We start from the raw sequence: 52,078 nt of genomic DNA, 5'->3' as shown, positions 1-52,078 counted from the left end.
CCGCCTCGAGGGCGAGGAAGGCCGCATCGAGCGTGTCGCAGCGGGCCACGACCCGTCCGATCGCGTCGGAGACGAGGAAGCCGTCGCCGAGGGCCACGACGTGCCCGGCGTACTCGCCGTCACGCGTGGCGCTGTGCACGTCGTGATCGGCTTGCCGCCAGTGCAGGCGAGGGGACGAACTGGTGAAGAGAAGAGAGATGAGGAAGATCGTTTCGATACGGCGGCCGGCGTGACGTCGACGTCAGCGGCTGCGGGAAGCTGAGGATGCGCTCCAAGCGCGGAGATGGAATCGGGACGCGTGGAACGCGACGGTGCTCGAAGATGACGGGCACTCGGTCGTGACGACCGGTTGGGCTGCACGGTGAATCACTGCGTCCCAGTGTACGCGATCCAGCTGAGAGGTCCAGAGCCGGAGCGTTCACGCGGAGCGCAGGCGCTCCAGCAGCGCCGCGAGCGCCGCCCGCACGGTCGCCGCGACGACCTCGGCGGGGTCGCCGTCGAAGTGGTGCTCGCCGACGTGCACCCGGTCGCCGAGGGCCGCGGCGACGTAGACCGTGCCCGCCGGCCGCCCCTCCTCCTCACCGGGACCGCCCACCCCCGTCACCGCGACGGCGGCATCGGCGCCGAGCCGCTCACGGGCCCCGGTCGCCATCTGTTCGGCCGCACGCGCCGTGACGACCGGACCCGGCGTCACCCCGAGCAGCTCGAACTTCACGGATGCCTCGTACGCCACGATCGATCCTGCGAACCACTCGCTCGCGTCATCCGCCTTTCCGAGCGCGACCGCGATGGCTCCGCTCGTCAGCGATTCCGCTGCCCCGATGCGCAGCCCGCGCCGCCCCGCCTCCACGGCGACCTCCTGCGCGAGCCGCTCGATCTCCCCGTCCGTTCCGTTCCGCTCCGGCATCCCGCTCCTCCGTTCCCCAGCACCGTCCCGCACGGGATCGGATCACGTCAAGCCCCTCCCGCGGGTGCGCAGGAGCCGCAATGCGCACCGAGCAGGACGGAACGCGCAGCCGCGAGCGAGCGACTTCAATACGACTGGAGAAAAACGGTACGGTCGGCGTCATGGGAACGCTGTACTACGGGGATTCGCAGACCCCGATCGGGATCGAGGATCGCGCGCTCGCGCACCTGAAGGTCATCCTGACCACCAAGCTGCGCCGCAACGAGAGCTTCACCCTGTCCTGGCGGCACCCGGACGACGAGCCGCGCGGGCGCGAGACGCTCTGGCTGCACCCGGCCATCCCGCTCCGCTTCGTCTTCACCGAGCCCGAGCGCCCCGAGCTCAACGCCCAGTGGCTCGAGGACCTCATGCGCTCGGCGAACAGCACGGGCGGCATCGAGCTCGTGCCGGAGCACCTCGACCCCGAGCCCATCCCGGTCGACCCGCGGCAGCCGATCGGCGTCGGCGCGGACGTGCAGGACGTGGAGCCGGCGCAGGGCTGATCCAGGTCAGGGGCTCAGAGCAGCAGCAGCACGAGCGCGAGCAGCACGACCGCGGCCCCCTGGATGACGGCGCGGAGATCGATGATCGACTCCCAGCGCTGCTGGAGGGCGCGGGCGTCGGCCGGCACCTCGTCGGCGAGCGCGGCCGCGGCGAGCCGGGCGTTGATCGGCTTCGAGATGCGCGCGAACAGCAGGAGCCAGACGAGGAGCAGCAGGAGGGCGGCGCTCGCGAGGGCACCCGGCAGCACCAGCCCGGCGACGAAGGCGAGCGCCGCGGTGAGCGCGGTGCAGACGACGCCGAGGATGCCGGCGACGGGGAGTCGCCGGTCGCCGAAGTGGTGGCCGCGGCCCACCGCCTGCACGAGCGTGCGGTCGTCGACCCCCGCGTAGGTGGGCCGGAGCACGACGGCCGCGACGACGTCGGCGCCGAAGATGACGGCGATGCCGAGCAGGGCGACAGTGGCGGTGATGGCGATGGCGATGGTCATGGCGGTCCTTCCGAGTGGTGATCGATGGAGTGCCCGGCGCCCTCAGGCGTAGCCGAACTGCTTGCGGGTCATGGCGTCGAACGCGCGGTCCGGCAGCAGCGTCGCGAGCGCGACGGCGAGGTTCGCGCCGGGCCCGATGCGGTAGCGGGTCTTCGGCTTCGGGGTGAGCGCCGCCCGCACGACGAGCTCCGCCACCGCGTCGACGGTCGACATCTGGCGGGCGAGGCCGGGGCTCGCGAAGTACGCCCGCATCGTCGCGGCCATCTCGGCGTACGGTCCCCGCGCCGAGGCCCGCTCGAGGTGCACCATCGCCGTCTCGTGCCACTCGGTCGCGACGTAGCTCGGCTGCACGAGCGTGACGTCGATCCCGAACTGGCGCACCTCCCCGCGCAGCGAGTCGGAGAGCGCTTCGAGGGCGAACTTCGAGGCGTGGTACCAGCCGCCGAGCGGCGCGGCGAACTCGCCCGCGAGCGAGGAGACGTTCACGACCCGGCCGCGGCCAGCCTCGCGCATTCCGGGCAGCGCGGCCCGCACGAGCGCCATCGCGCCGAGCACGTTCACCTCGAGCTGTTGGCGCGCGTGGTCGAGCGAGGTCTCTTCGACGCTGCCGAACTCGCCGTAGCCCGCGCAGTTGACGAGGACGTCGATGGGGCCGGCGATCCGCGTCGTCTCGGCGACGGCGTGCGTGGCGGAGGCCTCGTCGCGGAGGTCGAGTTCGATCGGGATCACCCCGTCGAGCCGGGCGATGGCGTCGATGCTGCGCGCGGCGCCGACGACGGTCAGGCCGCGACCGGCGAAGCGGGCCGCAGCGCGGGCGCCGATGCCCGAGGAGGCCCCGGTGATGAGGACGGTGGTCATGTCGACTCCTTTACTGTGAATGGCATTCACTGAATGAGCACGTTACAGTGAACGCCATGCACAGTCAAGAGGATCGCGCCCTGCGCCAGCTCTGGGGCCTGGAGCCCGCGCCGGTCCGCGGGCCGAAGGCGAGATGGACCCTCCCCCAGGTCGCGGCTGCGGCCGTCGCCCTCGCCGACGAGGCGGGGCTCGACGCCGTCTCGCTCAGCCGGGTCGCGGCGCGCCTCGACATGACGACGACGGCGATCTACCGCTACGTCGACGCCAAGGCCACGCTGATCGAACTCATGGTCGACGCGGCGATCGGCGACCCGCCGCGAATCGCCGGCGCCGAGTGGCGCGACCGCTGCCGGGCCTGGGTCGCCGCACTCGCGGCGCGCTACGCGGAGCATCCCTGGCTCTCCGAGGTCACCCCCACTCGCATGCCGACCCAGCCGCGCGCGTACGCCTGGATCGATGCGCTCGTCGGCGCGATCCAGGATGACGCGGAGGTCGACCCGCTGCGACTCGCCCTGCTCCTGGACAGCCTCATCCGCCAGTACGCCTCGCTCGAGCGCAGTGTCGCCGAGGCGACCCCGATCGCCTGGCTCGGCGAGGCAGTCGCCGAGCGGTTCCCGCGCCTGGCCGGCGCGGCCGAGCAGGACGTCAGCGACGCCCGCTCGGAGCTCGACTTCGCCGTGGGCGCCGTGCTGCGCGGAATCGACTAGCCTGCGGCCCGCGCGTCCGCGATCGACGCCGTCGGAGCCGCCGGATCGCTCCGCCGGCGCAGCACCACGAACGCGACGGCGAGCGCAACGACGAGCACCGCCGCGATCGCCAAGGACCCGGCCGAGAGCCCCTGGGCGAGCGCCTCCCGCTCCTCCCCGGCTGCGTCGCCGCGCGCGCCGGCGACGGCGCCGATCAGCGAGGCCACCACCGCCGTCCAGAACGCCCCGCCGATCATGCCGGTCGAGTTGGCGAGCCCGGAGACCGCGCCGACCTCGTCCTCGCCGGCCTTCGACATGGCGAGGCCCATGATCGGCGGCAGCACGATCCCGATGCCGAGGCCGAGCAGCAGCAGCGGTGCGAGCACATCGGCGAGATAGCCGCCGTCGAGGGGCACGCGAGCGAGGAGCAGCGCGCCCGCGAGGAAGCCGAGCAGGCCCACGACGAGGGTGATCCGCTCTCGGAACCGTGCCGTGAGGAACGGCGCGACCACGATGGACGCGACCGCCGTGACGATCGTCAGCGGGACGAACGCCAGCGCCATCTGCATCGGGGCGTAGCCGAGCACCTGCTGCAGGAGCAGGGTCGCGATGAAGAAGGAGCCGTAGAGCCCGCCGGTGACGAGGAACTGGACGACGTTCGCCCCCGCGACGTCGCGATCGCGCAGGACGCCGAGGTGCAGCAGCGGCACCGAGGCGCGCCGCTGCCGCACGACGACGCCGAGCAGCAGGATCACGGCGCCGCCGAGCGTGAGCAGCGTGGCCCCGCCCCAGCCGAGGTGCTCTGCGGTGATGACGCCGTAGACGAGCAGCGACACCGCCGACACGAGCAGCGCCGCCCCGGCGACGTCGAGCCCTCGACCGAGCCCGAGCCCGCGCCCGCGCGGGAGCAGCCGCCAGCCGACGATGAGGCTCACGAGCCCGATGGGCACATTGATGAAGAAGAGCCACTGCCAGCTCGCGATCTGCATGAGCACGCCGCCCAGCAGCAGCCCGAGCGCGCCGCCGCCGGCGAAGGTGAAGCTGTAGAAGCCGATGGCCCGCGTCTGCTCGCGCGGCTCGCTGAACATCGTCACGATCAGCGCCAGCGTGACCGCGGTGATCAGCGCCGCGCCGACGCCCTGCCCGAAGCGCGAGACGACGAGCAGGATCGCGCTGGGCGAGAGCCCGGCCGAGACCGAGGCGGCCGTGAAGATCGCGACGCCGATGAGGAGCACCCGGCGGTGCCCGAGCAGGTCGCCGAGACGTCCCGCGAAGACGAGCAGCCCGCCGTAGGCGATGAGGTACGCGTTGATCACCCAGGACACCCCGGCCGGCGAGAACCCGAGCTCCTCCTGCATGACCGGCAGCGCGACGTTGACGATCGTCTCGTCGAGGATCGTCATGAGCGTGCCGATGCAGAGCACGACGAGCGCGATCCAGCGTGCACGGGAGGTCGTCATGTCGGTGCTCCTTCGATCGACGCCAGGGGACCGCACGACCGTAACAGATAATCTACTTTTAGACGATCTATTTATGCACTGCTATGCTTGGGGCATGATCGCACGCACGGTGAGCGACCTCGTCGTTCAGCTTCAGCTGCTGTCCCGCTCGATCGAGCATCGGGCTGCCGAGGAGCTCGGCGGGCTCGACACCACGCTGCGCACGGTGAGCGTGCTGCTGTGCGCGGCATCCGGCGAGAAGACGCAGACCGAGCTCGCCGAGCTCGCCTGCCTCGACAAGTCCACCATGGTGAACACGCTCGACGCCCTCGAGCGCTCCGGACTGGCCGAGCGCAAGATCCCGGCGGAGGACCGCCGGGCGCGGGTCGTGGAGGTCACCGACGAAGGGCGGCGGGTCGTCGCCGCCACCGCCGGCGTCCTCGACGGCCTCTACGATTCGGTGCTCGAACGACTGCCCGAAGCGGACCGCGAGCCCTTCCTGCGCTCGCTCGCGAGGCTCACGCAGTCCGCCTAGGCCCCGCTCTCGCGGAACCCGAGGAGCGCGGCATCCAGCGCCCGGACCATCGCGCCGCGCCGCACGTCTCCGGGCTCCGCGCGGAGCCCGCCGTCGAGCCCGGCGCCCTCGACGGCGCCGAGCGCGGCGCCCACCATCGGCGCGACGCTCGCGAGCGGCGCCCCCGTGTCGGCCGCGATCCGGAGCGCGAGCCCGCGCGCGAGGTCCATGAGCTGCGCGGCGAGCGAGCGCGGGATCTCGCCCCGCGAACCGAGCGCCGCCCGGATCGCCGCCTGCCGCGCGAGGGCGTCCTCGCTCGTGGCCGCCTCGATCAGGGCAACCACGGCCGCGCGCACCCGATCCGCGGGATGCGGGGAGTCCGTCTCGCCGGCGACCCGCCGGGCGAGGGCCGTGAAGTCGTCGACGTGCGCGAAGAGCAGGTCCTCCTTCGACGGGAAGTGCGCGTAGAAGGTGCGCTCGGAGACCTGGGCGCGGCGGGCGATCTCGGCCACCGTCGTCGCCTCGTAGCCGTTCGCCTCGAAGAGCTGCGCGGCGCTGTCGCGCAGCGCCTGATGGGTGCGCCGACGCCGGGCGTCGTGTCCGTTCCCCTGCGCCTGCGGCATGAGCCGAGTCTAGCCGCGATCCGCACAAAATTGCAGATCTGCAATCTTTTGTCGATACTGATCGGTATGGAATCAGCTGCGCGGACGTACCTCGTGACGGGAGCGGACTCCGGCCTCGGCCGCACGGTCGCCGACCTGCTCGCCGAACGCGGCCGGGTGATCCGCTGCGGCCTCGGCGACGGGGTCGACGTCCGAGCCGACCTGGCGAGCGCGGAGGGGCGCGCGCGACTCATCCACGAGGTCGACTCGCTGAGCGGAGGCCGGCTGGACGGGATCGTCGCCGCGGCCGGGCTCGGCGCGCCGCGGGTGGAGACGGTCGCGCTGAACCACTTCGGCACCGTCGCCGTGCTCGACGGGCTCCGCCGCCTGCTCGCCCGCTCTCCCGCGCCGGCCGCCGTGGTCGTCTCCTCGTCGTCGACCCTGAACCGCGGCAGCGGCGCGCTCGTGCGCGCGTGCCTCAGCGGGAACGAGGAGAAGGCGCTCGGCGTCGCGAGGCGGCTGATCCGCACCCGGCGGGGCAGCCAGCTCTACCGCTCCAGCAAGATCGCGCTCAACCACTGGGTCCGGGCCGCTTCCGTGCAGGCCGAGTGGGCCGGTTCAGGGATCGTCCTGAACGCCGTCGCCCCGGGGATCATCGGCACCGAGCTCGTGCTGCGCACGTGGGACCGGGACCGGCAGCTGCTGGAGACGGCACTGCCGCAGCCGCTCGGCGCACCGGGCCCCGTGGCCCCGGTCGCCGCCCTGCTCGCGCACGCCGTCTCGCCCGAGAACCGCTTCATGACCGGACAGCTCATCTATTGCGACGGCGGCACGGACGCCCTGGTGCGCGGCGCGCGGCCGCAACGCCTCTTCCTGCGCTACCGCCCGCGCGAGATCCTGGCGCTGCTGCGCGCCTCGCGCCGGCTCGCCGGGGATGCCGCCGCCGTTTGAGAGGATGGCTCGCATGATCGAGGTGGATGGCGTCACGGTGACCGCGGGCGGGACGACGCTCCTGCCGGCCGTCACGCTGACGGTGCCGCGCGGCGCCGTCCTGGCGATCCGCGGCAGGAACGGCAGCGGCAAGTCGACGCTCCTCGGCGTGCTGGCCGGATCCAGGACCCCCACGCGCGGCACCGTTCGGATCGACGGCGCGGACGTGAGCCCGCGAGACCGCGGCTTCCGCCGACGGGTCGCCGCGATGATCGGACTGCCGCCGATGGCGCCCGATCTGACGGTCTCCGACCACGTCCTGCTGGTGGCCACGACCTGGCTGGACGATCCCCGCGAGGCGGCGGAACTCGCGCGCACGGTGATCGCCGAGCTGCACCTGACCGGGCTCGGGCAGCGGTTCCCGCACGAGCTGTCGTCCGGGCAGACCCAGCTGTTCGGCCTCGCCCTGGTCCTCGCCCGCCCGTTCGACGTGCTGCTCCTCGACGAGCCGGAGCAGCGGCTCGACCCCGAGCACGTCGAGTCCGTGATCCAGGTGCTGCGCGCCCGGCGCGACGCGGGCGCGACCGTGATCGCCGCCACCCACAGCCCGGCGCTCGCCGACCGGCTCGCCGATCGCACGCTCTGGCTGGATGCCGCAGCGTGACCGGCCCCGTTCGCGCAGCGCTCGGGATCTGGCGCGCCCGCACCTCGCGCACGAGCCGCGACGGCGCGTACGCGGTCTACCTCGCGCTGATGGTCGCCCTGGTGACGGTGATCCCGGGTGTTCGGGCGGCCTGGCTCGGCCTGACCAGCCCGGAGGGGATCGCGGCGATCACCGCGGCCGGCGCCCCGGACGCGGCGATCGCGGTCGTCGCGGCGCTGTGGGCGGGCGCGCTGCTCCTGGGTCGCGACCGCGGCCCCGCCGTGCGACCGCCGTTCCTGACGCACGCGCTCGCGACGAGCGGGCTCGCCGGCGCTGAGTCGTTCCGCGGGCCGGTGCTGCGCGCCGGCGCGCTGGTGACGGTGCTCACGACCGCGACCGCCGGCCTGCTCGGCGCCGCCCTCGTCGGCGCCCGACTGGCGGGCCCGCTCGACGCGGCGGTCTTCCTCGCCGTCGGGGCCGTCGTCGGGGCGGTCACGACGGTCGCCTGGCTCGCCGGGCAGGCCCTCCCGCGCGCAGCGGTGGCGATCGCCGTCGGCGTCTGCGGGTTGGGCGCCGCCACCGCGGCCGCCCCCGCGCTGCGTCCGTTCACCCCGATGGGATGGGTCGGGCTCGCGTACCCCGTCGCCGGCGACCCGCCCGCGGTCGCCGCGCTGACCGCACTGGCGGCGCTCAGCGCAGCGCTCGTGTGCGCCATCCCGACGCTGCTGAACCGGCTCCGGCTCCGTGAGTTGCTGGCCCAGTCCGCACGCTGGGACTCGGCGACCGTGCACGCCGGCGGCATGGATTTCAGTGCCGCCGTCGCCGTCTACCAGCGTCGGCCGAGGCTGGGCCGCCGGCTCCGCGCGGTCCGCGGGCTCGGCCGGCCGGCCCTCGTCTTCCTCGTGCGCGATGCGATCGGGGCGGCCCGAACCCCCGGCCGCCTCCTGCTCGGCGTGCTCGCCGTCGCCGGGGCCGGTGCGGTCCTCGCGCTCGCCTTCACCCCCGCTGCGGCGGGCTGGGCGCTCGGGGCCGCCGCCGGAACGACCCTGTTCGCGGGCCTCGGTCCGCTCAGCGACGGCCTGCGGCACGCGGCGAGCGTTGCCGCCGGGCTCCCGCTCTACGGCATCGGCGACGGACCGCTCCTCGCCCGGCACCTGCTCTTCCCGACGGTCGTCGCGCTCCTCGCGCTCCTCACGGCCGTGCTCGTCACGTCGTCAGCGGCGGGGATCCCGGCCCTCGGGCCGCTCGTCGGCGCTCTCGCGCTCGGCCCGCTCGCCCTGCTCGCGCGGGTGAATGCCGCGCTGAAGGGGCCGATGCCGCCCGCGCTGCTCGCGCCCGTCCCGACGCCGGTCGGCGACCTCGGCGCCGCCGTGCGGATGGCGTGGGCGGTCGACGGCCTGCTGCTCGTCGCACTCTCGGGCGCCGCGGCCGCGCTCGTGCTGGAGAGCCCCCTTCTGCTGCTCGGCGCCGCGCTCGCCCTGCTCGGCATCGGCGCGAGCCGCTGGCGGCAGCGCGGCTAGGCCGCCGGGTCGGCCGGATCGCCCGGATTGGCCGGATCGCCCGGATCGCCCGAGACCACGACGGCGACCTTGCCCCGCACGTGGCGGCTCCGCTGCTGGGCGATGGCCTCCGCGAACCGCTCGATCGGGTAGACCCCGGCGATCGGCACGGTGAGACGGCCCTCGGCGACGAGGGCGAGCAGCCGCCCGAGGTCGCCGGGGTGGGCGTCGGAGCCGTTGACGGAGCGCACCCCCGCGGGCGGATCCTCGGATTCGATCGTGACGATGCGGTGCGCGGGGACGCCGAGCTCGCGGGCGGCGACAGCGGTGGCCACGCCGTGCAGATCGGCCGCGGCGGCGACGGGCGCACCCAGATCCCGCAGCGCGTCGGCGAGTCCGGTGCCGTAGGCGAGCGGTTCCGCGCCGAGGGATCGGAGGAACGGAGCCGATGCCGCCGACCCCGTGCCGAGCACGCGGGCGCCGCCGTGCACCAGCAGCTGCGTCAGGATCGAGCCGACCCCGCCGCCCGCTCCGCCGACGAGGACCGTCTCGCCGGGCGCGACCGCCAGCGCCCGGGCCACAGCCGAAGCGGTCCGACCCGCGATGTCGAGGACCCCCGCCGCGAGATCCTCGACGTCGGCCGGCGTGCGATGCAGGCTCGGATGGTCCTCCTCGAGGACGAGCGACGAGGCGAGCGCGCGACCCCGCGCTCCCCCGAACACCCGGTCGCCGACCCGCCACCTCCTCACCGCTCGGCCGGTCTCGACGACGACGCCGGCGAAGTCGTTCCCGTAGCCGGCGGGCACCGTGATGCCGAACGCCGCGGCGAGCGCCTCGGACTCGACGATCTGCCAGTCCACCGGGTTCAGCCCGGCGACGGTCACCCGGATGCGCACCTGCTGCGGCGCGAGCTCGACCGCCTCGACCGGGCGCAAGGAGAGCTGGTCCACGCTTCCGAAGCGATCGAAGCGCACCGCGACGTCCGCGTGATGCGGCGATCCGAGACTCGGCATGGGACGAGGATGCCACCTTCCGGCCGGGCGTGCGGCGGCCGGAGGAGCGTGTTCGACATGTCGAAACCGCAGACCCCTCGAGGGGTTCGCCGAGGGGCCCGGTGAAATTCCTTGATCGAATCATGCATCGATGGTTTAGTTGATTCAATCAAGCAAATAGGAGCATCCATGCGCACGCGACCCCAGCCGTCGTCCCCGGGCACGACGACACCCGCCGAGATGAACGCCGTCGTCCTCGACCGGTTCGGAGCGGAGGACGAGCTCGCCCTCCGACGGATCGCCGTCCCCGAGGTGGGCGCACGCGAGGTGCTCATCCGGGTGCGCGTCGCCGGCGTGGCCTCCTGGGACGCCGAGGAGCGCCGCGGGCACTACGACGGCGTGTTCGGCATCCCGTCGCGCTTCCCGTACGTCCTCGGCTGGGACGCGGCCGGCACCGTCGCAGCGGTCGGCCCCGAGGTCACGCGATTCGAGCTCGGCGACCGCGTCTACGCGGCCTCGATGCCCGTGCCGCGCGGGGGCTTCTACGCCGAGTTCGGCGTCGTCGACGAGGAGCACGCGGCACACCTTCCCCCGCAGCTCTCGATGGAACAGGCCGGAGTGATGGCCTGGGACGCCCTGACCGCGCAGAGCGGCCTCGAACTGCTCGACCTCCGTCCCGGCCAGACGCTGATGGTCTTCGGCGCCAGCGGAGGCATGGGTCACCTCGCGGTGCAGCTGGCGCGCCACCGAGGCATCCGGGTCCTCGCCGTCTCCTCCGGCGCCGACGGCGTCGCCCTGTCGCGGGCGCAGGGCGCGGACGCGGTGGTCGACGGCCGCGCCCATGATGTGCTGGCCGCCGCGGAGGCGTTCGCCCCGGGCGGGATCGACGCCGCGCTCGTGACGGCGGGCGGCCCGGCCGCCGAGCGAGCGCTCCGCGCGGTCTCCCCCGCCGGGCGGATCGCCTGGCCGAACGGCGTGCATCCGCTCCCCGCCGCAGCGCCCGCAGCGCCGATCCTCTCCTTCGACGGCGACCGGGGCCGCGCAGCACTCGACCGGCTCAACGCCGTCGTCGAGGCGGGCGCGTTCACGCCGCATGTCGCGCAGCGATTCCCGATGGCCCGGGCGCAGGACGCCCACCGCGCGCTCCGCGAGCACTACGTCGGGAAGCTGGCGTTGCTCGTCGCCGACGACGAGGCCGCACCGGACTCGTCGTCCCGCCGGCCCTGATTGCTTGATGGTCTCCAGCGCTAGGATCGGGGCATGGCGCTCCCCCTTCGCATCGCGACCGAGACCTCGGAGGCCGAGGGCCTGCTCCTCGACCTCGTGAACGCCTACGAGCAGGCGTTCGACCGGGCCGCCGCATCCGTGCAGCTGAGCGCAGCCCAGGCCTGCGTGCTCGGCCGGCTCTCCGAGCACCGCTCGATGGGCGGGCTCGCCACGGAGCTCGGCTGCGACGCCTCGAACATCACGCAGATCGTCGGGCGCCTCGACGGGATGGGGCTCACCTCCCGCGAAGCCTCCCCGGCGGACAAGCGAGTCAGGATGGTGGCGCGCACGGCGGCCGGCGAGCAGGTCGCCGAGCGATTCGACCGCGCCTTCGGCTTCGCCCGCGAGGCGCTCGCCCGCCTGTCGCCCGACGAGCAGGCGCTGCTCAGCTCGCTGCTCCGGAAGGCCCTGCCGGCTTCGTGAAGCCGAGCTGTCAGACTGGGCCGATGCGCGTCGAACGAGTGGTTCCCAACCTCACCGTGGTCGAGCTGCACCAGGCGGTCGAGGAGCACCGGCTGGTGCTCGGCTGGCGCGTGCTCATGGATCACGGCTGGATCGTCACGCTCGGCGACGACGAAGGCCACCAGCTCAGCCTGATGACGCGGGACGCCTCCGCCCCGGTGAACCCGGAGGTCTCGATCTTCGTCGACGACGTGCGCGTCGCGCTCGCGCGCGTGGAGGCGGCGGGGCACGAGATCGTGCACCCCCTCACCGAGGAACCGTGGGGCGTCACCCGGTTCTTCTACCGGGCGTCCGACGGCCGGGTCGTGAACGTCGGGACGCACACGGGCACCACGTGACCCGCCACCGGCCCACCGGCCCACCGGAATGCACAAAACCCCCGATCTCCGTGGAGATCGGGGGTTTTCGCTGGCGGTGACGGTGGGATTTGAACCCACGGTAGGGGGTTACCCTACACAACTTTTCGAGAGTTGCACCTTCGGCCGCTCGGACACGTCACCGGGATCGATAGTAGACGATCCCGCCCGGCTGGCCAAAACGGACGGACGGCGGATGGCTCAGCCGACGTTCAGCGGACGCCCATAGTTTCGTCGCATGCCCGCTCCGCACCGTCTCGCCACCATCGCGCTCGTCGCCGGCGGCGTCGGCGCCGCCGCGGCCGCCGGCGCCCTCGGCTGGCGTGCCTTCGGCGAGCGCCGGCGCGAGCAGTCCGCGGTGCTGAACGAGACGCTCCCCGTGCACTCGAAGTGGTGGCGCGACCTCGCGAAGACCCGGGGCGAGCTGCTCTACGTCGCGATCGGCGACAGCGCCGCGCAGGGCATCGGGGCGAGCCGCCCCGATCTCGGCTACGTGGGGCTCCTCGCCGACGAGCTCCGCAGCCGCAGCGGGCGCACGGTGCGGGTCGTGAACCTCAGCGTCTCCGGTGCCACCGTCGGGCTCGCGGTGCGCGATCAGCTGCCCCGCTTCGGCAAGCTGCGGCCCGATGTCGCCACCGTCGCGATCGGCGCGAACGATATTGCCGACTGGGATGCCGATGCCTTCGCCGAGGGCATCCGCGCCGTGTTCGATGCGGTCCCCAAGCACGCCGTCGTGGCCGATCTGCCGTACTTCTACTTCCCCGCGAACGAGCGCAAGGTCGCCGAGGCGAACGCGATCCTCCGCCGGGAGGCGGCGGCGCGCGGGCTCGTCGTCGTGCCCCTGCACGAGGCGACGAAGCGGCAGGGCGTTCGCGGCATCCTGACCGGCTTCGCGAAGGACTGGTTCCACCCGAACGACCGCGGCTACCGGGTCTGGGCGGGCGCCTTCCGCCCTGCGGTGATCTCGCGGCTCGCCGAGCTGCCCGGCCGTGTCGGGGGCCGCGGCTAGGCTCTGGGCATGGCCCGAACGAGCACCGCCTTCCGCTGCACCGAGTGCGGGTGGAGCACCGCCAAATGGGTCGGCCGCTGCGCCGAGTGCCAGCAGTGGGGCACCGTCGTCGAGGCCGCGGCCCCGACGGGCATCACCCGCACGGTCAAGGCCGCGGCGATCGCACCGTCGCAGGCCGCGCGGCCCATCGCGCACATCGAGGTCGCCGCCACGAGCCACCGGCCGAGCGGCATCGGCGAGTTCGACCGGGTGCTCGGCGGCGGCATCGTCGCGGGCGCCGCCATCCTGCTCTCCGGTGAGCCCGGCGTCGGCAAGTCCACCCTGCTGCTCGAGGTCGCCGCGCGCGTCGCCGCGGGCGGCCGCCGGGTGCTCTACGTCAGCGCCGAGGAGTCGGCGGCCCAGGTGCGGCTGCGCGCGGGCCGCACGGGCGCCCTGCACGACGAGCTCTACCTCGCCGCCGAGGCCGATCTCGCCACGGTGCTCGGGCAGATCGACGAGGTCTCCCCCGAACTGCTCATCGTCGACTCGGTGCAGACGGTCGCGAGCTCCCTGGTCGACGGCCTGCCGGGGCAGCCCAGCCAGGTGCGCGAGGTCGCCTCCACGCTCATCCGCGTCGCGAAGGAGCGCGATCTGCCGCTGCTGCTCGTCGGGCACGTCACGAAAGACGGCACGATCGCCGGTCCCCGCCTGCTCGAGCATCTCGTCGACGTCGTGTGCCACTTCGAGGGCGACCGGCAGACCTCGCTGCGCTTCGTGCGCGCGCTGAAGAACCGCTTCGGCCCCACCGACGAGGTCGGTTGCTTCGAGATGACCGGCGACGGCATCGCCGAGGTGCCCGACCCCTCCGGCCTGTTCCTCAGCCGCGCCCGCACCTCGGTGAGCGGCACCTGCGTCACCGTGGCCCTCGAAGGCCGCCGGGCGCTGCCGGTCGAGGTGCAGGCGCTCGTCGTCGCGACGAAGGCGCCGCAACCGCGTCGCGTGGTGAACGGCGTCGACCCCTCGCGGGTGGCCATGATCCTCGCCGTCCTCGAGCGGCGGGCGGGGCTCAAGGCACTCGGCGAGCACGACGTCTACGTCTCCACGGTCGGCGGCGTGCGCCTCGTCGAGCCGGGCGCCGACCTCGCCATCGCGGTGGCCATCGCCTCGGCGATGCGCGACCGGGCCGTGCCGCACGAGCTCGCCGCCTTCGGCGAGATCAGCCTCGCGGGCGAGGTGCGGCCCGTCGCCGCGGCGACGCAGCGCGCCACCGAGGCCCGCCGGCTCGGCTACACCTCGATCCTCGACGTCGAGGCGGGCAGCGTGCGCGCCGCGGTCGAGCGCGCGATGCTGGCCGCCAAGGGCTCGCGCGAGCGGGAGCTCGACGCGGCGTTCTGAGCCTCGCGCGGGTCGCCGATGGCTGCCCGGCTACGCCTCGAGCGCGCGCAGCAGCTCGCCGGGCGGTGCCTGCATCGGGTGCGGGCCGGCGATGTCGAGGAACACCGTGGTGATCGTCGACTCGTAGCGTTTCAGGAAGCTGCGCAGCCAGCCGGGGCTCTGCAGCCCCACCGCGGGCGGCAGGTTCGCCGGCTTGTGGGCCGCATCGCTGAACAGCAGCAGCGCGACTTCGCCGGTCTTCGGGTCGCGATAGGTCCACACCTCGCCGCCGTCGAGCGGCCGGTCGCGCGGGCCGGGCTTCACGAGCGGCACGACGGTGTTGCCGTGACGCAGGGCGAGGGCGACCGCCGCCATGTCCTGCCGTTCGAGCGCCTCCGCGAGCGCCTGCGAACGGAACTCCAGGGGCTCCTTCGCCTTCTTCTTGCCCGTGCCTGCCATCCCTCCAGCGTAGCCGCGCGCGGACGTGCCCCAGGCCGCCATGTCGGTCGCGGCCGATAGCGTGCAGCCATGCCCAAGCCCACCCGCGCGCCCCAGATCGACCCGCTCCGCCTCGACGGCCTCCAGCCCGGTGACGCCGCAGAGCTCGGCCCGCAGCGCACCGTCGAGGGGCTCCGCTTCGTCGACGCCGAGGTCGAGGGCCGCGACTTCTCCGGCGCGACGTTCTCCGAGTGCGAGCTCGTGGGGTGGAACGCGCACGAGGCCTCGTTCCGCGCTGCCCGCTTCCTCGAGACGCGCATCGAGCGGCTGAACGCCCCGGTGCTCTCCGCCGCCCGTTCGACGTTCCGCGATGTGCGCATCGAAGGCTCCCGCATCGGCTCCGCCGAGCTCTACGACGCCGAACTGCACTCCCTCGTCGTCGAGCAGTCCAAGCTCGGCTGGGTGAACCTGCGCGCCGCCGCGCTGCGCGACGTCCGGTTCCGCGGCTGCACCTTCGACGAGCTCGACCTCGGCGAGGCCAGCCTCGCCCGGGTCGCCTTCGAGGACTGCACGGTCGGCGAGCTCGTCGTCACCCGGGCCACCATGCAGGACGTCGATCTGCGCGGGCTCGACATCCGCGCCATCCGCAGCCTCGAGGGCCTCGCCGGCGCCACGATCGACTCGCAACAGGCCGCCGCCCTCGCCGAACACTTCGCGGCCCAGCTCGGCCTGCGCATCGAAGACCGCTGACCCGCCGGCACTAGGCTCGCCCTATGTTCATGGGATTCGACGGCTGGCACGCGTTCATCATTCTCGGCATGGTGCTCGTGCCGCTCGCGATCGTCGCGGTGATCGTGCTCGTCGTCGTGCGCGTCTCGCGCAACACCGCGCCTCCGGCATCACCCATGAGCCCGCACCCGCCCCAGACCGCACCGGCACCCGCGCTGAGCGCATCCGACCGCCTCGCCGAGCTCGATCGCCTGCGCGAACAGGGCCGCATCAGCGACGCGGAGTACGAGCAGACCCGCGCGCGCATCCTCGGCGAGCTCTAACGCGCGAGCCGGCACTGTCGTCCGACGACGACGCCGCCGAACGGTGCCCGACCTATCATGAAGGCATCTCCGTCTCCCTCTGAGAGGAATGCGCATGGTTGAAGACGCCGCCCTCCGGCACGAGCCGCCGCACCCCGTCGGGCTCTTCGGCCGGATCAGCGGCCGGGAGGTCGAGCTGCTCTCCAGCGGACCGGCGGGAGCGCTGGGGATCCGCGTCGCCTTCGTCTCCGCCCGGCGATCGGACGTCCCCGAGGGCACGCCGGAGGTCACGGGCAGCGCGGGAGCGCGGGACGACGTCATCTGCGTCCCCCGTTCCGCGGTCGAGGATCTCGTCCGGTGGACGTGGACTGCGGTGCTCGACGGCGCCGAGTACGGGGTGCAGGCCGTACGTGACGGGCGTGCGGCGATCGTCACGCGCGACAGTCGACTCGTCTGGGGTGACGGCTGGGAGGGGGACGCCCGCGACGGCTGGGCCCGCTGGGTCGACGTCGACGACGTGGAGGTCACCGCGCACCGGCATCCCATCCCGCCGTGGAAGGCGATGACTCCGAGCGAGGCGTGCGACGTCATGGGCTTCTGGGCGGACGCCTCCTGGCCGCTCACGCGCGATGAGGTCATCGCGGTCGGGGCCGAGCGGTTCGGCTGGTCGGTCGAGGTCGACCGCGGCGTCTCCTACCTCATGAATACCGTCTCAGGCTTCACGATCCCGGATGTCTCGACGATCGGCGAGAATCCGCTGAGCTATCTCACGCTCCGGATCTCCGACGTGATCCGCGAGGTGACTCCCGCCTCGACCTCCTTCCTCGGCGACGCGTTCACGCTCGCCGTGCGCGAGGGGGAGCGTCGCTGGGGGCCGGCCGCGCTGCGCGAAGTCAAGGAGTCGCGGATCGCGAGCTGGGATGCCGCCTCGGGCGGACGGATCTCGTTCAGCAGTGCGCCGAAGAGCCTCGCCGCGCGGTTCGAGACGCCGCAGGGCGTCGCGCTCGAGAAGCGGCTGGGGCACTGACGGTGTCGCGGGGCGGCCGTGGAGGTCGCGCTGATCAGAGACCGTCGATGCTCGTCTTGCCGCGCGCGGCGGCGAGGTCGTACACCTTCGCGTCGAAGTAGCGGTCCGGATCGACCGTGATCGGTTCGGTGTCGAACCACTGCGCGTTGCCGTCGACACGCAGCACCGCGATGTACATGGCCCGGTCGGCGGGCGAGGACCAGATCGTGACGAGACGCTCGTTCCCGGTGTCTTCCTTCATGGCCGCCAATGCGGCGATCACCCCGACGCTGTCGGCGCGGCCCTCGCACAGGGCGGACAGCGCTCGGTCGAGAGGGAAGCTCGCGCTCACACTGTTGATCGCGGCGTTGCTCAGCACGCCGCCGCCCTTCACCCGCCAGCGGCGGGCCCCGGCGAAGATCATGACCACGCTCACGATGAGGAGGACGGGCGGCAGCGCGAAGGCTCCCGCGATCGCGAGGCCGGAGCGCACGCGCCCGCCCAGAAGTTCGACCGTCCCGGTCGGGTTGAGGAAGACGAGGAGCGTCACGATCGCCATGATCACGGCGATCACGGCCCACGTGATCGTCTTGCGCGGAGAGCGCTCCGAGGTGAACAGCTCGGGCCTGGTCGCGAACCACGCGGAGAGGGTGCGGGACCGCGAGCGCAAGGGCATGAAACTCATCCGACCACGCTAGCGGGGCCGCCCGCTAGTACAGCAGGAACTGCTTCGTCTCGGCCGAGGCGATGCCGTCGACCGAGACCTCCAGGTGGTAGGAGGCGCCGTCGGCCGGCACGGCCTCGCGCGCCCCGGTGCACGTGTCGGTCGAGGAGCGGGTGCGGTCCCACACGATCGGCACGGCCGAGCCGACCGGGGTGCCGGGCGTGAGCGAGACCTGCGCATCGACCGCGTCGGTCTGGCAGTCGCTCGAGCGCCAGTAGACCTCGTCGCCGCTGCTGATCGTGAACTCCTGCACCGCGGTGCCCGCGTTCATGACGCAGACGTTCTTGCCGGTGTTCGTGATCGACACGGAGAGCTGCGGCTGCTCCCCCGCCTGGTACTGCCCCATGTCGGTGACCGCCTCGACGAGCAGCTGCGCGGGATCGCACGGGGCGCCGTCGGCGGCGGTCTCCTCGGTCGGGATGACGGTCTCGGGCGCCGTGCTGGCCGGGGCATCCGTCGTCTTCTCCGCGGGCGGAGGCGACTTCTCGTCGCCCTGGCTGGAGCCCGGGCGCACGATCACCAGCACGATCGCGACGATCACCGCGACGACGCCGAGCAGCACCATCAGCCGGCGACGCCGGTACACCGCGGGCGAGAGCCGCCCGTTCGGTGCAGGGTTCGTCGACATGGCCACAGGGTACGTCCAGCGGCGCGCGGCGTCGGGCAGGCACGCGGCGCGCCGGGGCATCCCCCAGCTCGGCTCAGAGGCGCTTCAGCATGCGCGTGTTGCCGAGCGTGTTCTGCTTCACCCGGGCGAGGTCGAGGAACTCCGCGACGCCCTCGTCGTGCGAGCGCACGAGCTCGGCGTACACCTCGGGGTCGACGGTCTCCTCGCCCATGTCCTCGAAGCCGTTGCGGCCGAAGAAGCCCACCTCGAAGGTCAGGCAGAACAGCCGCGACAGGCCGAGCTCGCGGGCGTCGTGCTCGAGCGCGTCGAGCAGCGCGCGCCCGACGCCGCGGCCGAGCCACTCCTCGGCGACCGCGAGGGTGCGCACCTCGCCGAGGTCCTCCCAGATCACGTGCAGGGCGCCCGCGCCGATGACGCGGCCCTCGGCGTCCTCGGCGACCCGGAACTCCTGGATTGCGCCGTACAGGTCGACCCGCTCCTTGCCGAGCAGGATTCGTCGGCTGACGAACGGCTCCACGACGTCGATGATCCTCGGCACATCGCTCGTGCGCGCCCGGCGCACCGTGAAGTCGGTCATCGCCCAATCGTAGGACCGCGCGGCTCGCCGAGGGAAAACGGCCGGGAACGGCGGATGCCCCGTGCTCGTCGAGCACGGGGCATCCGGAGTCGGCCGGCGGGGACTACTCGCCGGAGGCGGCCGCCAGGTCGGGCGTGGCCGGACCAGTGCCGAGCGCCGCGTTGGTGTTCACGCCGACGTTGGCGGGCAGGGCCCGCTGCGTCGTCACGAAGACGAACTCGCCGTCCTGGAAGTCGACCTTCACGTGGTCGCCCGTGTTGAGCTCGCCGTGCAGGATCTTCTCGGACAGCCGGTCCTCCACCTCGCGCTGCACCGCGCGGCGCAGCGGCCGGGCGCCGAGCGCCGGGTCGAAGCCGACCTCGATCAGGCGGTCCTTCGCCTCGGAGGTGAGCTCGATCGTCATGTCGCGGTCGAGCATGCGCTCGCCGAGCCGCTTGATGAAGAGGTCGACGATCTGCTTGAGCTCGGGCTTCGACAGCTGCGGGAAGACGATGATGTCGTCGACGCGGTTCAGGAACTCCGGCTTGAAGTGCTTCTTCAGCTCCTCGTTGACCTTCGCGCGCATGAGGTCGTAGCCCGTGCGCGAGTCGCCTTCCATCTGGAAGCCGACGGGGCCGCCCGAGATGTCCTTCGTGCCGAGGTTCGTCGTCATGATGATGACGGTGTTCTTGAAGTCGACGACACGACCCTGACCGTCGGTGAGACGGCCCTCCTCGAGGATCTGCAGGAGCGAGTTGAAGATGTCCGGGTGCGCCTTCTCGATCTCGTCGAAGAGCACGACCGAGAACGGCTTGCGGCGCACCTTCTCGGTGAGCTGGCCGCCCTCCTCGAAGCCGACGAAGCCGGGAGGGGCGCCGAAGAGGCGCGAGACCGTGTGCTTCTCGCCGTACTCCGACATGTCGAGCGAGATCATCGCCGCCTCGTCGTCGAAGAGGAACTCGGCGAGCGCCTTGGCGAGCTCGGTCTTGCCGACGCCCGTGGGGCCGGCGAAGATGAACGAGCCCGAGGGGCGCTTCGGGTCCTTGAGGCCGGCACGGGTGCGGCGGATCGTGCGGCTGAGCGCGGCGATCGCGTCCTCCTGGCCGATGACGCGCTCGTGCAGCGCCTTCTCCATGAAGACGAGGCGGCTCGACTCCTCCTCGGTGAGCTTGAACACCGGGATGCCGGTGGCCTGGGCGAGCACCTCGGCGATCAGGCCCTCGTCGACGACCGCGGTGGTCTTGACGTCGCCCGACTTCCACTGCTTCTCGAGGCGCAGCCGCTCGCCGAGGAGGTTCTTCTCCTCGTCGCGCAGCGACGCCGCCTTCTCGAAGTCCTGCTCCTCGATCGCGGTCTCCTTCGCGGAGCGCACGGTCGCGATCTTCTCGTCGAACTCGCGCAGCTCGGGCGGGCTCGACAGGATCGACAGGCGCAGGCGCGCGCCGGCCTCGTCGATCAGGTCGATCGCCTTGTCGGGCAGGAAGCGGTCGGAGATGTAGCGGTCGGCGAGGTTCGCCGCGGCGACGATCGCGCCGTCGGTGATCGACACCTTGTGGTGCGCCTCGTAGCGGTCGCGCAGGCCCTTCAGGATGTTGATGGCGTGCGGCAGGCTCGGCTCGTTGACCTGGATCGGCTGGAAGCGGCGCTCGAGGGCCGCATCCTTCTCGAAGTGCTTGCGGTACTCGTCGAGGGTCGTCGCGCCGATGGTCTGCAGCTCGCCGCGGGCGAGCAGCGGCTTCAGGATGGAGGCCGCGTCGATCGCGCCCTCGGCCGCGCCGGCGCCCACGAGCGTGTGGATCTCGTCGATGAAGACGATGATGTCGCCGCGGGTGCGGATCTCCTTCGTGACCTTCTTCAGGCGCTCCTCGAAGTCGCCGCGGTAGCGGCTGCCCGCGATGAGCGAGCCGAGGTCGAGCGAGTAGAGCTGCTTGTCCTTCAGCGTCTCGGGCACCTCGTTCTTCACGATCGCCTGCGCGAGGCCCTCGACGACGGCGGTCTTGCCGACGCCGGGCTCGCCGATGAGGACGGGGTTGTTCTTGGAGCGGCGGGAGAGGATCTGCATGACCCGCTCGATCTCCTTCTCGCGCCCGATGACCGGGTCGAGCTTGCCCTCACGGGCGGCCTGCGTGAGGTTGCGGCCGAACTGGTCGAGGATCTGCGAGCCGCCCTGGGCCTGCTGCTGCTCGTTCGCGCCGACCTGCACCTGCTCCTTGCCCTGGTAGCCGGAGAGGAGCTGGATGACCTGCTGGCGCACGCGGTTGAGGTCGGCGCCGAGCTTCACGAGCACCTGGGCGGCGACGCCCTCGCCCTCGCGGATGAGGCCGAGGAGGATGTGCTCGGTGCCGATGTAGTTGTGGCCGAGCTGCAGCGCCTCGCGCAGCGACAGCTCGAGCACCTTCTTCGCGCGCGGCGTGAAGGGGATGTGCCCCGTCGGCTGCTGCTGGCCCTGGCCGATGATGTCCTGGACCTGCTCGCGCACCGCGTCGAGCGAGATGCCGAGCGACTCGAGCGCCTTCGCGGCGACGCCCTCGCCCTCGTGAATGAGGCCGAGCAGGATGTGCTCGGTGCCGATGTAGTTGTGGTTCAGCATCTTGGCCTCTTCTTGGGCCAGGACGACGACACGGCGGGCGCGGTCGGTGAATCTCTCGAACATCATCAACTCCTCGTCGACGCCGGCTGTGTGGGCATCGATACAACGAGCGTAAACAAGGCGGATGGCTCGCGGGGCGCTGTTCGCCGTGGGCGCACCGGACTTGACGAACGACGACGGGCCGTCGGCGCGCGCAGCGCCGACGGCCCGTCGGGAAGGCGGGGAGCCGCTACTTGATCGGCACGACCGTCTGCTCGTCGCCGAGGCGCACCGTGAGCTTCTCGGTGGTGGTGACGTTCATCGGGGTCCAGAAGACCGTGGTGTGCGGCACGTAGTCCATGGTGCAGGGCGTGGTCGCGTCGGGCTCGGGCACGACGATCTCGACGGTGTTGCCCTCGCCGGCGGGCTCGAGCACCTTGATGTCGGTGCCGATGACCGGGCAGGTCGAGGAGCCGAAGGTGGTGACGGCGAGCTTGCCGCCGAGCTCGAGCCACTGCGCCTGCAGCGCGCTCTCGTCGCCGCCGGTCTCGTGGCCGGCCTCACCGTGCTCGGCCTCGGGCAGCCCCGGGAAGTTCTCGACCGGGCTCGTGCCCGGCGCGCACGCCGAGAGGAGGAAGACCGATGCCAGCGCAGCAGCGGCCAGCGACGCACGACGGATGCCCGTGGAAGAAACCATGCGCCCATGCTATCGGCTGCCGGGCACCGGGTTGAAGCGGGCGCCGGAGGGCTCGCCGGGAGGCGCGTCCGGCGGGCATAGGATGCCTCGCATGAGCAACCTCGAGCGGGACCCGGTCGAACTGCGATGCCACGCCGAGGGCGCCGGGGCCGCGATCGAGGTGCTCCGTCCGCGCGATGTGCCGCTCGGCGGCCCGCGCGCCATGCCGGTGCGGCGCACCCTGCCCCAGCGCGGCCGCACGACGATCGGCGCGTGGTGCTTCGCCGACCACTACGGGCCCGACGACGTGGCCGAGACCGGCGGCATGGTGGTGCCGCCGCACCCACACACCGGGCTGCAGACGGTGAGCTGGCTGTTCCAGGGCGAGATCGAGCACCGCGACTCGACGGGCAGCCACGCGCTCGTGCGACCGGGCGCGGTGAACCTGATGACCGCGGGCCACGGCATCTCGCACTCCGAGGTGTCGACGCCGACGACCACGACGCTGCACGGCGTGCAGCTCTGGGTCGCCCTGCCCGACGGCTCGCGCGACGTGGCGCCGTTCTTCGAGCACGCCGAGGTCGGCGAGGCGACGGTCGACGACGCGGTCGTGCGCGTCTTCGTCGGCACGCTGCCCGGGCTCGACGACGAGGCGGCCGTCACGGTGTTCACGCCGCTCGTCGCGGCGCAGATCGACCTGCCGGCCGGCGGCGAGGCGTGGATCGAGCTCGAGCCCGGCTTCGAGCACGGCATCCTCGTCGACCGCGGCCCCGTGCAGCTCGCGATCGCCGCGACCGAGGACGAGGACCCGGGTGCGATGGTCGGCGGCGACCCGCTCGCGGTCGCCGGGCACACCGCGACGCTCGAGCGCGCCGAGCTCGGCTACCTGCCGCCCCGGCACGAGGGCGTGCGACTGCGGGCCGACGCCGAGCCGGCGCGCGTCGTGCTGCTCGGCGGCACGCCCTTCGGCGAGGAGCTCGTGATGTGGTGGAACTTCATCGGCCGCAGCCACGAGGAGGTCGCCGAGTTCCGCCGCCAGTGGCAGAGCGAGGTGATCGGCCGGGACAACCCCGACGGGCGCTTCGGCACTGTCGCGGACTACCCGGGCGAGGCGCTGCCGGCCCCCGAGCTGCCGACCGTCCGGCTCAAGCCGCGCAGCTGAGCGCGGCCGGGCGGCCGCGCTACTGCAGCGCCGAGGTGAGCCGGGCGAGGTTGTCGAGCACGGTCGAGCGCAGCGGCTGCTTCAGCCACTCGTCGAGGGTGAGCTCGCGGCTGTCGCGGCGGTAGCCGTCCTCGATCTGCCGCATCTCGCGCACGAACGACGAGCCGCGCACGAGCAGCGACACCTCGGCGTTCAACTCGAAGGAGCGGATGTCCATGTTCGAGGAGCCGATGACGGCGACCTCGTCGTCGACGGTGAAGTGCTTGGCGTGCAGGATGTACGGCGCCTTGTACATGTAGATGCGCACGCCCGCACGCAGCAGCGCCTCGTAGTAGGAGCGCTGCGCGTGGTAGACGAGGGCCTGGTCGCCGATCTCGGAGACGAAGAGCTCGACGTGCACGCCGCGCTGGGTGGCGCCGCTGATCGCGCGGAGCATGGCCTCGTCGGGCACGAAGTACGGCGAGGTGATGATGAGCTTCTCGCGCGCGGCGTAGAGCAGTGCGAGGAAGAGCTTGAGGTTGTTCTCGTTCGGGAAGCCGGGGCCGGAGGGCACGACCTGGCAGTCGAGCGCCTGGGCCTCGCCCGGCTGCGAGAACGCCCCGTCGAACTCGTCGCGCTGCGGCGGCTCGTCGGTCTCGAGGTACCAGTCGGTGGCGAAGATCGCGTCGAGTCCGGAGACGATCGGCCCCTCGAGGCGCGCGACGAGCTCTTTCCACTTGAGCCCGCGGCGCTGGTTGCTCTTCTTGTTGTAGCTGCGGTCGATGACGTTCTGCGAGCCGAGGAAGCCGATCTCGCCGTCGACGACGAGGATCTTGCGGTGGTTGCGCAGGTCTGGTCGCTGGTACTTCCAGCGCCACGGCTGCACGGGCAGCATGAGCTGCCAGCGCACCCCCATCTCGTCGAGCTTGCGCAGCGTCTGCCGGTAACCGGCGACCCGCGCCGAGGCGATGTGGTCGAGCAGCACGCGCACCTCGACCCCGCGGCCGACGGCCGCGCCGAGCGCGTCGAAGAAGGCGGCCGTGGTGCGATCGTAGGCGAAGATGTAGAACTCGACGTGCACGTAGCGCTTCGCGTCGTGGACCGCGTCGGTCATCGCCGCGAGCGAGCCCTCGTAGTCGCCGATGAGGTGGGCGCTGTTGGAGCCGATCAGCGGCATCGCGCCCAGGTTGCGGTTCAGCCGCACGACCCCCTCGAACCAGTCGGGCCAGCCGGACGGGTCGCTCGCCCGCTCGACGCCGTGCGTGGACTCGCGGATGAAGCGGTCGACCTCGGCCTGCCGCTTGCGCCGCCCGCGCGGCAGCTTGGGGTTGCCGATCAGCAGGAAGATGAGCGCCCCGAGGATGGGGATGAAGAAGATGGCGAGCAGCCACGCCATGCCGGCGGTGGGCCGGCGGTTGCGGGGGACGACGATGACGGCGACGACGCGCACGACGAGATCGATCAGGATGACGACGCCGGCGGCGATCAGCGCCACCTGCTCCCCCGTGATCACGGACGCCTAGCCGGCGTGGCGCTCGCGCGCCCGCTTCGCGCGCTCTTCGGCTTCGATGCGGGCGTACGCCTTTCGCTCGTTGCGATCGGCGCGCATGAGCGCGCGCATCACGAACCAGAAGATGAGTCCGATGAGCACGGTCGGCGCCAGCGACCAGATCGCATTCGCCCAGAAGTCGTCCATAGCCCCATCAGGATATACGGCTCCGCCGGAAATTCCGCCTCAGCCGGGGAATCCGGCTCGCCGATTCACCCGACGACGCGCTCGCCGGCCCGAACCGGCACCGACCAGCGGTTGCCGGGCACCGGCAGCACGCAGACGTAGTGGTCCGAGAAGGCGCACGGCGGCAGGTAGGCGCGGTTGAAGTCGACGACCGCCAGCTCGCCCTCGGGGACCGGGAAGCGGAGGAAGCGGAAGGGATGGCTCTCCTCGCCGCTCGTCGCGTCGGAGAAGGCCGCGAAGTACCAGCCCTCGTCCTCCTGCACGGCGAGGGCCACGGTCCGGCCGTCGAGTTCGAGCTTGACGACGGCGTCGAAGGCGCCCAGGGCCGAGTGCCCGTCGACCGAGGTCGTCGACTGCTCGCTCGTGCGGCGCCGGACCACGCCCGGCACGCGCGCCGCGGGGTCGAGTGGGAAGCGCTCGATGCGGGACACGCCGCGCCGCGCGGCGGCGCCGGGGTCGAGCACGCGCAGCGCGAACGAGCCGTCGCGCTCGAAGGCGCGGACGAGGATGCCGGCGAGCTCGGCCTCCTCGCCGGGCGCGAGCCGGAGCGCGGCACCGTCGAGATCGTCGATCGCCTCGCCGACGACGACGCCGTCGGCCGCGTGCCAGCGACCGGGCACGCCCTCGAGCTCGAGCGGCTCGGTCCAGAGCCAGTGCGTGGCCGCGAGGCTCGCGATGCCCCACTCGCCCCAGACGCGCTCCTCGCGCTCCCGCACCCAGTCCTCGTGCGCCGCCCGCAGATCCATGCCACCTCGCTGTGTCTCGTGTGCCGAACTCATCGTGCCAGCTCGCGGCAGCTCCTCGGCGACGCCCGGTGACGTCCGCCTACATATTGTTACGCCATCGAAACATGAACATCTATAGCCTTCCCCTATGGACGATGATGGCTTCGTCGAAATCGACGCACTGACCCGTGCGCTCGATGTGCACTCGCTGCGAATCCTGGTCGCGATCGACCGCACCGGGTCCATCAGCGCGGCCGCCCGCTCGCTCGGCTACAGCCAGCCGACCATCACCCAGCACGTGCAGCGGCTCGAGACGCGCCTCGGCACCGCGCTCGTCGCCCGCACCGCCCGCTCGGCGGCCCTCACCCCCATCGGCGCACTGCTCGCCACGCACGCCCCGCGCATCGACGCGAGCCTCACGGCCGCGGCCACCGAGCTCGCCCGCGCCCTCGGCCACCGAGTCGGCACCGTGCGCATCGCCGCCCCCGCCGAGGCCATCGCGACGACGATCGCCCCGGCGCTCGCCCGCATCGCGGCCGAACTGCCCGGCGTCGAGGCCCGCCTCATCGAGGCCGGCACCGAGGAGGCGCTCGAGCTCGTCCGCTCCGGCCGCGCCGACATCGCCGTCACCACCAGCGACTCCGGCGAGCGCGGTGCACGACTCCGCCGGGCGGGACTCCGGTCGACGTTCCTCTACGCGGAGGAACTCATCGCCGCCGTGCCCGCCGCGGAGGCGGGCGCCCTCGACGCGCGCGTCGGGGCATCCGCCCTCACCGGGCTCCCCTGGATCTTCGGCGACGGCACCCGCTCGGCGCTCGTCGCCGAGCTCGTCGGCCGCGACGACGCGGCTGGCGACCTCCGCGTCTCCCGCCCGGACGCCGCCCTCGCCCTCGTGGCCGGCGGCCTCGGCGTGGCGTTCCTGCCCGAGCGGGCCTTCGTGACCGCGCCGCCGCCCGGGGTGCGCGCGCTCGGGCTCAGCCCCGCCTGCTCCACCCGCACCGTCGCCCTGACGCTCGCCGAGGCGAGCGCCATCCCCGCCGTCGCGGCGAGCCTCCGCATGCTCGCCGCGCGCCGTCCGAACGGACTCGAGGTCGAGGCGCTCGCCGACGCCCGCCGCCGTTCGCACGGGCATCGCGCGCGCTTCGCGCAACCCATCGCCCTCGCTCCGCTCCCCCGACCCCTCGAGGAGGAATCCCCCATGTCCCTTTCCCCGCGTTCCCGCGCCGCGCGCGCGGGCGCCGCAGCGGCCGGCGTGCTGCTGCTGGCCGCCTGCGCGACCGGCGCCCCCGACCCCGGCACCGGCGCCGACACGGGCGAGGAGATCGACCACATCACGGTCGCCCTCCCCGGCTCGCTGTCGAACCTCTACGTCGGTCAAGAGGCCGGCATCCTGAACTACTACATCGCCTCGATCGCCCAGGAGGGCCTCGTCTCGGTCGACGCGCAGGGCCGCGTGCAGCCCGGCCTCGCCGAGTCCTGGGAGCAGACCGACGACGTGACCTACGTCTACGAGCTGCGCGACGACGCCGAGTTCCAGGACGGCACCCCCGTCACCGCCGACGACGTCGTCTACAGCCTCGAGCAGGCGCGCGACGAGACGGTCTCCCCCGGCCTCGCCTACTACCTCGCGGGCGTCGACACGATCGAGAAGACCGACGAGCACGAGGTGACGATCACGCTCACCGCGCCCGACGCCGCGTTCGCCTCGAACATGAGCTCCGGCGGCGCCGCGTTCATCAGCTCGCAGGCGTTCTGGGAGCAGAACGCCGGCAAGGTCGGCACCGCCGACTCGCTGCTGCTCGGCACCGGCCCGTACCAGGTCACCGAGTTCGTGCCCGACTCGCACGTGCAGCTCGAGCGCGTCGACACCTGGTGGGGCGAACTGCCGAAGGTGAAGTCGATCACGGTCGAGTTCATCCCCGACGAGTCCACGCGCCTCCTCGCCGCCCAGTCGGGCGACGTCGACGTCGCGTTCAACGTGCCGCTCGCGCAGGCGAGCCAGTGGGAGAAGCTCGACACCATGCGGGTCGAGTACGTGAACGACCTGTCCTACGTGGGCCTCTACTTCAACACCTCGCTGCCGCCCTTCGACGACCCCAAGGTGCGCGAGGCCCTCGCGCACGCCGTCGACCGCGACGCCGTCGTCGACAAGCTCCTCCGCGGGCACGGCGAGGCCGCGACCGCGATCATGACGCCGGAGTCCCTCGGCAAGGCGTACGACGCCGACGAGGCGCGCAAGGTGCTCGCCGAGATCCCGCAGTACGACTTCGACCTCGACGCGGCCAAGGCCGCCCTCGCCGCCTCCGGCCACCCCGACGGCTTCGAGGCGGAGCTGCTCACGCCCTCGACCGGCCCCCAGCTCGGCACCGCCGCGCAGTCGCTCGCCGAGAACCTCGCCTCCATCGGGGTCACCCTGAACGTCCGCGAGGTGCCGATCGAGGAATGGCTGGCGAGCCTCGACGCCTCGTCGAGCTACGGCGTCGGCCTGATGTGGTACTTCTCCACGCTCGGCGATCCCGCCGAGGTGCCGAGCTACCTGCTCGGGCCGGGCAACCCCTCGGCGTACAGCAACCCGGAGATCGACGAGCTGCTGGCCCAGGCCGGCGCCGAGTCCGACCCGGTCGCCCGCGCCGAGCTGCTCGTGCAGGTCGAGACGCTGCAGGCCGAGGACGTCGTGAACGTCCCGCTCTGGTGGGGCCAGTCGGCGACCGCCTTCGCGAAGGACCTCGGCTTCGACGACTACAGCTCCTTCGCGTTCATCTCGTCCTGGCCGACCCGGCTCTACCGCGCTGAGCTGTGACCGAGTCCCTCCCCACGGCGCGCGCACCGCGACTCCGGCCCATCGGCCGGATGCTCGCGGTGCGCGTGCTCGGCACCGTGGCGATCCTGTTCGTGCTCTCGATCGTCGTCTTCTCGATGCTGCACCTCGCCCCGGGCGACCTCGTGAAGACCCTCCTCGGCACCCGCCCCGCCTCGCCGGAGGCGGTCGCCGCGATCCGCGAGCAGTACCACCTCGACGACCCGCTGCCCGTGCAGTACCTGCGCTGGCTCGGCGGCGTGCTGACGGGCGACTTCGGCCAGTCGATCCGGCTGCAGACCTCGGTCGCCGACGCGATCGGATCGCGGCTCGGCCTCACGCTCGCGCTGTGCGGCCTCGCCTTCGTCGCGGCGATCGGCAGCGGCATCCCGCTCGGCGTGCAGAGCGCCGTCCGCGCCGGCGGCGTGCTCGACCGCATCGGCACCGCCCTCGGCGTCATCGGCCTGAGCGCCCCGACCTTCGCGGTCGGCCTCCTGCTGCTCTACGTGTTCGCCTACTACCTGCCGATCTTCCCCGTGTACGGCGGCGGGCGCGGCCCGCTCGACACGCTCTACCACCTGATCCTGCCCGCGATCACGCTCGCCGCGGGACTCGGCGCCATCGTGCTGAAGCTCACCCGCACGGCGATGCTCCGCGAGCTCGACGCCGACTACGTGACGAGCGCCAGGGCCCGCGGCATCCCCGAGGGGCGCGTGCGCCGCCTCGCGCTCCGCAACGCCGCGATCCCGATCGTCACGGGCGCGAGCCTGCTGCTCACCTTCCTCGTCGGCGGCACGGTGCTCGCCGAGACCACCTACGCGCTGCCGGGCCTCGGCACGCTGCTGCAGGACTCGGTGCTGTTCAAGGACCTCGCCGTCGTGCAGGCGCTCACCCTGCTCGTGGCCCTCGTCATCGCGGTGATCGCGCTGCTCGCCGACCTCGCCTACCTGTTGCTCGATCCGCGCGTCCGCGCGAAGGGAGGCACCGCATGAGCGCCTCGCTCGGCGCCGTCGGCGTGGGGTTCCGCCGCCGCGGCGTGCCCGTGACCGTCGTCGTCTGCCTCGTCGTGCTCGCCGCCGCGTTCCTCGCCGTGGTGCTCGGGCCGGTGCTCTATCCGGAGGCCACGAAGCAGGACATCCTCTCGAGCCTGATGCCGGCCGGCAGCCCCGGGCACCCGCTCGGCACCGACGAGCTCGGCCGGGACATCCTCGCCCTCACCGTCGCGGGCGCGGCCTCGGCCCTCGTCGGGCCCGTCTGCGTCGCGGTCGGCTCGATGCTGCTCGGCATCCTGCTCGGCACGCTCGCCGGCTACGAACGCGGCCCGCTCGACTTCGTGATCAGCCGCTGGACCGACCTGCTGCTCGCCCTGCCGGTGCTGCTCGCCGCGATCGTCGTGTCCGGCGTCTTTGGCGGCGGCTACTGGACGACGGTGGCCCTGCTCGTGCTGCTCTTCTCCCCGTCCGACATCCGCATCGTGCGGGCCGGCGTGCTCGAGCAGAGCGCGCGCCCCTACATCGAGGCCGCGCAGATGCTCTCGCTGTCGCGCTGGCGGGTGATGTTCCGGCACATCCTGCCGAACGTCTCCTCGCTCGTCATCACGAACGCGATGCTGAACGTCGCGTTCGCGCTGGTCGCGTTCTCCTCGCTGTCGTTCCTCGGCGTCGGCGTGCCGCCCGGCACGGCGGACTGGGGCCGGCAGCTCACCGACAGCCGGTCGATCATGTTCGACAACCCGGCCGCGGTGATCGTGCCCGCGGTGCTCATCATCGCGGTCGCCTGCGCCGTGAACCTTGTCGGCGACTGGCTCGGCCAGCGCCTCACCCGGAGCGGAGGCCTGTCATGACGGGCATCGACGTCGCCCTCGACGGCATCGAGGGCCCCGCGGGCCGCATGGTCGAGCCGCTCTCCTTCGCGATCGCGCCCGCCGCATCGCTCGCCCTCATCGGCGAGTCCGGCTCGGGCAAGACGCTGACGGCGAAGAGCCTCGTCGGGCTGCTGCCGCCGGGCTTCCGCGCCGCGGGGACGCTCCGCGTCGACGGCCGGGAGCACCGGCTCGAGCAGACGGATGCCTCGTGGCGGGCCGTGCGCGGCCGCGAGGTGTCGCTGCTGCTGCAGGATCCGTTCACGAGCCTGTCCCCCGTGCACCGCTGCGGGCCGCAGATCGCCTGGACCCTCGAGGCGAAGGCCGGCCGCCGGCTGCCCGCCCGCGAGCTCGACGCCGAGGTCGCGCGCCGCCTCGACGAGGTGAACCTGCCCGCCCGGGTCGCCCGGGCGCACCCGCACGAGCTGTCGGGCGGCATGCGCCAGCGCGTCGCGATCGCGGCGGCCCTCGCGAGCGACCCGCGGCTGCTCATCGCCGACGAGCCGACGACGGCGCTCGACGCCTCGAACCAGGCCGAGATCCTCGACCTGCTGCGCGAGCTGCAGCACGAGCGCGGCATGGCGATGCTGCTGATCTCGCACGATCTCGGCCTGGTCCGCGGCCGCACCGACGAGGTGCTCGTCATGCGGCACGGCGAGGTCGTCGAGCGGGGCGCCACCGCCCGGGTGCTCTCGGCGCCCGAGCACCAGTACACGAAGGCGCTCATCGCGGCGGACCCCGCGCTCGCGCTCGACGCGCCCGTGCATGCCGAGGCATCCGGGCACGCCGAGGCATCCGGGCGCTCCGAGGCGTCCGCCGCCGATCCGCCCGCCGCCGCACCGCTCGTGCACGCCACCGGCGTCGTGAAGCGCTTCGGCGAGCGCACGGTGCTGGGCGGCGTCGACCTCGACGTCGCGGCCGGGGAGATCGTCGGCATCGTCGGTGAGTCCGGCTCCGGCAAGTCGACGCTCGCCCGCTGCATCGCGGGCCTCGAGCGGGAGGACGGCGGCACCATCGCCTTCGACGGCGCGGTGCTCTCGCCCGGCCGCCGCTCGCGGACGCCCGGGCAGATGCAGATCGTGTTCCAGGACCCGTACTCCTCGCTGAACCCGATGATGACCATCGGGCAGATCCTGCGGGAGGCGCTCGCCGTCGGCGGGCGGCCGGCGACGGAGGTCGCCGGGCTGCTGGAGACGGTCGGGCTGCCCGCGGATGCCGCGGCGAAGCGCCCCGCGCAGCTCTCCGGCGGGCAGCGCCAGCGCGTCGCCATCGCCCGGGCCCTCGCGCCCCGGCCCAGGCTGCTCATCTGCGACGAGTCCGTCTCGGCGCTCGACGTGCAGGTGCAGGCGCAGATCCTGGAGCTGCTCGGCCGGCTCCGCGAGGAGCTCGGCGTCGCCATCCTCTTCATCTCGCACGACCTCGCGGTGGTGCGGCGGATCGCCGACACCGTCACGGTCGTCTGGCAGGGCCGCGTCGTCGAGCAGGGCCCCTGCGCCCGGGTGCTCGACGCACCGGTCGAGGAGTACACGAAGCTCCTCGTCGCCGCCGCGCACCGCGACCGCCCCCACACGCACGACCACAGCACCGACGGAAGGACCATCCCGGCATGACCACCACCCTCTCCCCCAGGCTCGACGACGAGCTGCGCACTGCGCTCGGGACCGCCCGCGCGGCGCGCTGGGAGCTGCCCCGCGAGGCGTACGCCCCGCGGCTCGACGTCGCCCGCGACGGCGACGGCGCCGCCGTCGCCGCAGTGCTGAGCTCACGCCGCGGCGCGACCGCGGCGGTGAAGATCGTCGACGTGTGGTGGCGGAGCGAGGCGGATGCCCCGGCCGCCGCCGGGCTCGTCGACGAGCTCCTCGACCGCGCCATCGCGAACGGCGACGCCGCGGTGAAGTGGGAGGTGCCCGCAGGGCAGGAGCTGCCCGCCTTCGCCGGGGAACGCGGCTTCACCGAACTGCGGGCTCCGCACCCCTCCGCGGCCGGCACCCTCGGCAGCCGCGGCTACGTGCGCTGGCTGCGCGAGCTGCCGCACGCCGAGGCGCCGTACTACGCGCAGACCACGATGTACACCTGCGGCGCGGTGACCGGGCTGCTCGCGGCGGAGGTCGCCGGAGCCGGCGGCTTCGCCGCCGACGCGACGCCCGAGCCGTCGGTCGCGGACCGCGACCTCGAGCTCGCCTTCTGGCGGCGGGCGAGCAACTACCCCGCGATCGAACCGGTGGGGCTCGGTGTCGTCATGCGCGAGACCCTGCCGCCGGATCGTCGCGTCGAGGTGCACCTCGACCACGACGGGCCGGTGCTGATCGAGGCGTACTCCGGATTCGAGCGCGACTTCCGCGCCGAGCTGCAGTCGGAGTCGCAGCGCCAGGCCGACGCCGTCGGCGTGCCCGTCGTGCGCGAGCGCGTCGCCGTCGCCGAGATCGCCCGCCGCATCGCGGGCGGCGAGCTCGCGCTCCTCCTCATCGACGAGGCGCCGATGCACGGCGAGACCGGCCCGCACTGGGTCCTCGCCCACGCGGCCGACGACGAGGTCGTCGTGATCGAGGACCCGTGGATCAGCTCCGAGCTCGGCGAGAGCTGGGTCGACACCCACGAGCTGCCGATCGCCCACGCCGACCTCGACCGCATGGTCGCCTGGGGCGAGGCCGGCTACCGCGGCGTCGTCTTCGTCGACCGGGGCTGAATCATCCGGCGACGCAGATCCTGCTCCGCTCGCCGGTAACTGACCCGCTGCTCGTCGCCTGGTCGAACGCGAGGAACCAGTTGGCACTCATCGCGTAGGTAGACCCGATGCTGCGCAACGTGTTGGTCGAGTAGGTGTACACCGGACCGGTCTTGAGCGTGCTCGCCGCGTTGCAGCTCGGGTACACGACGCTCGCGGTGCCGAGTCGAAGTCGCCCATGCATGGTCGTACCGAGCCACTTATAACTCCCTGACTGAACGCCGGCTGCAACATTGAGGCAGTGGCTTCCTCCGCCGATGACCACTCCGCAGCGTTCCGCGAGCGGACCGATCTCACCAGCCGCTGATGGCTCGGCCGCCTCAGACTCCGGGCCTTCGGCGGGGAAGCGCTCGAGCGCAGCCGTGTTGAGGCTCGTGATCTGGTGCACCGTCAGCATGAACGAGGGGTCGTCGCAGCTCGCACCGAACTGCACACTCGGAAAGCCGACTTTCCACTCCGGGGTCGCCTCGTTGTACTCGAGGATCAGGTCAAAGATCTCGCATCCCCATTGAGCGGCTCCCGCTTCCCAGGGGAAGTCCCGCCAATAACGTTGCATCGCTTTCCCGAACGCATCGGCGGCAACCAGTTCTGCGGCACTCGCATCAGGTGCCGACAGATCGGTCATCGCTGGAGGAACCGGGGCTGGGTTCGCCCGTTGGTATGCAGCGACGCGAGCTGCCGCTTCTGCACTCTCAACCGATGGCGCGGTCTCTGCGCTCGCGGCAACAGGAGGTGCAGCGAGCGCAAGGAGCGCCGCCCCGGAGGCGGCTAGGAGGGCGATGGCTCGTTTCGCACGAGGTGCAAACGTGCTGCGGGATCCCACTGTGCGTCCTGACATAGCCCGAACCTAGGTCACATCCGGGCTTGCGTCAAGCGCTTTGGGATTCCATGGGCGAGGGTGGTTCCCTGAGCCCGTCGAAGGGAATGAGTCGCTTCGACAAGCTCAGCGAACCAGGGCGGGCTCAGCGAACCAGGGCGGGCTCAGCGGACCGGTATGAGCTCAGCCGCCGTTCGTCAGCAGGCCCCAGACGCCGGAGCCGATGAAGTAGAGCGCGATCGCCCCGACCACGACCCAGATCATGATCCGCGAGTTCGACGGACGCTCGGGGTCCCGGTCGGGGCGATCGGCGCTCATCGTCACTTCACCAGCGGGAAGAGGATGGTCTCGCGGATGCCGAGGCCCGTGATCGCCATGAGCAGGCGGTCGATGCCCATGCCCATGCCGCCCGACGGCGGCATGCCGAACTCGAGCGCCCGCAGGAACTCCTCGTCGAGCTGCATCGCCTCGGGGTCGCCGCCCGCGGCGAGGGTCGCCTGGGCGACGAAGCGCTCGCGCTGGATGACCGGGTCGACGAGCTCCGAGTAGCCGGTGGCGAGCTCGAAGCCGCGCACGTAGAGGTCCCACTTCTCGACGACGCCCGGGATGGAGCGGTGCCCGCGCACGAGCGGCGAGGTGTCCTCCGGGAAGTCCATCACGAAGGTCGGCCGGACGAGCCCGCCCTTCACGTGGTGCTCCCACAACTCCTCGACGAACTTGCCGGGGATGGGGTGGTCGATCTCGATGCCCGCCGCCTCGGCGAGCTCCTCGAGCCGCGCCATCGGCGTCTCGGGCGTGATCTCCTCGCCGATCGCCTCGGAGAGCGAGCCGTACATCGAGATGCGGTCCCACTCGCCGCCGAGGTCGTACTCGGTGCCGTCGGCCCAGGTCACGACGTGCGAGCCGGAGACGGCGGCCGCGGCATCCTGGATCAGCTTCTGCGTGAGGTCGGCGATCGTCGTGTAGTCGCCGTAGGCCTCGTATGCCTCGAGCATCGCGAACTCGGGGCTGTGCGTGGAGTCGGCGCCCTCGTTGCGGAAGTTGCGGTTGATCTCGTAGACCCGCTCGATGCCGCCGACGACGGCGCGCTTCAGGTACAGCTCCGGCGCGATGCGCAGGTACAGCTCGGTGTCGAAGGCGTTCGAGTGCGTGACGAAGGGGCGGGCAGAGGCGCCGCCGTGCATGACCTGCAGCATCGGCGTCTCGACCTCGATGAAGCCGAGGCCCGTGAAGGTGTGCCGGAGGCTCGCGTTGACCTTCGCGCGGTCGACGACGTTCTTGCGGGCCTGCTCGCGGGCGATGAGGTCGAGGTAGCGCGAGCGCACCCGGGTCTCCTCGCCGAGCTCGTTGTGCAGGTTCGGCAGCGGCAGCACGGCCTTCGCCGCGATGCGCCACTCCTTCACCATGATCGACAGCTCGCCGCGGCGGCTGGTGATGACCTCGCCGGAGACGAAGAGGTGGTCGCCGAGGTCGACGAGCTCCTTCCACGCGGCGAGCGACTCCTCGCCGACCTCGGCGAGGGAGACCATCGCCTGGATGCGGCTGCCGTCGCCGGACTGCAGTGCCGCGAAGCAGAGCTTGCCGGTGTTGCGCAGGTGCACGACCCGACCGGCCACGCCGACGGTCTCGCCGGAGGCCTCGTCGACACCGAGACCGACGAAGCGGTCGCGCACCTCGGGGATCGTCGTCGTGATCGGCAGGCGCACCGGGTAGGCGCCGCCGCCGAGGTCGCTCGCCTCGTCGATCAGCCGCGCGCGCTTCTGGAGCCGCACGGCCTTCTGCTCCGAGATCTCCTCGGCCGTGGGTTCGGTGGGCTGGTTCGGCGTCTCGTCGGCCATGCTTCTCTCTCGTGGTTCTCGCGGATCGCGGTGCGCGCTCGGAATCGTGCGACCACCAGCCTACTTGCGGTCAGCCGAGCACGACGCGCCGGTTGTCGATCAGCCGGGTCGCGCCGACCCGAGCGGCGACGAGCGCGAGGGCGGGACCTGCCGCGTCGTCGGCCACGGGCAGGAAGGTGTCGGGGTCGACGATGACGAAGTAGTCGAGCTCGGCGCCGTCGTGATCGCCGAAGGCGGCGACCGCTTCGGCGAGCGCCTCCTGGGCGCCCTGCGGCGCCGCGGCGGCGGCCGCGGCGAGCGCCTCGGACAGCACGAGCGCCGTGCGGCGCTCCGGCTCGCCGAGGAAGCGGTTGCGGCTGGAGAGCGCGAGTCCGTCGGCCTCGCGCACCGTCTCGACGACCTCGATGTCGAGGGGGAAGTCGAGTTCGCGGACCATGCGGCGCACGAGGTGCACCTGCTGGGCGTCCTTCTGGCCGAACACGGCGACGTCGGGCTGCACGATGTGGTAGAGCTTCGCGACGACCGTGAGCATGCCGTCGAAGTGCCCCGGCCGGGAGGCGCCCTCGTAGAGCCCGCCGACCTCGCCCGCGACGATGCGCGTCTGCGTCGGGCCGTGGGGATACATCTCGTCGACGGCGGGGGCGAACACGAGCGCCGTCCCGGTGCCGCGGAGCGCGGCGACGTCGGCGTCGAGGGTGCGCGGGTAGCGTTCGAGGTCCTCGTTCGGCCCGAACTGCAGCGGGTTCACGAAGATCGAGACGACGACGAGCTCGGCGAGCTCGCGGGCGCGCGCGACGAGCGCGAGATGGCCGTCGTGCAGGGCGCCCATGGTCGGGACGAAGGCGACGGATGCCCCGCCGGCCCGCGCCTCGGCCACGCGGGCCCGGAGCTCGGCGATCGTGCCGACGACGGCGGGCGGGTCGGCGGGCGAGTCGGCGGGCGGATCGGCGGGCGTCGTATCGTTCACCAGGGTCCTCCAGGGGGATCGTCGTGCTCGCCGGGCTCGCCGAGGGCGGCCGGCCCGTCGAGCCCCGGTCCCTCGTCGTGCCGGGCCAGGGCGTTCTCGACCGCGCTGCGCACGAGCGGGGCGAGCACGGCGCCCGGGCGGCTCACGCCGAGCCCGCCGAGGATGCCGCTCGCCTGGTCGACGATCGCCGAGGAGAACGAGACCGCCGTGTCGATCGCCTCGGCGTAGGCCGGGCGCGCCGACTCCTCGACGACGAACGGTTCGCCGCCCATCTCCACGACGAGCGCCTGCGCGATCGGCAGCACGGGCGCGGGCGCGGTGACGGCGAACCACGCCCCCGCGAGCCGGGCGAGGTCGATGCTCGTGCCGGTGAAGCTCATCACCGGGTGCACGGCGAGCGGGATGGCACCGGCCCGACGGGCGGGATCGAGCACCCCGGCGCCGTACTCGGCGGCCGTGTGCAGCACGAGCTGCCCCGGCTGCCAGTCGCCCGTCGCGGCGAGGCCGTCGACGAGGGCGGGCAGCTCGGCGGCCGGCACGGCGAGCAGCACGAGCTCGCTGCGACGGACGACTTCGGGGGTGGTCAGCACGGGGACGCCGGGCAGCATCGCGTCGGCGCGGTCCCGGCTCGAGTCGGAGACGGCGGTCACACCGGTGAGGGCGTGCCCCGCCCCGCCGAGTGCGGCGGCCAGCACGGCGCCGACCCGGCCGGCCCCGACGGTGCCGACCCCGAGTCGCCCGGCGCGCTCAGGCATCCGCCGTCTCCCGGCCCCAGTGCTGCGAGCGGTCCTCGTTCGCGCGCTCGACCGCCTCGTCGGCGAGGTGCGCGAAGAGCGCCTCGCCGGCCTCGCGCTCGATGACGGGCAGGCTCGGCACGACGGGGCCGACGACGGTGTGCAGGCGGAGCTCGGCGAGCCCGAGCCCCCGTCGCACCGGCCCGGCGGAGAGGGCCACCGACTGCATCCGCGCGAGCGGCACGAGCACGAGCCGCCGCACGAGCGAGCCGCGCCGCAGCAGGGCGATGCCGTCGGACACCGACCAGCCGATGCGCCGCCACGAGAAGGGGTGCAGCCAGGCGCCCCGCTTCGGCGTCGCCGAGAAGCGGTCGCCCTCACGTCCGGCGCGCCCGGTGAGCCCGCTGCCGATCTGCGCGGCGACGGGCCCGCCCTCGGCCGCCTCGGGCAGCAGCAGGGCGATGACGCGCTGCACGTCCTCGGCGGTGCCGACGGGCAGCACCTGCGTGCGCTGCGCCGCCTCCGAGCCGTTCGTCACGGACTGGCCGGCGACGTTGATGCGCACCGACCACCAACCGAAGGGGCGCCAGAAGATCCACTGCGTCGCCTCGACCGCGTGGATGCGGCCGGGCGGGAGGGTGTGGTTCGCCGTCGACAGCAGGCCGTAGCCGACCCGCACGCCGTCGGGCGTGCCCGCGATCGAGTAGCGCAGCGACTTCGTGATGCGCGACCAGAGGTAGCTCACGATGCCGATCGCGGCCGGGACGAAAGTGAACAGCATCCAGAGCTGCCGGCTGACGATGCCCGCCACCACGATGCCGGCGAGCGCGAGCATCCACAGCGCGGCGCCGCCGAGCAGCGTCGAGCCGACGATGCGCCCGACGGGGATGTGCACGACCGACTCCGGCGGGGCGAGCTCGGGATCGAGCTCGGGGGCCAGGAACTCGTCGACCCGCTGGCCGACGATCGCGCCCGCGCGCGAGCCGATCGTGGGCGGCTCGGCGGACGGCGCGGCGCCCGGCAGCGGCTCGGGGATGCCGGGGACGGTGACCGCCTCGCCGCTCGCGACCGTCGGCAGCGCGACGGCCGGAGCCGGGCCGTTCTTCGTCGCCCGCGCCCCGGAGGCGAGGCGCAGGATGTCGCGGCGCAGGCCGTCGGTGAGCGAGGAGCCGAGGTAGGCGAGCTGCATGTTGCCCGACTGGCCGGCCACCTGCACCTCGAGCTTCGCGGCGCCGAACAGGCGGGCGAACACCGGGCGGGTGATGTTGATGCCCTGGATGCGGTCGAGCCTGGCGCTGCGGTGCGAGCGGAACAGGATGCCGCTGCGCACCTCGACCGCCTCGGGCGTGATGCGGAAGGTGTGCATCCGCCAGGACAGCCAGAACCCGGCGATCACGAGCACGACGACGAGCAGCACGCCGAGCAGCGCCCAGCCGACGAGGTTGTTCGCGACGATGCCGCCGATCGGGTCCCGGCCCCAGTCGTTCTCGTCGCTCCACTCGCCGAAGCCGTCGTCGAGCTGGCCGGGGGCGAAGATCACGAGGAAGAACTCGACGACCCGCTCGCGCAGGTTCGCGATCACGAAGCCCGCGATCGCGATGAACACCAGGCCGCCGCGCAGCAGCGGGCTCGCCGGGTGCAGCCGGTGCCACTCGCCGTCGGCGAGGTCGACGACGGGCTTCGCGGGGGCGGCTCCGCTCACAGGCCCGCCCGCCGGGACTCGGCGAGCGCGACGAGCTCGTCGCGCAGCCGGTCGGCCTCCGCCTCGGGGATGCCGGGGACGGTGACCGCCGTGGCGGCCGCGGCGGTCACGAACTTCAGCTCGGCGAGGCCGAGCGCGCGGGCGACGGGCCCGCGGGTGATGTCGACGAGCTGCATGCGGCCGTAGGGCACCGCGACCTGGCGATGGAACATGATGCCGCGGCGGAACAGCAGGTCGTCCTCGCGGAGGCGGTAGCCGATCGAGCGCACCCGGCGGGGCTCGAAGGCGATCGCGATGATCGCGACGAGCGCGACGGCGCCGGCGGCCCACGGCGCCCACCAGAGTCCCCAGAGCGAGAAGGCGACGAGCAGGGCGGCCACGATGATCGCGGTCGTGATGATCGAGCCGATCACCTCGACGACGAGGTACTTCGGCGAGACGCGGCGCCATTCGGCATCGGGCGTGAAGCGGTGCGCGGGCTGAGCAGGGGCGGGCTGCTCGGGGGCGGGCTGCTCGGGGTGGACGGGCTGCTCAGTGTGGTCAGGCTGCTCAGTGTGGTCAGGCTGCTCAGGGTGGTCCGACTGCTCAGGCATGGGCGGGCTCTTCATCCTCGGGATCGTCGGGTGGAAGGGTGCAGAAGTGCTCGGCGACGAGGCCGGCGGCGAGCAGCAGCACGGCGCCGATCGCCGTCGCCGCGGCGAGCCAGACGGTGCCCGCCTGGGGCACCACGGTGCGGCTCAGCAGGAAGAGGGTGATGCCGAGCCCGAGGCCGGCGACGAGCGCGCCGCTCAGGCTGCACGCCTTCGCGAGCACGGCGACGCGCATCGCGCGGAACGGGTCGACCCGGCGCCCGGTGCCCTTGACCGCGCGGCGGATCGGCCAGGCGAGGGCGACGACGACCGCGCCGACGCCGACGAGGGTGATCGGCAGCGAGACCGGCGGCACGAGCGCGTTGCCGCCCGCGGAGACGATCGCGAGGTCGCCGAGGTAGCCGAGCACGAGGCCGAGCGCCACGAACGCGACGATCACGGGGGCGTGGGTGCGCTTCATCGGCGGCGCACCTCGTCGCTGGCCGCGGCGCGGAGCTCGGCCACCGTGCCTCGGCCCGCGACGACCGCGTCGGGGTCGACGTCGAGCCAGGGCTGCAGCACGAAGGCCCGCTGCCAGGCGCGCGGATGCGGCAGTTCGAGCCGGGCGTCGGCGAACCGGGCACCGCCGTAGTCGATGAGGTCGAGGTCGAGCGTGCGGTCGCCCCAGCGCTCCTCGCGCACCCGCCCGTGGGCCTGCTCGAGCCCCTGCAGCACGTCGAGGAGGGCGAGCGGGGCGAGCTCGGTCTCGACGAGCAGCACGCCGTTGAGGTAGCCCGGGGCGTCGTGGTCGACGCCGGAGAGCTTGATGGCCGGCGTCTCGTAGACGGGCGAGACCGCGACGAGCTCGACGCCCGGGGTGTCGGCGAGCTCGGCGGCGGCCTGGGCGATGGTCGCCTCGCGGTCGCCGAGGTTCGCGCCGAAGGCGATGACGGCCCGGGTCACGCGCGGCTCCTCGTGATGGTGACGGCGACGTCGTCGAAGGGCACGCGGATGGGCGCCTGCGGCTTGTGCACCGTCACCTCGACGGCCTCGGCCGCCTCGAAGCCGAGGGCGATCTGCGCGACCCGCTCGGCGACGGTCTCGATGAGGTCGACGGGGTCGCGCTCGACGCCGTGCACGACGGCCTCGGCGAGCTCGCCGTAGTGCACGGTGCGCGCGAGCTCGTCGCCGCGGGCCGCTGCGGCGAGGTCGACGAGCACGGTCACGTCGATGACGAACTCCTGGCCGTCGGCGCGCTCGAAGTCGAAGACGCCGTGGTGCGCGAACACGCGCAGCCCGGTCAGGGTGATCCGGTCTCCCCCGGTGCGCGCGTCAACCACGTGCTCCATGCTGCCATGCTCCGAGGACGTCGAGGGCGAGCCGGGTCGCCGCGACGTCGTGCACGCGCACCGCCCAGGCCCCGGCCTGCGCCGAGAGCACGCTCACGACGGCGGTGGGCAGGTCCCGCTCCTCGACCGGGGCGCCCTCGGGCAGCAGCCCGCCGAGGAAGCGCTTGCGGGACGCGCCGACGAGCACGGGGAAGCCGAGGGCCTGCAGCTCGCCGAGCCCGGCGAGCAGCTGCCAGTTGTGCTCCGCGCGCTTGGCGAAGCCGAGCCCGGGGTCGAGCACGATCCGCTCGGGGGCGACGCCCGCGGCGACGAGGGCGTCGACCCGGGCGGCGAGCTCGTCGCGCACCTCGCGCACGACGTCGTCGTACTCGGCGAGCCCCTCCATGCGGTCGGAGTGGCCGCGCCAGTGCATCGCGACGTAGCGGGCGCCGCTCGCGGCGGCGATCTCGGCCATGGCCTCGTCGGCGAGGCCGGCGGAGACGTCGTTGATGAGCTCGGCCCCGGCCGCGACGGCGGCCTGCGCGGTCGCGGCGCGCATCGTGTCGACGCTCACCCGGTGGCCGCGGGCGGCGAGCTCGGTGACGACGGGGATGACCCGGCGCAGCTCCTCCGCGGGTTCGACCCGCGCGGCGCCGGGGCGAGTCGACTCGCCGCCGACGTCGAGCAGCTCGGCGCCGGCCGCCGCGAGCTCGAGGCCGTGCGCGATGGCGAGCTCGGGGTCGAACCAGCGTCCGCCGTCGCTGAAGGAGTCGGGCGTCACGTTCACGACGCCCATCACGAGCGGCGTCGAGGGCGCGGTCGGCTCCTCAGTCACGCCGGGCCCCGATGAGGGCGACGATCTCGGCCCGGGCCGCGGGCTCGGCGAGTGCGCCGCGGCTCGCGATGGTCACCGTCGAGCTGCGCTCCTGGCGGGAGCCGCGGGTCGTGACGCAGCGGTGCTGCGCGTCGAGCACGACGAGCACGCCCTTCGGCTCCAGGCCCGTCTCGAGCGCGTCGGCGATCTCCTCCGCGAGGCGCTCCTGCAGCTGCGGACGGCTCGCGAGCGTGTCGACGACGGCAGGGATGCGGCCGAGGCCGACCACGCGGTCGCCGGGGAGGTAGGCGACGTGCGCCGTGCCGACGAAGGGCAGCAGGTGGTGCTCGCACACCGAGCGGAAGTCGAGGTCGCGCAGCACCACCGCGTCCGAGGTCGTCGGGGTGTCGGCATCCGCCCCGCCCTTCGCCCGGCGGATGCCGGCGTCGAGCGGGACCGCGTCGGCCAGGTGCACGAGGGGGTCGACGGCGAGACCGCCGAAGAACTCCGCGTACGCCTCCGCCACCCGCTGCGGGGTGCGGGCGAGCCCGGGCCGCGCCGGGTCCTCGCCGATCGCGAGCAGGATCTCGCGCACGGCGCGCGCGATGCGCTGCTGGTCGACGCCGGGTGTCGTCATCCCCGCCCCGTCACGGCTCAGGCCGTCGCCGGCCGCGGGTTCGACCGCGGCGCCGTCGGCTCGGCCGCGGGCTCCTCGGGCGTCACGTCGGAGTCGATGCCGCCGTCGACGAGCCCGGCGTCGATCGGCATCTTCTCGGTCGGGAACGCGATCGGCGGCACGTCGGACACCGGGCGCTTGTCGCTCGACAGCCACAGCGGGCGCTCGGGGAGCTTGCGCACGTCCTTGAAGATCTCGGCGATCTGGTTGTGGTCGAGGGTCTCCTGCTCGAGGAGCTCGGCCGCCAGCTTGTCGAGGATGTCGCGGTTGTCGTTCAGCACCTGCCAGGCCTCGTCGTGCGCCTGCTCGATGAGCGTGCGCACCTCGGCGTCGACCTTCTCGGCGATGCCCTCGGAGTAGTCGCGCTGGTGGCCCATGTCGCGGCCCAGGAACATCTCGCCCGAGGACTGGCCGAGCTTCACCGCGCCGACGTTCGCCGACATGCCGTACTCGGTGACCATCTTGCGGGCGGTCGCCGTGGCCTTCTCGATGTCGTTCGACGCACCGGTCGAGGGGTCGTGGAACACGATCTCCTCGGCGACGCGGCCGCCCATCGCGTAGGTGAGCTGGTCGAGCAGCTCGTTGCGGGTCACGGAGTACTTGTCCTCCAGCGGCAGCACCATCGTGTAGCCGAGGGCGCGGCCGCGGGGCAGGATCGTGATCTTCGTGACCGGGTCGGTGTAGTTCATCGCCGCCGCCGCGAGGGCGTGGCCGCCCTCGTGGTAGGCCGTGATGAGCTTCTCCTTGTCCTTCATCACGCGGGTGCGGCGCTGCGGGCCGGCGATCACGCGGTCGACGGCTTCGTCGAGGGCGCGGTTGTCGATGAGCTGCGCGTTCGAGCGGGCCGTGAGCAGGGCCGCCTCGTTCAGCACGTTCGCGAGGTCGGCGCCGGTGAAGCCCGGCGTCTTGCGCGCGAGCACCTCGAGGTCGACGCCCTTCGCGAGCGGCTTGCCCTTCGAGTGCACCTCGAGGATCTTCTGCCGGCCCTTGAGGTCGGGCGCATCGACGCCGATCTGGCGGTCGAAGCGGCCAGGGCGCAGCAGCGCCGGGTCGAGGATGTCGGGGCGGTTCGTCGCCGCGATGAGGATGACGTTCGTCTTGGGGTCGAAGCCGTCCATCTCGACGAGCAGCTGGTTCAGCGTCTGCTCGCGCTCGTCGTGGCCGCCGCCCATGCCGGCGCCGCGGTGGCGGCCGACGGCGTCGATCTCGTCGACGAAGATGATGGCCGGGGCGTTCTGCTTGGCCTGGTCGAAGAGGTCGCGCACGCGGCTCGCGCCGACGCCGACGAACATCTCGACGAAGTCGGAGCCCGAGATCGAGTAGAAGGGCACGCCCGCCTCGCCGGCGACGGCGCGCGCGAGCAGGGTCTTGCCGGTGCCGGGAGGGCCGTAGAGCAGCACGCCCTTGGGGATGCGCGCGCCCACCGCCTGGAACTTCGCCGGCTCCTTCAGGAACTCCTTGATCTCGTGGAGCTCCTCGATGGCCTCGTCGGCGCCCGCGACGTCGTCGAAGGTGACCTTCGGGCTCTCCTTCGAGACGAGCTTCGCCTTCGACTTGCCGAACTGCATGACGCGGTTTCCGCCGCCCTGCATGCCCGAGAGCATGATCCAGAAGAAGAGGCCGATGAGCAGCAGCGGCAGCAGGATGCCGAGCATCGAGAGGAACCAGTTCGGCTGCGGCACCTCGTCGTTGAAGCCGTCCTTCGGGTTCGCGTCGTCGACGGCCGCGATCACGTCGGCGCCGCGAGGCGTGACGTAGTAGAACTGCACCTGCGTGCCGAGCTTCTCGTCGGCCTTCGCGAGCGTGAGGTCGACCCGGTTCTCACCGTCGACGATCTTGGCGGCGGCGACCTTGCCGTCCTTCAGGAGCTCGAGGCCCTCCTGCGTGGACACCTCTTTGAACCCGGAGGCCGTGATGAGGCTCGCACCGATCCACACCACGATCGCGGCGATCAGGATGTAGATGACCGGTCCGCGCAGGATCTTCTTCATGTTCATGGTGCTGCCAGGCTACCGTTCACCCGCTGATCGCTGGCCGTATGTTCGCTGAGGGCTGCGCAGCAGTCCCGAAGCGGACCATGGGCATTGCCGCTGAGGGCTGCGCAGCAGTGCGGGCCTAGCTGTAGACGTGCGGCGCGAGGATCGCGACGTCGCGCAGGTTGCGGTAGCGCTCCGCGTAGTCGAGGCCGTAGCCGACGACGAACTGGTTCGGGATGTCGAAGCCGAGGTAGCGCACGTCGACCTCGACCTTGGCGGCGTCGGGCTTGCGCAGCAGGGCGCAGACCTCGACGGACGCGGCGCCGCGCGAGCGCAGGTTCTCCAGCAGCCAGCTGAGGGTGAGGCCCGAGTCGATGATGTCCTCGACGATGAGCACGTCGCGGCCGGTGAGGTCGGTGTCGAGGTCCTTCAGGATCTTCACGACGCCGGAGGACTGGGTGCCGGCGCCGTAGCTCGACACGGCCATCCAGTCCATGTTCAGGTGCGGCCGCAGCTCGCGCGCGAGATCGGCCATGACCATGACCGCGCCCTTCAGCACGCCGACGAGCAGCAGGTCGCGCCCCTCGTAGTCGGCCTCGATGCGCCGGGCGAGCTCAGCGAGCTTCGCGTGGATCTCGGATTCGGTCACCAGGACTTCGGTGAGGTCGCCCTCGATGTCGCTCGCGTGCATGGAACGATCCTAGGCGACGCCGCGCCCCGATCCGTGCCCCGGTCAGTGATCGTGCGGCAGGATCTCGGTCGCGCCGGTCGCCGAGAACACGACGTGCGCCCCCGCGCGGGTCGCGACGGCCCCGCCCGGCAGGGCGACCGGGCCCTGTCCGTGCCAGTCGGTCACGAGCCGGGCGACCTCGAGCGTCTGCACCCGGCTGAGCGCGACGCCGAACTCGCTGCCGACGACGTGCCGGATGATGCGCTGGCGGAGGGCCGCGGGATTGGCGGCGAGCACCGCGGCCGAGACGGCGATGCCGGCCTCGGCGGGCTCGCAGATCTCCTCGATGAACTCTTCGAGCTGCTCGTCGAAGGCCGCCTCGTCCTCGCGGAGCTGCTCGGCGGTGCGGGCGAGCGCCTCGGCGATGCCCGGTCCGAGCTCGGCCTCGAGCACGGGGAGCACGCGCTCGCGCACCCGCACCCGGGCGTAGCCGGGGTCGGTGTTGTGCGGGTCGTCCCAGACGTCGAGCCCCGCGTCGAGGCACGCCTGCCGCGTCGTCTCGCGGCGGAGGCCGAGGAGCGGCCGCACGTAGCGGCCGGCGCGCTGCGGCATGCCCATGAGGCTCGCTCCCCCGGCGCCGCGGGCGAGGCCGAGCAGCACCGTCTCGGCCTGGTCGTCGAGCGTGTGGCCGAGCAGCACGATGGCCGCCCCGGTCTCGGCGGCGACCGCGTCGAGCGCGGCGTAGCGGGCGGCGCGGGCGGATGCCTCCGGCCCCTGGCCGGCGGCCGGCACCTCGACGCGGCGCACGAGCACGGGATCGAGCCCGAGCTCCCGGGCCTGGGCGGCGGCGCGCTCGGCGACCGCGGCCGAGCCCGCCTGCAGTCCGTGGTCGACGACGACGGCACCGGCGCGCCATCCCGCCCGCGGCGCCTCGAACGCCGTTGCCGCCGCGAGCGCGAGGGAGTCGGCGCCACCGGAGAGCGCGACGAGCGCGAGCGGCGGGGTCGCGCCGGTCTCGTCGGGATCGACGGGCTCGAGCACGGCGCGCACGGCGCGGCGGGCATCGGCGATCGGCGGCGTGAGGCGCGGGCGGCGCTCCGAGGCATCCGTGCGGTCGTCTGAAGGCATCGAGGTAACCTTATTCCGCCGCGCGCCACGTGCCCGGCGGGACTTCACACAAGGAGAGCACATGGGCGAGTACAACGCCGTCATCGAGATCCCGAAGGGGAGCCGCAACAAGTACGAGGTCGACCACGAGACCGGCCGGGTCTTCCTCGACCGCGTGCTCTACACGGGCTTCGTCTACCCCACCGACTACGGCTTCTTCGAGAACACGCTGGGCGACGACGGCGACCCGCTGGACGTGCTGGTGCTGCTCGAGTACCCGCTGTTCCCCGGCGTGGGCGTGAAGGTGCGCCCGGTCGGCGTCTTCCACATGACCGACGACGGCGGCGGCGACGCGAAGGTCATCGCGGTGCCCGCGGGCGACCCGCGCTGGAACCACATCCAGGACGTCGACACCATCCCCGAGTACACGAAGAAGGAGATCGAGCACTTCTTCGAGCACTACAAGGACCTCGAGCCCGGCAAGTGGGTCAAGACCGAGGGCTGGGCGAACGCGGCCGAGGCCGAGGCGCTCATCCAGAAGGCGTTCGAAGCCTTCCCCGGCCACTGAGCCGAGCCGAGACACAGGAAGGGGGCGAGCCGATCGGCTCGCCCCCTTCGTCGTCTGCTGCGAGCGGCTCAGCCGGTCGGGCGGGCGGCCGCCGAGGGGCTGCCCCAGATGAAGTACTCGCGCACAGGGACGCCCTCGCGCGGCGCCTCGAGGATGCGCCCGCCGCCGAGGTAGATCGCGACGTGGTAATAGTCGCCGCCGGATCCCCAGAACAGCAGGTCGCCGCGCTGGATGCTGCCGAGCGACACCGCCTTCCCCTGGCCCGCGAGCGTGTAGTACTGGTTCGTCGCCGAGTGCGTGCCGACGTAGATGCCCGCGTAGCCGTAGGCCATCTTCGTGAGGCCGGAGCAGTCCCAGACGTCCGGGCCGGCGCCGCCGAGGCGGTAGGGCTCGCCGAGCTGCTGCGAGGCGTACCAGATGGCCGACTCGACCGCGCCCTGGTTCGGCGGCTTCGGGGTGGTCGGCTTCGGGGGCGTCGTCGGCGTCGGGGTCGTGCCGCCGCCACCGGTGTTGCCGCCACCGGTGTTGCCCCCGCCCGTGTTCCCACCGCCGGTGTTCCCCCCGCCGGTGTTGCCGCCGCCCGTGGCGGGCGGGTCGGGCCGCAGGGCCTCCTCGGCCTCTTCGCGGGCGATGCCTTCCACCCGCTCGCGCTCGAGCTCGGCGGTGGTGTCCTTGAGGCGGGCGAGCTGGGCGTAGAGCTCCGAGGAGCGGCGCTCCTGCTCCGCGACCGCCGCGGTCGCGGCATCCGCCTTCGACTGGGCGTCGTCGTACTGGGACTTCGCGTCGTCGGCGAGCTTCTTGCGCTCCTTCGCGGCGGCGTCGGCCTGCTCGCGCAGCGAGTCGGCCGCGTTGCGGTCGGCGAGCGCCTGCTCGTAGACCGAGGTCGACTGCTCGCCGAGCTTCGACGCCATGCCCAGCTGCTTCAGCAGCCCAGCGCTGTCGCCCGAGAAGACGAGCGAGGTGGTCAGGTCGTTGCCGCCGGCCTTCGCGAGGTGCGCGGCGATGAGCCCCGCCCGCATCTTCGAGATCTCGGCGACGGCCTCGGCCTCGTCGGCCTGCTTGCCGAGCGAGGCCTCGCGCTCGACCGCCTCGTCGCGTTCGATCACGGTCTGCCGGTACGCCTCGGCGGCGATCTGCGAGTCGCGCACCGCGGCATCCGCCGTCGCCTGCAGCCCCGCGAGCAGTTCGCCGAGCCGGGCGATCTCCGCCTGCTTGGTCTGCTCGTTCTGCTTCGCCTGCTCGATCTCGCCCCACGACGGGTAGTCGACGGCGAAGGCGGGGGCGCCGGAGACGCCGAGCGACGCCGTCACGGCGCCGACGGCGACCGCGGAGAACACGGTCGCGGGCTTCACCCGGGAGACCGGGCGGGTACGGTTCTCAGCCAAGGTTCACTCCTCGTGCCGACATGAAGGGGCCGGGATTGATGCGGTCCCAGCCGTCCCAGACCTCGAAGTGCAGGTGGCAGCCGGTGGAGGCGCCCGTCGTGCCGCTCCATGCGATCTGCTGGCCGGCCGAGACCCACTGCCCCGCGCCGACGAGGATGCCGCCCTCGCGGATGTGCGCGTAGCCGGTCGAGATGTTGCCGCCGTGGTTGATCTTCACGTAGTTGCCGTAGCTGCCGCTCCAGCCCGCGATCGAGACCGTGCCGCTGTTGGCCGCGTAGATCGGCGCCCCGCAGCCGGTGGCGATGTCGTAGGCGTAGTGGAAGCCGCTCGAGCAGTAGCCGCCGCCGCAGATGATCGGGCGCGCACCGTAGCCGTCGGAGATGTAGCCGGAGGCCGGACGGGCCCAGCCCGAGCTCGCCACGGTGCCCGGGGAGCCGGCCGCGAGCGCCTCGCGGCGGCGCTTCTCCTCCTCGGCCTTCCGGATGCGCTCGCCCTCCTGGTAGGCCGCCGTGGTCTTCGCCTCGGTGTCCTTCATGAACTTCAGCTGCTGGTCGAGCTCGACCTTCCTCGTCTGCGACTCGCTCAGCGCGGCCTCCGCGGCCGCCTGCGCCTCCTGGGCCGCGGCGAGCGCGTCCTGCGCGGCGATGCGGAGCTTCTCGCGCTCGGCCTTGGCGACCTCGGCCTGCTCGCCGAGCGATTCCGCGTCGTTCGACTTGGACTGGGCGCTGCGGTACACCTCGGAGGTGCGCTCGACCATCTTCTCCATGTTGCCGAGCTTGGAGAGGAGGGCATCGGTCGCGAACTCGTCGCCCGACTCGAGGAAGAGGTCGACGCTCAAGTCGCCGCCGCCGGAGCGGTAGAGCTGCGCCGCGACCTGGCCGGCGTTCTTCTTGGCGTCGGCGGCCTCGGCCGCGGTCTCCTCGGCGAGCTGCTCGATCTCGCCGGCCTTGCGGGCAGCGTCGTCGTAGCGCTGCTGCGCGTCGAGGAACTCGGCCATCCGCTTCTCGGCCTCGGCGCGCGTCGTCGCGACGTTCTGCTCGAGCTGGGCGATGAGCGAGGTGATCTCGGCGACCGCGTCGGCGGCGGCCGCGGTGTCGGCCTTCGCCGCCTGCAGCTCGTCCCACGTCGGGTAGTCGGCGGCCATAGCCGGGCTCGCGCCCAGCACCGTGCCGGTGACCGCGAGCCCCGCGGCGAGCAGGGTCGCCAGGGCACGGCGCAGCCGCGCCGGGGTCCGGCGCTTCGTCGTCGGGCGGTTGACTGTGGTTCGGTACATGGTTCCCCGTCCACGCGGGCTCGGGCCCCCGCGCCGTTCTGTGTTCGAGCTGGTGTTCGAGCTCGGTGTTCGAGCTCGGTGCTGGAGCTTCTGGTTCAAGCTCAGCTTGAGGCGATCAGAGCCACGATAGGCATGGATTCACGGGGCGAACGGCATTTCGGCGGGCATGTCCAAGGGGCGCCGGCCCGCGGTGAGAACGGTCGCCGGCCTCGTTTTGGAATCTCGGCGGGAAACCCGTATGCTTGGCTGTCGGCGGGAGAGCGCAAGCACTCCCACCCGGCCCCATCGTTTAGTGGCCTAGGACACCGCCCTTTCACGGCGGCAGCACGGGTTCGAATCCCGTTGGGGTCACTCTCGAAGGTTTTACAATTGAATAGTCTCATTACGAGGCCCTGTGGCGCAGTTGGTTAGCGTGCCGCCCTGTCACGGCGGAGGTCGCGGGTTCAAGTCCCGTCAGGGTCGCTCAGGCGACAAGCCCTTTCCCTTTCGAGAGAAGGGGCTTTCTCCTTATCGAGGCACCGTTTCATCGGATGCCCCGAGGCTCTGTAGCTCAGTTGGTAGAGCGTTCGACTGAAAATCGAAAGGTCACCGGATCGATGCCGGTCGGAGCCACAGCGAAACCCCCGCGAGAGCGGGGGTTTCTTGTTTCATGGCGCTTGGGGCCAACGAGCGACTTATCCCTTTGCCCGCCACGCCTCCGGCCATCCCCAGCGCGCGAAGTACGCATCGACCGCGAGCGGCGAGGACTGATCGATCGCCAGCCACTCCGACGCCGCTTTGCGGCCGATCTCATCCGTCATCCGCTCGGACAGCGGCCCACGTGGGTCGTCGGCGAGGTCGCCGATCTCCATCCAGAGGCGGTACGCGGCCCCACTGTGCGCGCAGTCGAAGTACTCGTCGATGAACTGACCGGCACCGTCCATAACGATGTCGTAGGTGCGCCGCGCTCCTCTGTTGAGGACCGCTTCGGCCACGGCACTCATCGCCGCCCGAAACCGCGCCTCAAGCTCCGCGCTACTCATCCTGCTTCCACCCATTCCGGCACTCGCCCGTCCGGCGGTGCTGATCCGACGATAGCGCCGGCCAAGTACGTTGCAGACGCATCGGCGCACCGAGTCGGTACGCTCCAGTCATGAGCGTGGATGCCGGGCGAGCAGCCGATCCGTTCCGTGCGCAGCTCGACGCACGGTGGGAGGCCTACCTCGCGACCGGCGAGCGCGCGGACGACCACGCGCGCTGGCTCGAGGCGGCCCTCGCCTCGTACCGCGACGAGGTTGTGCACTTCGGGGCGCAGCTCCTGAACGACTGCACGAGACGACCATGGGACGCAGCGGTCGCGCAGCGCGCGTTCGAGAGGTACCGGGCCGAGGCGCAGCGCTACGATGCCGATCCCGACGCATGGGAGGCGGCATTCTGGGGCCGGCTTCGCGATCGGTCGCCCGAGCTCTACGCCCGGTTCGCTGGCAGGATGCCGTAGCTTCACCCCTCCGCGGCCCAATACGATCTGCATGTGGACGGACTCGCGAACGGCCTGAAGCGCCTCGATGCGGCGCAGACGACGGAACAGCTGATCGATGCGCTGTGGGACCTGCGCGACTCCGCGTACGACGAGCCCGAGCGCTGGCGCACGTTCACCGCCGAGGACCTGCTGCAGCGTCTGACCTCTGCACTGGAGCGCGACGACGCCGTCGAACCTGCCATCGAGGTTCCAGCGCCAGCGCTCGGACAGGCCCTGGCGCGAGCGCTCGACCCCCAACCACGCGACCGGTCGCGCTCAAGTGACCAGGCACCCGGCGCGGAGGAGCAGCAATGAAGATCGGACTGGCGGCGATGGGCGTCGGCGCGGCGGCCCTCGCGACGGCCGGGGTCGTGCTCATCCTGCTCCCGGCGCCGAGCGCGTCGTTCGGATGGTTCGCCTATCAGCCCCTCGCCGATTTCGGCTTCGTCGGCGGCTTGTCGCCGGTGTCGCCCGAGCGCATCTGGGGCGTCGCCCTGCTCGTGCTCGCGGTCGCGGTCGGCGCCTTCGCCGCCGGCTGGGCGCTGGGCAGCGCCCGCACCCGCAAGCTCGAACGGAGCACCCGAGCATGACCACGACCCCAGTGAATACCTGGGCCCCGCCGAGCAATCGCCCGGCGACGACCGCCCGGAAGCTCGCGCCGTGGACCATCGCGGTCGCAGCCGTATTCTGGCTCGTGCCGATCGTCCTCACGTTCGTCCCGTCGCCGACCGTCCAGACGATCGGGCTGATCGTCGTCTGGATCGGGTTCCTCCCCTATCTGGGCCTCACCGTGACCACGATCGTGTTCGCGGCGAAGGGGCTTGCGAGCGCCGGCCGGCTCGGTGGTCTCGGCCGTTCGGACGCCCGGTTCGCCCTCGTCGCAACGATCGTCATGTTCGTCGCGGCGCCCGTCGCCGCGGTCGTGTTGGCAGTCCTCGCGTCGCTGCTGTTCAGCTGAACGGGCGGGGATGCCTCCCGGCATCCCCGCCCGCTTCATG

58 protein-coding genes and 4 tRNA genes are annotated in these 52,078 nt (G+C 72.5%); 28 read left to right on the top strand and 34 right to left on the bottom strand.

Annotated elements, in window-relative coordinates; genetic code table 11:
• Positions 1-418 precede the first annotated feature (418 nt).
• Positions 419-907, bottom strand: a complete 489-nt coding sequence (locus MTP13_RS08860; protein ID WP_243570719.1) for a CinA family protein — start codon at positions 905-907, stop codon at positions 419-421.
• A 161-nt stretch (positions 908-1,068) separates the two neighbouring features.
• On the opposite strand from MTP13_RS08860, the gene MTP13_RS08855 reads away from it, so the two are divergent.
• Complete coding sequence (locus MTP13_RS08855; protein ID WP_243570718.1) at positions 1,069-1,449, top strand: DUF7882 family protein; 381 nt, start codon at positions 1,069-1,071, stop codon at positions 1,447-1,449.
• Between the two features lie 14 nt (positions 1,450-1,463).
• On the opposite strand, the gene MTP13_RS08850 is transcribed toward MTP13_RS08855, so the two are convergent.
• Complete coding sequence (locus tag MTP13_RS08850; protein ID WP_243570717.1) at positions 1,464-1,937, bottom strand: DUF1772 domain-containing protein; 474 nt, start codon at positions 1,935-1,937, stop codon at positions 1,464-1,466.
• 42 nt (positions 1,938-1,979) lie between these two features.
• Positions 1,980-2,795 (bottom strand): SDR family NAD(P)-dependent oxidoreductase, encoded by an 816-nt coding sequence (locus MTP13_RS08845; protein ID WP_243570715.1) that lies wholly within the window; start codon positions 2,793-2,795, stop codon positions 1,980-1,982.
• 56 nt (positions 2,796-2,851) lie between these two features.
• Here MTP13_RS08845 and MTP13_RS08840 point away from each other — a divergent pair, with 56 nt between their 5' ends.
• Positions 2,852-3,502: a TetR/AcrR family transcriptional regulator gene (locus MTP13_RS08840; RefSeq protein WP_243570713.1), complete on the top strand. Its 651-nt coding sequence runs from the start codon at positions 2,852-2,854 to the stop codon at positions 3,500-3,502.
• Here MTP13_RS08840 and MTP13_RS08835 read toward each other — a convergent pair.
• Positions 3,499-4,941, bottom strand: coding sequence for an MFS transporter (locus MTP13_RS08835; protein ID WP_243570711.1), 1,443 nt, complete (start codon positions 4,939-4,941; stop codon positions 3,499-3,501). The genes MTP13_RS08840 and MTP13_RS08835 overlap by 4 nt on opposite strands.
• 94 nt (positions 4,942-5,035) lie before the next feature.
• Here MTP13_RS08835 and MTP13_RS08830 point away from each other — a divergent pair, with 94 nt between their 5' ends.
• Positions 5,036-5,455, top strand: a complete 420-nt coding sequence (locus MTP13_RS08830; RefSeq protein WP_243570710.1) for a MarR family winged helix-turn-helix transcriptional regulator — start codon at positions 5,036-5,038, stop codon at positions 5,453-5,455.
• On the opposite strand, the gene MTP13_RS08825 is transcribed toward MTP13_RS08830, so the two are convergent.
• Positions 5,452-6,057 (bottom strand): TetR/AcrR family transcriptional regulator, encoded by a 606-nt coding sequence (locus tag MTP13_RS08825; protein WP_243570708.1) that lies wholly within the window; start codon positions 6,055-6,057, stop codon positions 5,452-5,454. The two genes, MTP13_RS08830 and MTP13_RS08825, sit on opposite strands and share 4 nt — an antisense overlap.
• Positions 6,058-6,123: 66 nt before the next feature.
• Between MTP13_RS08825 and MTP13_RS08820 the strand changes: the two genes are divergently transcribed.
• Genes MTP13_RS08820 through MTP13_RS08810 form a run of 3 tightly spaced genes read left to right on the top strand, consistent with a single transcriptional unit; the run spans position 6,124 to position 9,129 of the window.
• Positions 6,124-6,987, top strand: a complete 864-nt coding sequence (locus MTP13_RS08820) for an SDR family oxidoreductase (protein WP_243570707.1) — start codon at positions 6,124-6,126, stop codon at positions 6,985-6,987.
• A gap of 13 nt (positions 6,988-7,000) precedes the next feature.
• Positions 7,001-7,630 (top strand): ABC transporter ATP-binding protein, encoded by a 630-nt coding sequence (locus MTP13_RS08815; RefSeq protein ID WP_243570706.1) that lies wholly within the window; start codon positions 7,001-7,003, stop codon positions 7,628-7,630.
• Positions 7,627-9,129: a hypothetical protein gene (locus MTP13_RS08810; protein WP_243570705.1), complete on the top strand. Its 1,503-nt coding sequence runs from the start codon at positions 7,627-7,629 to the stop codon at positions 9,127-9,129. Before MTP13_RS08815 ends, MTP13_RS08810 begins: the two co-directional genes overlap by 4 nt.
• Here MTP13_RS08810 and MTP13_RS08805 read toward each other — a convergent pair.
• Entirely contained in the window at positions 9,126-10,121 is a 996-nt protein-coding gene (locus MTP13_RS08805; RefSeq protein WP_243570703.1) for an NADP-dependent oxidoreductase, read from the bottom strand. The two genes, MTP13_RS08810 and MTP13_RS08805, sit on opposite strands and share 4 nt — an antisense overlap.
• A 168-nt stretch (positions 10,122-10,289) precedes the next feature.
• Between MTP13_RS08805 and MTP13_RS08800 the strand changes: the two genes are divergently transcribed.
• From MTP13_RS08800 to MTP13_RS08790, 3 genes are read left to right on the top strand one after another with little or no spacing between them, the layout of a single operon-like run.
• Entirely contained in the window at positions 10,290-11,327 is a 1,038-nt protein-coding gene (locus MTP13_RS08800) for a quinone oxidoreductase family protein (RefSeq protein ID WP_243570702.1), read from the top strand.
• Between the two features lie 33 nt (positions 11,328-11,360).
• Complete coding sequence (locus MTP13_RS08795) at positions 11,361-11,789, top strand: MarR family winged helix-turn-helix transcriptional regulator (RefSeq protein WP_243570701.1); 429 nt, start codon at positions 11,361-11,363, stop codon at positions 11,787-11,789.
• A gap of 23 nt (positions 11,790-11,812) precedes the next feature.
• Positions 11,813-12,166 (top strand): VOC family protein, encoded by a 354-nt coding sequence (locus MTP13_RS08790; RefSeq protein ID WP_243570700.1) that lies wholly within the window; start codon positions 11,813-11,815, stop codon positions 12,164-12,166.
• A 71-nt stretch (positions 12,167-12,237) separates the two neighbouring features.
• On the opposite strand, the gene MTP13_RS08785 is transcribed toward MTP13_RS08790, so the two are convergent.
• Positions 12,238-12,328 (bottom strand) — tRNA-Ser (locus MTP13_RS08785).
• A gap of 94 nt (positions 12,329-12,422) precedes the next feature.
• Here MTP13_RS08785 and MTP13_RS08780 point away from each other — a divergent pair.
• Entirely contained in the window at positions 12,423-13,193 is a 771-nt protein-coding gene (locus MTP13_RS08780; RefSeq protein WP_243570699.1) for an SGNH/GDSL hydrolase family protein, read from the top strand.
• Between the two features lie 9 nt (positions 13,194-13,202).
• Positions 13,203-14,567, top strand: coding sequence for a DNA repair protein RadA (gene radA / locus MTP13_RS08775; RefSeq protein ID WP_243570698.1), 1,365 nt, complete (start codon positions 13,203-13,205; stop codon positions 14,565-14,567).
• A gap of 30 nt (positions 14,568-14,597) precedes the next feature.
• On the opposite strand, the gene MTP13_RS08770 is transcribed toward radA, so the two are convergent.
• Positions 14,598-15,005 carry a dehydrogenase gene (locus tag MTP13_RS08770; protein WP_189083622.1) on the bottom strand — a complete coding sequence of 136 codons (408 nt, stop codon included), beginning with the start codon at positions 15,003-15,005 and terminating at the stop codon, positions 14,598-14,600.
• A gap of 69 nt (positions 15,006-15,074) precedes the next feature.
• Between MTP13_RS08770 and MTP13_RS08765 the strand changes: the two genes are divergently transcribed.
• From MTP13_RS08765 to MTP13_RS08755, 3 genes are all read left to right on the top strand, one after another.
• Positions 15,075-15,734: a pentapeptide repeat-containing protein gene (locus tag MTP13_RS08765; protein ID WP_243570696.1), complete on the top strand. Its 660-nt coding sequence runs from the start codon at positions 15,075-15,077 to the stop codon at positions 15,732-15,734.
• Between the two features lie 23 nt (positions 15,735-15,757).
• On the top strand, positions 15,758-16,036 hold the full coding sequence (locus tag MTP13_RS08760) for an SHOCT domain-containing protein (protein WP_243570695.1): 279 nt from the start codon (positions 15,758-15,760) through the stop codon (positions 16,034-16,036).
• 94 nt (positions 16,037-16,130) lie between these two features.
• The gene (locus MTP13_RS08755) at positions 16,131-17,042 is read left to right on the top strand and encodes a DUF6301 family protein (RefSeq protein WP_243570694.1); all 912 of its coding nucleotides are present in this window, start codon (positions 16,131-16,133) and stop codon (positions 17,040-17,042) included.
• A gap of 34 nt (positions 17,043-17,076) precedes the next feature.
• On the opposite strand, the gene MTP13_RS08750 is transcribed toward MTP13_RS08755, so the two are convergent.
• The 5 genes from MTP13_RS08750 to MTP13_RS08730 all read right to left on the bottom strand — a co-directional run bounded on the left by MTP13_RS08750 (position 17,077) and on the right by MTP13_RS08730 (position 22,195).
• Entirely contained in the window at positions 17,077-17,706 is a 630-nt protein-coding gene (locus MTP13_RS08750; protein WP_243570693.1) for a hypothetical protein, read from the bottom strand.
• A 25-nt stretch (positions 17,707-17,731) separates the two neighbouring features.
• Complete coding sequence (locus MTP13_RS08745) at positions 17,732-18,373, bottom strand: hypothetical protein (protein ID WP_243570691.1); 642 nt, start codon at positions 18,371-18,373, stop codon at positions 17,732-17,734.
• A gap of 73 nt (positions 18,374-18,446) precedes the next feature.
• On the bottom strand, positions 18,447-18,950 hold the full coding sequence (locus MTP13_RS08740; RefSeq protein WP_243570689.1) for an amino-acid N-acetyltransferase: 504 nt from the start codon (positions 18,948-18,950) through the stop codon (positions 18,447-18,449).
• A gap of 103 nt (positions 18,951-19,053) precedes the next feature.
• Positions 19,054-21,582, bottom strand: coding sequence for an ATP-dependent Clp protease ATP-binding subunit (locus MTP13_RS08735; RefSeq protein WP_243570790.1), 2,529 nt, complete (start codon positions 21,580-21,582; stop codon positions 19,054-19,056).
• A 166-nt stretch (positions 21,583-21,748) separates the two neighbouring features.
• Complete coding sequence (locus tag MTP13_RS08730) at positions 21,749-22,195, bottom strand: hypothetical protein (RefSeq protein WP_243570688.1); 447 nt, start codon at positions 22,193-22,195, stop codon at positions 21,749-21,751.
• A 91-nt stretch (positions 22,196-22,286) separates the two neighbouring features.
• On the opposite strand from MTP13_RS08730, the gene MTP13_RS08725 reads away from it, so the two are divergent.
• The gene (locus tag MTP13_RS08725) at positions 22,287-23,336 is read left to right on the top strand and encodes a pirin family protein (RefSeq protein ID WP_243570686.1); all 1,050 of its coding nucleotides are present in this window, start codon (positions 22,287-22,289) and stop codon (positions 23,334-23,336) included.
• A 19-nt stretch (positions 23,337-23,355) separates the two neighbouring features.
• Here the strand turns inward: MTP13_RS08725 and cls are convergent, their stop codons facing one another.
• From cls to MTP13_RS08710, 3 genes are all read right to left on the bottom strand, one after another.
• A complete protein-coding gene (gene cls / locus MTP13_RS08720; protein WP_243570789.1) occupies positions 23,356-24,825 on the bottom strand; it encodes a cardiolipin synthase in 1,470 nt (489 codons plus the stop codon).
• Between the two features lie 9 nt (positions 24,826-24,834).
• Entirely contained in the window at positions 24,835-25,011 is a 177-nt protein-coding gene (locus tag MTP13_RS08715; protein ID WP_189083612.1) for a hypothetical protein, read from the bottom strand.
• A gap of 65 nt (positions 25,012-25,076) precedes the next feature.
• Positions 25,077-25,796: a DUF1684 domain-containing protein gene (locus tag MTP13_RS08710; protein ID WP_243570684.1), complete on the bottom strand. Its 720-nt coding sequence runs from the start codon at positions 25,794-25,796 to the stop codon at positions 25,077-25,079.
• Positions 25,797-25,923: 127 nt separating this feature from the next.
• Between MTP13_RS08710 and MTP13_RS08705 the strand changes: the two genes are divergently transcribed.
• From MTP13_RS08705 to MTP13_RS08685, 5 genes are read left to right on the top strand one after another with little or no spacing between them, the layout of a single operon-like run.
• Positions 25,924-28,575, top strand: coding sequence for an ABC transporter substrate-binding protein (locus MTP13_RS08705; protein ID WP_243570683.1), 2,652 nt, complete (start codon positions 25,924-25,926; stop codon positions 28,573-28,575).
• The gene (locus tag MTP13_RS08700; protein ID WP_243570681.1) at positions 28,572-29,564 is read left to right on the top strand and encodes an ABC transporter permease; all 993 of its coding nucleotides are present in this window, start codon (positions 28,572-28,574) and stop codon (positions 29,562-29,564) included. Before MTP13_RS08705 ends, MTP13_RS08700 begins: the two co-directional genes overlap by 4 nt.
• A complete protein-coding gene (locus MTP13_RS08695) occupies positions 29,561-30,415 on the top strand; it encodes an ABC transporter permease (protein ID WP_243570680.1) in 855 nt (284 codons plus the stop codon). Before MTP13_RS08700 ends, MTP13_RS08695 begins: the two co-directional genes overlap by 4 nt.
• Positions 30,412-32,043 carry an ATP-binding cassette domain-containing protein gene (locus MTP13_RS08690; RefSeq protein ID WP_243570678.1) on the top strand — a complete coding sequence of 544 codons (1,632 nt, stop codon included), beginning with the start codon at positions 30,412-30,414 and terminating at the stop codon, positions 32,041-32,043. Before MTP13_RS08695 ends, MTP13_RS08690 begins: the two co-directional genes overlap by 4 nt.
• Positions 32,040-33,119 carry a peptidase C39 family protein gene (locus tag MTP13_RS08685; protein ID WP_243570677.1) on the top strand — a complete coding sequence of 360 codons (1,080 nt, stop codon included), beginning with the start codon at positions 32,040-32,042 and terminating at the stop codon, positions 33,117-33,119. The genes MTP13_RS08690 and MTP13_RS08685 overlap by 4 nt, the downstream gene beginning before the upstream one ends.
• A 1-nt stretch (position 33,120) precedes the next feature.
• Here MTP13_RS08685 and MTP13_RS08680 read toward each other — a convergent pair whose 3' ends face one another.
• The 15 genes from MTP13_RS08680 to tilS form a co-directional block, all read right to left on the bottom strand.
• Positions 33,121-33,783 (bottom strand): hypothetical protein, encoded by a 663-nt coding sequence (locus tag MTP13_RS08680; RefSeq protein ID WP_243570676.1) that lies wholly within the window; start codon positions 33,781-33,783, stop codon positions 33,121-33,123.
• Positions 33,784-34,158: 375 nt separating this feature from the next.
• A complete protein-coding gene (locus MTP13_RS18205; RefSeq protein WP_279399773.1) occupies positions 34,159-34,293 on the bottom strand; it encodes a hypothetical protein in 135 nt (44 codons plus the stop codon).
• Between the two features lie 2 nt (positions 34,294-34,295).
• Positions 34,296-35,813, bottom strand: a complete 1,518-nt coding sequence (lysS, locus tag MTP13_RS08675) for a lysine--tRNA ligase (RefSeq protein ID WP_243570675.1) — start codon at positions 35,811-35,813, stop codon at positions 34,296-34,298.
• A gap of 70 nt (positions 35,814-35,883) precedes the next feature.
• Complete coding sequence (gene panC, locus MTP13_RS08670) at positions 35,884-36,780, bottom strand: pantoate--beta-alanine ligase (RefSeq protein ID WP_243570674.1); 897 nt, start codon at positions 36,778-36,780, stop codon at positions 35,884-35,886.
• Entirely contained in the window at positions 36,777-37,535 is a 759-nt protein-coding gene (locus MTP13_RS08665; RefSeq protein WP_243570673.1) for a Rossmann-like and DUF2520 domain-containing protein, read from the bottom strand. Before MTP13_RS08665 ends, panC begins: the two co-directional genes overlap by 4 nt.
• On the bottom strand, positions 37,528-39,216 hold the full coding sequence (locus MTP13_RS08660; RefSeq protein WP_243570672.1) for a PH domain-containing protein: 1,689 nt from the start codon (positions 39,214-39,216) through the stop codon (positions 37,528-37,530). The genes MTP13_RS08665 and MTP13_RS08660 overlap by 8 nt, the downstream gene beginning before the upstream one ends.
• Positions 39,213-39,809: a PH domain-containing protein gene (locus MTP13_RS08655; protein WP_243570670.1), complete on the bottom strand. Its 597-nt coding sequence runs from the start codon at positions 39,807-39,809 to the stop codon at positions 39,213-39,215. Before MTP13_RS08655 ends, MTP13_RS08660 begins: the two co-directional genes overlap by 4 nt.
• The gene (locus MTP13_RS08650; protein WP_243570669.1) at positions 39,802-40,266 is read right to left on the bottom strand and encodes a DUF3180 domain-containing protein; all 465 of its coding nucleotides are present in this window, start codon (positions 40,264-40,266) and stop codon (positions 39,802-39,804) included. Before MTP13_RS08650 ends, MTP13_RS08655 begins: the two co-directional genes overlap by 8 nt.
• The gene (folK, locus tag MTP13_RS08645; protein WP_243570668.1) at positions 40,263-40,748 is read right to left on the bottom strand and encodes a 2-amino-4-hydroxy-6-hydroxymethyldihydropteridine diphosphokinase; all 486 of its coding nucleotides are present in this window, start codon (positions 40,746-40,748) and stop codon (positions 40,263-40,265) included. Before folK ends, MTP13_RS08650 begins: the two co-directional genes overlap by 4 nt.
• The gene (folB, locus tag MTP13_RS08640; RefSeq protein ID WP_243570667.1) at positions 40,745-41,134 is read right to left on the bottom strand and encodes a dihydroneopterin aldolase; all 390 of its coding nucleotides are present in this window, start codon (positions 41,132-41,134) and stop codon (positions 40,745-40,747) included. The genes folK and folB overlap by 4 nt, the downstream gene beginning before the upstream one ends.
• Complete coding sequence (gene folP / locus MTP13_RS08635; protein ID WP_243570788.1) at positions 41,118-41,909, bottom strand: dihydropteroate synthase; 792 nt, start codon at positions 41,907-41,909, stop codon at positions 41,118-41,120. Before folP ends, folB begins: the two co-directional genes overlap by 17 nt.
• A gap of 31 nt (positions 41,910-41,940) precedes the next feature.
• Positions 41,941-42,564: a GTP cyclohydrolase I gene (gene folE, locus MTP13_RS08630; RefSeq protein WP_243570666.1), complete on the bottom strand. Its 624-nt coding sequence runs from the start codon at positions 42,562-42,564 to the stop codon at positions 41,941-41,943.
• A gap of 17 nt (positions 42,565-42,581) precedes the next feature.
• Complete coding sequence (gene ftsH, locus MTP13_RS08625; RefSeq protein WP_243570665.1) at positions 42,582-44,600, bottom strand: ATP-dependent zinc metalloprotease FtsH; 2,019 nt, start codon at positions 44,598-44,600, stop codon at positions 42,582-42,584.
• A gap of 118 nt (positions 44,601-44,718) precedes the next feature.
• Positions 44,719-45,270 (bottom strand): hypoxanthine phosphoribosyltransferase, encoded by a 552-nt coding sequence (gene hpt, locus MTP13_RS08620; RefSeq protein WP_243570664.1) that lies wholly within the window; start codon positions 45,268-45,270, stop codon positions 44,719-44,721.
• Positions 45,271-45,312: 42 nt separating this feature from the next.
• Complete coding sequence (gene tilS / locus MTP13_RS08615; protein ID WP_243570663.1) at positions 45,313-46,377, bottom strand: tRNA lysidine(34) synthetase TilS; 1,065 nt, start codon at positions 46,375-46,377, stop codon at positions 45,313-45,315.
• 61 nt (positions 46,378-46,438) lie between these two features.
• Between tilS and ppa the strand changes: the two genes are divergently transcribed.
• The gene (gene ppa / locus MTP13_RS08610; protein WP_243570662.1) at positions 46,439-46,924 is read left to right on the top strand and encodes an inorganic diphosphatase; all 486 of its coding nucleotides are present in this window, start codon (positions 46,439-46,441) and stop codon (positions 46,922-46,924) included.
• Between the two features lie 68 nt (positions 46,925-46,992).
• Here the strand turns inward: ppa and MTP13_RS08605 are convergent, their stop codons facing one another.
• Complete coding sequence (locus MTP13_RS08605) at positions 46,993-48,309, bottom strand: C40 family peptidase (protein ID WP_243570660.1); 1,317 nt, start codon at positions 48,307-48,309, stop codon at positions 46,993-46,995.
• Positions 48,302-49,582: a M23 family metallopeptidase gene (locus MTP13_RS08600; RefSeq protein ID WP_243570659.1), complete on the bottom strand. Its 1,281-nt coding sequence runs from the start codon at positions 49,580-49,582 to the stop codon at positions 48,302-48,304. Before MTP13_RS08600 ends, MTP13_RS08605 begins: the two co-directional genes overlap by 8 nt.
• Positions 49,583-49,860: 278 nt before the next feature.
• Here MTP13_RS08600 and MTP13_RS08595 point away from each other — a divergent pair.
• The 3 genes from MTP13_RS08595 (at position 49,861) to MTP13_RS08585 (ending at position 50,194) form a co-directional block, all read left to right on the top strand.
• A tRNA-Glu gene (locus tag MTP13_RS08595) sits at positions 49,861-49,933 on the top strand.
• Positions 49,934-49,970: 37 nt separating this feature from the next.
• Positions 49,971-50,044: transfer RNA gene (locus MTP13_RS08590), tRNA-Asp, on the top strand.
• 77 nt (positions 50,045-50,121) lie between these two features.
• A tRNA-Phe gene (locus MTP13_RS08585) sits at positions 50,122-50,194 on the top strand.
• A 62-nt stretch (positions 50,195-50,256) separates the two neighbouring features.
• Here the strand turns inward: MTP13_RS08585 and MTP13_RS08580 are convergent.
• Complete coding sequence (locus MTP13_RS08580) at positions 50,257-50,556, bottom strand: hypothetical protein (RefSeq protein ID WP_243570657.1); 300 nt, start codon at positions 50,554-50,556, stop codon at positions 50,257-50,259.
• Between the two features lie 158 nt (positions 50,557-50,714).
• Between MTP13_RS08580 and MTP13_RS08575 the strand changes: the two genes are divergently transcribed.
• From MTP13_RS08575 to MTP13_RS08560, 4 genes are read left to right on the top strand one after another with little or no spacing between them, the layout of a single operon-like run.
• The gene (locus MTP13_RS08575) at positions 50,715-51,059 is read left to right on the top strand and encodes a hypothetical protein (RefSeq protein ID WP_243570656.1); all 345 of its coding nucleotides are present in this window, start codon (positions 50,715-50,717) and stop codon (positions 51,057-51,059) included.
• A 33-nt stretch (positions 51,060-51,092) separates the two neighbouring features.
• Complete coding sequence (locus tag MTP13_RS08570; protein WP_243570654.1) at positions 51,093-51,395, top strand: hypothetical protein; 303 nt, start codon at positions 51,093-51,095, stop codon at positions 51,393-51,395.
• Positions 51,392-51,670: a hypothetical protein gene (locus MTP13_RS08565; protein ID WP_243570653.1), complete on the top strand. Its 279-nt coding sequence runs from the start codon at positions 51,392-51,394 to the stop codon at positions 51,668-51,670. Before MTP13_RS08570 ends, MTP13_RS08565 begins: the two co-directional genes overlap by 4 nt.
• Positions 51,667-52,038 carry a hypothetical protein gene (locus tag MTP13_RS08560; RefSeq protein ID WP_243570651.1) on the top strand — a complete coding sequence of 124 codons (372 nt, stop codon included), beginning with the start codon at positions 51,667-51,669 and terminating at the stop codon, positions 52,036-52,038. Before MTP13_RS08565 ends, MTP13_RS08560 begins: the two co-directional genes overlap by 4 nt.
• Positions 52,039-52,078: the final 40 nt, after the last annotated feature.

The sequence above is a fragment of the Agromyces soli genome, assembly GCF_022811605.1.
Taxonomy (GTDB): Bacteria; Actinomycetota; Actinomycetes; order Actinomycetales; family Microbacteriaceae; genus Agromyces; species Agromyces soli.
This window is presented reverse-complemented; position numbering and strand designations above follow the sequence as displayed.

What these genes read in the sequence shown, in the direction of transcription:
- MTP13_RS08860 (WP_243570719.1), bottom strand. Translation starts at nt 907, where the DNA reads ATGCCGGAGCGGAACGGAACGGACGGGGAGATCGAGCGGCTCGCGCAG.
- MTP13_RS08855 (WP_243570718.1), top strand. Translation starts at nt 1,069, where the DNA reads ATGGGAACGCTGTACTACGGGGATTCGCAGACCCCGATCGGGATCGAG.
- MTP13_RS08850 (WP_243570717.1), bottom strand. Translation starts at nt 1,937, where the DNA reads ATGACCATCGCCATCGCCATCACCGCCACTGTCGCCCTGCTCGGCATC.
- MTP13_RS08845 (WP_243570715.1), bottom strand. Translation starts at nt 2,795, where the DNA reads ATGACCACCGTCCTCATCACCGGGGCCTCCTCGGGCATCGGCGCCCGC.
- MTP13_RS08840 (WP_243570713.1), top strand. Translation starts at nt 2,852, where the DNA reads ATGCACAGTCAAGAGGATCGCGCCCTGCGCCAGCTCTGGGGCCTGGAG.
- MTP13_RS08835 (WP_243570711.1), bottom strand. Translation starts at nt 4,941, where the DNA reads ATGACGACCTCCCGTGCACGCTGGATCGCGCTCGTCGTGCTCTGCATC.
- MTP13_RS08830 (WP_243570710.1), top strand. Translation starts at nt 5,036, where the DNA reads ATGATCGCACGCACGGTGAGCGACCTCGTCGTTCAGCTTCAGCTGCTG.
- MTP13_RS08825 (WP_243570708.1), bottom strand. Translation starts at nt 6,057, where the DNA reads ATGCCGCAGGCGCAGGGGAACGGACACGACGCCCGGCGTCGGCGCACC.
- MTP13_RS08820 (WP_243570707.1), top strand. Translation starts at nt 6,124, where the DNA reads ATGGAATCAGCTGCGCGGACGTACCTCGTGACGGGAGCGGACTCCGGC.
- MTP13_RS08815 (WP_243570706.1), top strand. Translation starts at nt 7,001, where the DNA reads ATGATCGAGGTGGATGGCGTCACGGTGACCGCGGGCGGGACGACGCTC.
- MTP13_RS08805 (WP_243570703.1), bottom strand. Translation starts at nt 10,121, where the DNA reads ATGCCGAGTCTCGGATCGCCGCATCACGCGGACGTCGCGGTGCGCTTC.
- MTP13_RS08800 (WP_243570702.1), top strand. Translation starts at nt 10,290, where the DNA reads ATGCGCACGCGACCCCAGCCGTCGTCCCCGGGCACGACGACACCCGCC.
- MTP13_RS08795 (WP_243570701.1), top strand. Translation starts at nt 11,361, where the DNA reads ATGGCGCTCCCCCTTCGCATCGCGACCGAGACCTCGGAGGCCGAGGGC.
- MTP13_RS08790 (WP_243570700.1), top strand. Translation starts at nt 11,813, where the DNA reads ATGCGCGTCGAACGAGTGGTTCCCAACCTCACCGTGGTCGAGCTGCAC.
- MTP13_RS08780 (WP_243570699.1), top strand. Translation starts at nt 12,423, where the DNA reads ATGCCCGCTCCGCACCGTCTCGCCACCATCGCGCTCGTCGCCGGCGGC.
- radA (WP_243570698.1), top strand. Translation starts at nt 13,203, where the DNA reads ATGGCCCGAACGAGCACCGCCTTCCGCTGCACCGAGTGCGGGTGGAGC.
- MTP13_RS08770 (WP_189083622.1), bottom strand. Translation starts at nt 15,005, where the DNA reads ATGGCAGGCACGGGCAAGAAGAAGGCGAAGGAGCCCCTGGAGTTCCGT.
- MTP13_RS08765 (WP_243570696.1), top strand. Translation starts at nt 15,075, where the DNA reads ATGCCCAAGCCCACCCGCGCGCCCCAGATCGACCCGCTCCGCCTCGAC.
- MTP13_RS08760 (WP_243570695.1), top strand. Translation starts at nt 15,758, where the DNA reads ATGTTCATGGGATTCGACGGCTGGCACGCGTTCATCATTCTCGGCATG.
- MTP13_RS08755 (WP_243570694.1), top strand. Translation starts at nt 16,131, where the DNA reads ATGGTTGAAGACGCCGCCCTCCGGCACGAGCCGCCGCACCCCGTCGGG.
- MTP13_RS08750 (WP_243570693.1), bottom strand. Translation starts at nt 17,706, where the DNA reads ATGAGTTTCATGCCCTTGCGCTCGCGGTCCCGCACCCTCTCCGCGTGG.
- MTP13_RS08745 (WP_243570691.1), bottom strand. Translation starts at nt 18,373, where the DNA reads ATGTCGACGAACCCTGCACCGAACGGGCGGCTCTCGCCCGCGGTGTAC.
- MTP13_RS08740 (WP_243570689.1), bottom strand. Translation starts at nt 18,950, where the DNA reads ATGACCGACTTCACGGTGCGCCGGGCGCGCACGAGCGATGTGCCGAGG.
- MTP13_RS08735 (WP_243570790.1), bottom strand. Translation starts at nt 21,582, where the DNA reads ATGTTCGAGAGATTCACCGACCGCGCCCGCCGTGTCGTCGTCCTGGCC.
- MTP13_RS08730 (WP_243570688.1), bottom strand. Translation starts at nt 22,195, where the DNA reads ATGGTTTCTTCCACGGGCATCCGTCGTGCGTCGCTGGCCGCTGCTGCG.
- MTP13_RS08725 (WP_243570686.1), top strand. Translation starts at nt 22,287, where the DNA reads ATGAGCAACCTCGAGCGGGACCCGGTCGAACTGCGATGCCACGCCGAG.
- MTP13_RS08715 (WP_189083612.1), bottom strand. Translation starts at nt 25,011, where the DNA reads ATGGACGACTTCTGGGCGAATGCGATCTGGTCGCTGGCGCCGACCGTG.
- MTP13_RS08710 (WP_243570684.1), bottom strand. Translation starts at nt 25,796, where the DNA reads ATGGATCTGCGGGCGGCGCACGAGGACTGGGTGCGGGAGCGCGAGGAG.
- MTP13_RS08705 (WP_243570683.1), top strand. Translation starts at nt 25,924, where the DNA reads ATGGACGATGATGGCTTCGTCGAAATCGACGCACTGACCCGTGCGCTC.
- MTP13_RS08695 (WP_243570680.1), top strand. Translation starts at nt 29,561, where the DNA reads ATGAGCGCCTCGCTCGGCGCCGTCGGCGTGGGGTTCCGCCGCCGCGGC.
- MTP13_RS08690 (WP_243570678.1), top strand. Translation starts at nt 30,412, where the DNA reads ATGACGGGCATCGACGTCGCCCTCGACGGCATCGAGGGCCCCGCGGGC.
- MTP13_RS08685 (WP_243570677.1), top strand. Translation starts at nt 32,040, where the DNA reads ATGACCACCACCCTCTCCCCCAGGCTCGACGACGAGCTGCGCACTGCG.
- MTP13_RS08680 (WP_243570676.1), bottom strand. Translation starts at nt 33,783, where the DNA reads ATGACCGATCTGTCGGCACCTGATGCGAGTGCCGCAGAACTGGTTGCC.
- MTP13_RS18205 (WP_279399773.1), bottom strand. Translation starts at nt 34,293, where the DNA reads ATGAGCGCCGATCGCCCCGACCGGGACCCCGAGCGTCCGTCGAACTCG.
- lysS (WP_243570675.1), bottom strand. Translation starts at nt 35,813, where the DNA reads ATGGCCGACGAGACGCCGAACCAGCCCACCGAACCCACGGCCGAGGAG.
- MTP13_RS08665 (WP_243570673.1), bottom strand. Translation starts at nt 37,535, where the DNA reads ATGCCTGAGCGCGCCGGGCGACTCGGGGTCGGCACCGTCGGGGCCGGC.
- MTP13_RS08655 (WP_243570670.1), bottom strand. Translation starts at nt 39,809, where the DNA reads ATGCCTGAGCAGTCGGACCACCCTGAGCAGCCTGACCACACTGAGCAG.
- MTP13_RS08650 (WP_243570669.1), bottom strand. Translation starts at nt 40,266, where the DNA reads ATGAAGCGCACCCACGCCCCCGTGATCGTCGCGTTCGTGGCGCTCGGC.
- folB (WP_243570667.1), bottom strand. Translation starts at nt 41,134, where the DNA reads ATGGAGCACGTGGTTGACGCGCGCACCGGGGGAGACCGGATCACCCTG.
- folP (WP_243570788.1), bottom strand. Translation starts at nt 41,909, where the DNA reads ATGGGCGTCGTGAACGTGACGCCCGACTCCTTCAGCGACGGCGGACGC.
- folE (WP_243570666.1), bottom strand. Translation starts at nt 42,564, where the DNA reads ATGACGACACCCGGCGTCGACCAGCAGCGCATCGCGCGCGCCGTGCGC.
- ftsH (WP_243570665.1), bottom strand. Translation starts at nt 44,600, where the DNA reads ATGAACATGAAGAAGATCCTGCGCGGACCGGTCATCTACATCCTGATC.
- hpt (WP_243570664.1), bottom strand. Translation starts at nt 45,270, where the DNA reads ATGCACGCGAGCGACATCGAGGGCGACCTCACCGAAGTCCTGGTGACC.
- tilS (WP_243570663.1), bottom strand. Translation starts at nt 46,377, where the DNA reads ATGCCTTCAGACGACCGCACGGATGCCTCGGAGCGCCGCCCGCGCCTC.
- ppa (WP_243570662.1), top strand. Translation starts at nt 46,439, where the DNA reads ATGGGCGAGTACAACGCCGTCATCGAGATCCCGAAGGGGAGCCGCAAC.
- MTP13_RS08600 (WP_243570659.1), bottom strand. Translation starts at nt 49,582, where the DNA reads ATGTACCGAACCACAGTCAACCGCCCGACGACGAAGCGCCGGACCCCG.
- MTP13_RS08575 (WP_243570656.1), top strand. Translation starts at nt 50,715, where the DNA reads ATGAGCGTGGATGCCGGGCGAGCAGCCGATCCGTTCCGTGCGCAGCTC.
- MTP13_RS08565 (WP_243570653.1), top strand. Translation starts at nt 51,392, where the DNA reads ATGAAGATCGGACTGGCGGCGATGGGCGTCGGCGCGGCGGCCCTCGCG.
- MTP13_RS08560 (WP_243570651.1), top strand. Translation starts at nt 51,667, where the DNA reads ATGACCACGACCCCAGTGAATACCTGGGCCCCGCCGAGCAATCGCCCG.